Origin of the sequence: Mycobacterium sp. D16Q16 (assembly GCF_002013745.1) — a bacterium.
Classification (GTDB): Bacteria; Actinomycetota; Actinomycetes; order Mycobacteriales; family Mycobacteriaceae; genus Mycobacterium.
Genome location: NZ_MAEY01000020.1, coordinates 1 through 56,703 on the forward strand (window position 1 = coordinate 1; position 56,703 = coordinate 56,703).

Sequence of the window (56,703 nt, forward strand, 5' to 3'; positions counted from 1 at the left end):
GCCCCCGCCTCCTCCGCCGGTGACTGAGACGGTGACGGTCGAGCCTCCTCCGCCGCCTCCTCCACCGGTGACGACGCATGAGGCCCCGCCGCCGGTGACGACCACCACGCCGCCGCCTCCTCCGCCCCCGACGACCACGACGCCGGCCCAGCCGCGGCAGATCACGTACGCGGTGACGGGTTCCAAGGCGCCGCTCGACCGCATCACGATCACCTACATCGACCCTCAAGGGCGTACCCGGGTGGCGCCGAATGCGTATATCCCGTGGTCGATCACCGTCACCCCGATCTCCAACTCGGAGATTGGTTCGGTATCGGCGAGCAGCATGCTGCGCTTGAGCCAGCTCAACTGCACGATCACCACCAGTGACGGTCAGGTGCTGTCCTCCAACAACAACAACTCGGCCCAGGCAACCTGCTGATGCCAGCGGGTCGATTGGCCAAGCCGCTGGAGGCACTTGCCGGACCGGTGCGGCGATCCTCTCCCGAGTCCGTCGACCGGATGCTGATCGGGTTGTGTGCCGTGATCTGGCTGGCATTCGTCGGTATGTTGGTCGGCGCCATCGTTGTGATGACTGGAGTGGGGGAGGACTCAACAGGGTCCGCTGGTAGCTCGTGGGGGATCTACATCGTCATCGGGGTGTCGCTTGCCGTCATCATCGGCGCCGTGCCACTGCTGTTGCGCGCCCGTAAGACGGCGACCCGGCCCACGAAGCGTGGCCCATCAACAGCAGCACCTAAGCCGAAGGGCGCCAATGCCTCCGGTGGACGCAGCGTGCCGTCAGGCCCGCCTCCTGCGGAGGCCTCGACCGAAAAGCTCAAGACATTCGGTGGTCTCGTGGACCCCGTGAGCCTTGCTCCCAAGGATTACAACGGGCCCGGGTCGCCGGCATATCGGGCGGCCGCCGAGGCGGCGTCGAAATCGGCAGCGGCCGACCGGCTGTGGCTGCGGGCCACGGTGGGGATCGCTGGTGGGATCGGTCTGGCACTGCTGGCGGTGGTCACCGGTACCTACCTGCTGGCGGTGGACAGTGAGACCGCCGCCATCGTCGCGTTCGTGCTCGGTGGAGTGATTACCTGCGCGATGGGCGTGATTCCGTGGCTGACCCTCAAAAAGCTGCGTGAGCTCGGCGCGTCGTCCTAGTTGGCGATCCCTGCGCGGGCAACGACTTTCGTGATGGTGGCGCGCACCAGTGATTCTTCCGGGACCGCGTTGCGGCGGCCGAAGTCCTCGGCCAGCTCGGCTCCCATGTAGCGTCCGCCGATCCTGGTCGCCCACTCGAGCATCTCGTCGAGATCATTGCTCAGCCGCGCCTCCGCCGAGAACTGGACGTAGGAGTACGGCGGCCGCTGGTCGTCGACGGCCAGCGAGATGCGTGGGTCTCGCCGAATGGCCTTGCCCTTCAAGGTTTCCGTGCCCGTCGTGAAGATCAGCTCATCGCCGTCGGAGCCCTCGTGCAGCAGGAACCACACCGGCGTCACGATGGGTGCGCCGTTGGCCCGGACCAGGCCGAGCATTCCGGTGCGGGTGCCCTCGGTGGCGAAGGCCCACCATTGCTCGCGCGTCATCTCCTGCATACAGCCAGGGTAAAACATTGGGCCCCGCATACTTTCGTATGCGGGGCCCAATCGTCGAGCTGACTTCTAGTGACCGTGACCGTTTGTCGACGGCTCGCCGTCCTGGTACTCCTTCAGAGCGAGCAGCGACTTGTGGTGCGCTTCGTGCTCGGCTTCCACGAGTGCGGCCTGTTCGTCGGCGGGGTCGGCGAATAGGAACGAGCCGGTGCCGGGTGCGCCGGCGGATCCGAGTTTGTTCATGCGCTGTGGTGCTGCCGCGCCCTGGTATTCCAGCGGGATGGCGTGGCCGTGCTCGTCGACTCCGGCTAGTGGCTGGTGCAGCTCGATGTATTCGCCGTGCGGCAGTCGCTTGATGATGCCGGTTTCGATGCCGTGTTCGAGCACCGCGCGGTCGCTGCGCTGCAGGCCGATGGCCCACCGGTAGGCGAGGTAGTAGACGACGATCGGCAAGATGACCATGCCGATGCGGCCGATCCAGGTCGTCGCGTTCAGCGAGATGTGGAACTTCAGCGCGATGACATCGTTCATGGCGGCCAGCGTCAGGATCATGTAGAACGAGATCGCCGCCGAACCGATGGCGGTGCGTACCGGAGCATCACGCGGACGCTGCAGCAGGTTGTGATGGGCGTCGTCGCCGGTCAGCTTCTTCTCGATGAACGGGTACATGGTCAGCAGACCGAACACCACGCCCATGATGATCGCCACCGCGAACACCGCGGGCACGGTGTGCCCGAAGATGTACAGCTCCCAGGCAGGCCATAGACGCGCCAGGCCTTCTGTCCACTGCATGTAGAAGTCGGGCTGGCTGCCCGCCGACACCTGTGAGGGCTTGTAGGGGCCCAACAACCAGATCGGGTTGATCTGCAGCAGGCCACTCATCAGCGCCAGGATGGCGGTGGTGAAGGCGAAGAACGCTCCGCCCTTCAGTGCGAACACGGGCAGAATGCGCACGCCGACCACATTGGACTCCTTGGCGCCCGGGCCGGGGAACTGGGTGTGCTTCTGGTACCACACCAGCGCCAGGTGCACGCCGATGAGGGCCAGGATGATCGCGGGGATCAGCAGGATGTGCAGCGCGTACATGCGCGGGATCCAGATGTTGCCGGGGAAGTCGCCGCCGAACAGCGCCCAATGCATCCAGGTACCGACGACCGGGATACCCAAGGTGATCGATGACATCGCGGCGCGCAGACCGATACCGGAGAGCAGGTCATCGGGCAGCGAGTAGCCGAAGTAGCCCTCGAACATCGCCAGAATCAGCAGCAGCGAGCCGATCACCCAGTTGGCTTCGCGGGGCCGGCGGAATGCGCCGGTGAAGAAGATGCGCGCCAGGTGCACCATGATCGACGCCGCGAACATCAGCGCTGCCCAGTGGTGGATCTGTCGCACGAAGAGGCCACCGCGGACCTCGAAGCTGATGTTCAGCGCGGTCTCGTACGCCTTGGACATCTGCACACCGCGCAGCGGCTGGTAGACGCCGTTGTAGGTGACCTCGGCCATCGACGGGTCGAAGAACAGAGTCAGATACACACCCGAGAGCAGCAGGATGATGAAGCTGTACAACGCGATCTCACCGAGCATGAACGACCAGTGCGTCGGGAAGACCTTGTTGATCTGCCGCTTCATCCCGGCGGCGAGGTGGTACCGAGAGTCGATCGCCTCAGCTTGTTTGCCTAGGCGTGACGGCTTTTGGGCTGTTTCGCTCATGATTTGCGCTCCCAGAATGCGGGTCCGACGGGCTCGACGAAGTCGCCATTGGCGACGAGGTATCCGTCCTTGTCGACGGTGATCGGCAGCTGTGCCAGCGCCCGGGCGGCCGGCCCGAAGATGGGCTTGGCGAAGTGCAGTGCGTCAAACTGCGACTGGTGGCACGGGCACAGGATGCGGTAGGTCTGCTGCTCGAAAAGTGATGTGGGGCAACCCAGGTGCGAGCAGATCTTGGTGTACGCGAACAGGTCGCCGTAGTTGAAGCTTTCCTGTCCCTTGCGCTTGATCACCTTGCCCATATCGCTGGGGCGCACCCGGATGATCATCACCGGGTTACGTACGCCCATAGAGATATGCGACAACTTCTCGTGCGATTCGACGGTGGTGCCGTCGCCATCGGACTCGCGCCACGGGAACACGGTCTCCATGCCACCGGCGTCGATGTCCTCGGGGCGGACCTTCAGCAGGATCTGCGAGCTGCTGCCCACGGCCCGGCCCAGGTAGATGGTTTCGCCCTTGTACCGCGGGGTCCAGCCGCTGGTGAGCAGCACCGGCTGCTTGCCATTGGCGGTGGGGACCACGGGGGCCCACGGGTTCTTGATCAGGCCGCCGATGAATGCGACGGCGGTGCCGGCGCCCATCGCGCCGACGCCGAACCCGAGAGCCCGGATGACCATCTTGCGGCGGGGGAGCGTCGAGGTCTCCAGGGTGTCCTGCAGCTGCGCGACGATGGTCTTGCGGTCCACCTCCGACGAGCCCGGCCCGTCGTGGCGGTCCTGGATCGAGATCTCCTGGGGAACGAACTTCTTGGTGTACAGCACCGCGCCGATACCCAGCGAGAGCACCGACAGACCCAGGGTCAGGCCGTACAGCGGTGTCGCGAGGTTGTACGCCGCATTACCCGGATCGCCGAATGGCTTGTACTCCCAGGGCCAAAACAGGAATACACCGAGCAGGGCGAGGCCAAATACCCCGCCGAGGGCGAACCAGAGCGCGATCAGACGCTCGGCGCGCTTCTCTGCCTTGGTGCCCTCAACGGGCCAGCGTGGTTCGCGGTAGACGATCTCGACGCCGTCGAGGTTGGTACCGAGCTTGACCAGCTCGTCGCGGCTCATGGCCGCGAGCTGCTCGTCGCTGGGAATCTCTACTTTGGGATCGCCACTCACGCGCGCGCTCCAATCCACAGTGCCGCGGCAATGGCGGCGACGATGCCGATGATCCAGATGGCCATACCTTCAGACGCCGGTCCGAAGCCGCCCAGCCCGTAACCACCCGGATCGGGGGTCTCGGTCGAAGCCTTGACGTAGGCGACGATGTCCTTCTTCTCGTCGGGGGTCAGCTGGCGGTCGGAGAACTTGGGCATGTTCTGCGGGCCGGTGAGCATGGCGGTGTAGATCTGCTGCTCGTTGGCCGGATCGAGCTCGGGGGCGAACTTGCCCGACGAGAGGGCGCCACCGCGGCCGGTGAAGTTGTGGCAGGACGCGCAGTTCAACCGGAACAGGTCGCCACCGCGGGCGATGTTATTGCCGCGCAACGACGTTTGAGCGATTGCGCCGTCGCCATCACGGACGACCTGGGGTCCGCCGCCGTTGGCCTGGATGTATGCACCGAGGGCGTCAGTCTGCTCCTCGTCGAAGATCGGGTCCTTGCGCTGGGCCTGAGCCTCGTTGCGCATCGCCGGCATACGGCCCGTGGAGACCTGGAAGTAGACGGCCGCGTCGCCCACGCCGATGAGGCTCGGGCCGCGGTCGGGCACACCCTGCAGGTTCGCGCCGTGGCAGGTGATGCACGAGGTCTCGTACAGCTGCTTGCCCGTGCGCAGTAGCGCTGACTTGTCCTCGTCGGCCACCGCGACCTGCGGGGTGGGCGTGAAGGTCGAGGCCAAGCCGCCGGCAACTACCAGCGCGATCAGCAGCAGCAAACCTGCTGAGATGCGACGGCGGAACTTGCGGCGTGCGCGTTTCTTGGCGGCTGTGTTGTTGACGGGCTCCACGTTCAACTGTGGGGCTCCCTTCACCGAGTCGGGCTGGTTCATCGGACGAAGTAGATGGTGGCGAACAATGCGATCCACACGATGTCGACGAAGTGCCAGTAGTACGACACGACGATCGCGGAGGTTGCCTGGGCAGGGGTGAACTTGCTCATCCGGGTACGAACCAGGAGATAGATGAAGGCGACCAGACCGCCGATGACGTGCAGACCGTGGAAGCCGGTGGCCAAGTAGAAGGTTGAGCCGTAGGCGCTGCCGGCGATGGTGGTGCCCTCGTGCACGAGGTTGATGTACTCGTAGCCCTGGCCGAGGACGAAGAAGGTGCCCATGATGAGGGTGATGACGTACCAGCGGCGCAGCCCGAAGACATCGCCACGCTCCGCGGCGAACACACCCATCTGACAGGTGAACGACGAGGCGACCAGCACGGCGGTGACGGGGATGGCAAGACCAAGGTTCAGCTCGGTGGGCTCCGGCGGCCAATTACCGCCGGACTGGGCCCGGGCGGTGAAGTAGAACGCGAAGAGTCCAGCAAAGAACATCAACTCACTGGAAAGCCACACAATGGTGCCAACACTCACCATATTGGGCCGGTTCAGTGAATGAACCCGCTGGGTAATGGCGGTTCCCGCCGGCGATCCTGGGGCTGCTGCGGTCGTCACGTCGTAAGTATGACGCTTTGTAGTTGTCGAGAGCCACCCGGGTCCGACATTGATTTGTGACCGACTCTCCACAACGTGTGTGGCCTCTGATGAGAGTGGTGTCGGCCGCGGCTGCCCGGCGTGTCGCGCTGTGCCCGGAGGGCAATTGGTCCTTTGTTGTCAGCGTTGTGTCCATGGGACCATTTGCGGCGTGCCCGAACATTCCTGGCCCCTGGTACTGGGCGAGCTGACCAACCGTCGTGACCTGTCGGCGGGTCAGGCGGCCTGGGCCATGGACCAGATCATGACGGGCGCGGCCACCCCCGCCCAGATCGCGGCCTTCGGGGTGGCGATGCGGATGAAGTCCCCGACGTCCACTGAAGTCGGCGAGCTGGCTGACACGATGCTCTCGCACGCGATCGGGTTTCCCTCGGGTGAACAGATCGGCGCCAACGCCGTGGACATCGTCGGTACCGGAGGCGACGGCGCGAACACGGTGAACCTGTCCACCATGGCCTCCATCGTGGTGGCGGCGTGCGGTGTACCGGTGGTCAAGCACGGCAACCGGGCCGCCTCCTCACTGGCCGGTGGCGCTGACACGCTGGAGGCGCTGGGAGTGCGCATCGACCTGGGGCCCGAGCAGGTGACGCGCAGTCTCGCCGAGGTGGGAATCGGGTTTTGCTTCGCGCCGCATTTTCACCCGTCATACCGGTACGCCTCCGTGGTGCGTCGTGAGATCGGTGTCCCGACGGTATTCAATTTGCTTGGGCCGCTGACGAATCCGGCTCGCCCCCGGGCGGGATTGATCGGCTGTGCTTTCGCTGACCTGGCGGAGGTCACGGCGGGGGTCTTCGCCGGACGTGGGTCCAGTGTGTTGGTCGTGCATGGTGACGACGGGCTCGATGAGCTGACCACCACCACAACCAGCACCATCTGGCGGGTTCAGGCGGGCACCGTCGACAAGCTGCGGTTCGATCCGGCGGCATTCGGTTTCGCGCGTGCCCGGCTGGAGGAGCTGGTTGGCGGTGATCCGGAGTTCAATGCCGCCGAGGTCCGGGCGGTCCTGGCCGGCGGAACAGGCGCGGTGCGCGACGCGGTGGTGCTCAACGCCGCGGGCGCCGTGGTGGCGCATGCCGGGCTGGCCAGCGATGCTCAATGGCTGCCCGCCTGGGAGAACGCACTCGCGCGGGTGTCCAGCGCGATCGACTCGGGGGCAGCGGCGGCGCTGCTGGATAAGTGGATCGTCGTCAGCCGGCGCCTCGGGGCGGAATAGGGTTCCCGCGGCAGATTCGGGCTGGACCCTGTAGCGCGGTAGCAGGTCAACAGTTGCCGCGACTCGGTGCGGCACGGCGATTTCGACTCACTGTTGGTCGACTAGGCAGCACAATCAGCCGGCGGCCCGGGACGCAACGGCACGCCCAGGCCTGATCAGCTCGGACAGCCCCCAGTCGTCGTGGTGGACGGCGTGCGCGATGCGCGCGCTGCGTGCTGTCGCCGCCCAATCCCGCAGGGGGCCGGAACATCCCGTCGCCTCGGCGTAGCCGTCTGTCGAGGACACGATCCGTACACCGGGTTCGGCCAGCCAGCGCGTGATCAGCCCGGTCTCCTCGGGTGCGGCCCCGCCGAACGGTTCGGGGGTCGGAAGTACCACTTGGGCCGACGCCGAAGCTGCCGCCACCACCGGCATCGGAGGGACACCCCGGCGGGCGATCGCGGCACCGGCCAGCTGTCCATGCCGCATGACGGCGATGTGCCATCCGCCCTCACCGTCGGGCCGCGCGGCGATCAGCTCCTCGAGGCGCGAGAGGGCGTGCAGGCGGTGCTGGCGGGCCAGCGCCTCGACGAGGGTGGCGGTCGCATCGCGCTGTCGCGCGGCACTTTCGTACCGTCGCAGAGCACTCAGGTCGGCCACTCGGTCGCACATGGCGTGCAGCGGGTGTCCTTCGGTGCCGGACAGGACCGCGAGCGCCGGAATGAGTGCGTCGCGGTACTCGCTCGCATCCGCCCCGGCAGGGGCAGGGCACGGGGAGGCGGTGTCGTGTGGATAGGACTGGCCGTTGCATACGGGGCCGTGCCGGCCGTTGGCACCGATGCGTGCGGCACACGTGCGCACGCCGGTGAACCGGGCCAGTGCCAGGGCGGCCGTCGCGGCGTCGCCGCGTGCGCGAAATGGGCCGAGCATCGGGCGCCCGTTGGTGGTCCGGACGACGGCGAAACGGGGGAATGGCTCCTCAGTGAGCACCACCCACCACCAGCGGTGCGGGAATCGTGACTTCCTGTTGTACGGCGGTGCGTGCGCACCCAATAGCCGCAGCTCGCGCACCGCTGCCTCCAGCGGGTGCGCACAGGTCACGTGATCCACCGCGGTGGCGATGGTGACCATCTCGCGCATGCGGCCGCGCGGATCCGCGCCGGTGAAGTACTGCTGCACGCGCCGGTGCAGGTTGACCGCGGTGCCCACGTACAGCACCTCGCCGGATGGTCCGCGGAACAGATAAACGCCTGGGGCGTAAGGCATTCCATTGGCCAGTGAGCGTTTGTCGCGCAACGCGTTGGGTACCTGGGTCCGGTACCGTCGCAGCTCTGCCATGGTGTCGACGCCCTGGTTGCCGACCCGGCCGATCAGCGCATGCAGTACATCGACGGTGGCCCGGGCGTCATCGAGGGCCCGGTGGTTGGGGGTGGTGGATGCGCCGAGCAGCTGAGCCAGTGCACCCAAGCTGACCCGCGGCGCCTCATCGCGCGACAACACCCGGCGGGCGAGCCGGACCGTGCACAGCACGGTGGGCTGCGGCCAGTCGATCCCGCATTGCCGCGCGGCCGCCTTGAGAAACCCGATATCGAAGCCGGCGTTATGGGCGACCAGCACTGCGCCACGGGCAAATTCGAGAAATGTCGGAAGCACCTGCTCGATCGGCGGTGCGTCCACCAGCATCGCCGAGGTGATGCCGGTGAGGCGGACGATCTGTGGCGGCAGCGATCGTTTCGGATCGACCAGCGTGGCCAGCTCCCCGAGCACCTCGCCGCCGCGCACCTTCACCGCGCCGATCTCGGTGATCGCGTCGTTCTCCGCGCTGCCCCCGGTCGTCTCCAGGTCCACCACCACAAAGGTGGTGTCACGCAGGGCTTGCGCCGACGACCCCGGCGAGGAGTGCACCTCGTCGAAGGTCAGCTGCGTCATGTCGTGACCGTAAGACCCGGGACCGACATTTCGGCGTCACGCCACGGGAGTGCAGATCAGCGCGAGTGCGTCGTTTGTGGTGTCGACGCCGTCATCGCCGATCTTCTCCTCCAGCCGGGACCGCAATACGGCGCGGGCGGGGGCATCGAGCGTGAGGTGATTGGAGTAGGTGAAGACCATGTCCAGGTACGCCCGCGTGGAGAAGTGCCGCCGCTCCAGGAAATGGGAGTGCCGCACGTGGTAACCGGATTTCTCAAGGGTCGGGGAGACGGTGTCCTCGGTGTCGATGGAGGGGCGCCGGGTGGTGTCCATGAAATCGGCGTAGACGGTGTCCAGCTCGTCCTGTGTCGGCGTGGTGGGCACAATGCGGTTCCACACCAGGGCGAGGCGGCCGCCGGGGCGAAGCACCGTCAACACCTTCGGCAGCGCGGCAGCGGGCTCTACCCAGTGGAAGGACTGGGCGAAGAGCACCAGATCGAACATCCGGCCCGCCGGCCGCCAGTCCTCGAACGTGGCCACCTCGACGGCGATACCCTTCCCGGCCGCCACCCGTGCCATCCGCGCGTCCGGTTCGACCGCCAGCACCTCGGCACCGGCCGCGGCCAGCTGTGCCGCCGCGATCCCGGTACCTGCTCCCACATCCAGGGCGCGCGTCTGCCCGCCGGATACGAGCTCGTCGATCAGCGGCTGCGGATAGCGGGGCCGATGACGGTCATAGGCGTCGGCGGAGCCTCCAAACGACTCAGCCCGGCGGCGGTCGTGGTGTGCCGGCTGCTGCTGTTCCGTCATATCGACAGCGTGCCAGGGACCGTCCACTTGTCGGTGGGCGCGGTTACCGTCCGCCTGAACCCGAAAGAACGACTTATAGGAGAGGAGGAGCCATGCTCATCGATTGCGACGATTGCGCGATGCGCGGCCCGGGATGCGGCGACTGCGTGGTCAGCGTGCTATTGGGGGTGCCCCAGACACTCGCCGACGATGAACGTGCCGCGCTGGCCGTCCTGGCCGAGGCCGGGATGGCGCCCAGGCTGCGCCTGGTGCCCATTCAGCGCACGTACGACACGCCTGATTCGGCGAAGACGCCCGATGCGGGAGTCGCATAGGGCACACTCGAAATAGGTGCATGATGGCCCGCCCCGGAAACGGGGAGGAGAACCGGCGTTTACGCGACACTGACGTCATTCCACACTGCGGTGGACAATGTCGATGCCATTTCGTAACCTGTCTGAGACCTATCGGCGCCGTAGTTCGCGGCGATCAAATTGCAGTAAAGGGATGTAGTCAGTGAGTGTCGGGCGTCTTCTTCGAAATCATTCGGATCGATTGACGCCCTCTCCACTCCGTCGCGCCATGCTCGCGCTGACTGCTGCCGCCCTGGTCGGTGGGGTATTTACGGGTGGTCAGATCGCGACCGCCGACCCCAACAACGACGCCGTCAAGAAGCTCAACGAGCTGTCCCGCCAGGCCGAGGCAACGTCCGAGGCGGCTAACTCGGCGAAGATCGATCTCGACGCCAAGCTGGCGGCCCAGCGCGATGCTGAAAAGGCTGTTCTCGCTGATGAGGCCGTCGCGAAGGCTGCGCGCATGGCGGTGTCCACGTACCAAGTCGACGTCAACAAGGCCATGGTCGCCGCCTACATGGGCGGTAACACCAGTGGTTACGGCGCCGTGCTGACGTCAAACTCGCCGCAGAACCTGATCGACCAGCTGTCGGTGCAACGCACCGTGGGCGGCGAGATGCGCGGCCGGATGGACAGCTATCGCGCTGCGCAGTCCTCGGCAGATCAGGCCGAGCAGCGGTCCCGTGATGCCGCCGAGCAGGCCCGGGTGGCCGCCGAGCAGGCCAAGAATGTACGCGCTTCGTTGCAGGCCAAGCAGAGCCAGCTGCAGGTGCAGATCGCGGTCGTCAAGTCGCAGTACAACACCCTGAGCCCCGGCCAGCGTGCACAGCTGCTGGCACCGGCACCCGTGCCCCCGCCGCCCGCGGGCGAGCCGGGCCAGGTTCCGGATGAGCCGCTGATGCAGGCCGCCGCCGCGGCACCCGCACCGGAAGCCGCCATCGGCGGCGGAGGTTCACCTGTCGGCGCCAGCGCCGTCGCGGCCGCATTGACCCGGATCGGCGCGCCCTACTCGTGGGGCGGTTCGGGCCCCAACGCCTTCGACTGCTCGGGTCTGGTGATGTGGGCCTACGGCCAGCAGGGCGTATCGCTGCCGCACTCCAGCCAGGCACTCGCACGTGGCGGTACACCCGTCGCGCTGAGTGACCTACAGCCCGGCGATGTCATCAACTTCTACGGGGACGCCTCGCATACGGGCATCTATGTCGGCAACGGCATGATGGTGCACGCCTCGACCTACGGTGTTCCGGTCGCGGTCGCGCCGATCACGTCATCCGGCCCGATCTATAACGCGCGTCGCTACTGAGCCGCATCCTTCGTGCGCGCGTGCCTGGGGTAGCACGTTGGGCATCGTTCTTCGCGGTGCTCATGCTGATTCTCTGCGGTGGTTGTCGAGCGCAGCCCGCCCCACCGGCCAGCGACGTCCGCACCGCGATTCAGGCATTGCTGACGCGCTACTCCGATGCGTTGCGCAGCCATGACGTCGCGGCATTGCGCGCCGTGCTCGCTCCGGACAAGCCCGCGTTCATCGAGGCTCAGCAGCGGGTGCAGGAGAATCTCTCGGGGCTGAAGGCCGACACGTTCGAGTACCGGCTGTCGGCCGACGTTCCGGCTAATCCCATTGCACGGCAACAGCAATGGATGCTGGATGCCGCGCTGGTTTACGCCGTCAGCGGGGTGGACACGGTCACCGTCCGGCGCCCGGTCACGGTCGGTGTGCTGCACGATGATGACGCCTGGCGGTTGTTCGACGCCAGCGCGGTCGCCGTGCCCTGGCAGTTCGCGCCGGTGGTGGAGACACGGAAGCGAGCGGGGGACCGGGAAGTGGTGGTGCTTGGACACCCCGGCTTTTCGGTGGCGCCGCGGCTTGTCGATGAGATTGCCGGTGCGCTGGCATCGCTGTCGGAGTTTTGGGGCCCGCAATGGCGTGCGGGGGTGCTGCTGATCGCGGCAGGGACTGACGCCGAGTTCGCCGCCCTCGTCGGTGGCGAACACACCGACGGAATCGCCGCCGCCGCCGTATCGGACCGTGTAGAGAGCGGAGTTGCCGTGGGGCAGCGGGTGATCTTCGCGCCCGGCTCGGCAGCCCTGCCACCCGATCAGTTTCGGGTGGTGCTGCGCCACGAGCTGTTCCATGCCGCGGCACGCACGGTCACCGGCGACCATGCGCCCCTCTGGCTGGTGGAGGGCGTGGCCGACTACAACGGGCGCCGCGGTAGCGGTACCCCCTTCCGAAACGCCGCGCCCACGTTGACGAGTGCCCTTGCCGCGGGCCAGGTTCCGGACCATCTACCCACCGACGGCGATATCGACAGTCCGGGCCCCCACCGCACACAGGCGTACGAGGAGGCGTGGTCGGTGGCGCAATACGTGGCCGAGACCTTTGGCGAGCCCTCGCTTGTGCAGCTGTACCGGTATGGGGCGGATCCCGTGCCGGGTCAGCCCGGCGCGGCGATCGAGCGGGCATTGGGCATCGACGAGGCAACGCTGGTTCGGCAGTGGCAGAGCTGGCTCGGCGCTCGTCCACTACGGTAGGCGTCGTGACCTTTCAGCCTGGCGCCCCGCGACGACGGATCCTGTTGGTCACCAACGATTTTCCACCCAGGCCCGGTGGCATTCAGTCCTACCTGCAGGAGTTGGTGACCCGGCTGGCCGGATCGCACGAGGTCACTGTCTACGCGCCGCGGTGGAAGGGGTGCGAACGTTACGACGCCGCCGCCGACTACCACGTGGTGCGCCATCCGACCTCGCTGATGCTTCCTGGCCCCGGCGTCCGGCAGCGCATGGTGGACCTCATCAAATCGCAGCGCTCCGAGGTGGTGTGGTTCGGCGCGGCCGCGCCGCTCGCGTTGTTGTCCTCGGCGGCCAAGGCGGCGGGAGCCGCCGTGACCGCGGCCAGCACGCATGGGCATGAGGTGGGCTGGTCGATGCTTCCGGTGGCACGGTCCGCGCTGCGGCAGATCGGCGACAGCACCGATGTGATCACCTATGTCAGCCGCTACACCCGGGGTCGTTTCGCTTCCGCGTTCGGGCCGCGTGCTGCGCTGGAGTACCTGCCCTCCGGTGTCGACAGCGGCAGGTTCCATCCTGACCCGGGGGCGCGTGAGGAGCTGCGGCGGCGTTACGGGCTGGGGGAGCGGCCGACCATCGTGTGCGTCTCCCGGCTGGTCCCACGCAAGGGCCAGGACATGCTGATCGAGGCGCTGCCGGCGATCCGGGAGCGGGTGGATGGTGCGGCGCTGGTGATCGTGGGTGGCGGTCCGTATGCGGAACCGTTGCGCGCGTTGGCCACTCGAGTCGGTGTCGATGAGCACGTGGTGTTCACCGGCGGTGTGCCGTGGGAAGAGCTACCCGCTCATCACGCGATGGGCGATGTCTTCGCGATGCCCTGCCGTACGCGCGGGGCGGGCCTGGACGTGGAGGGCCTGGGAATAGTGTTTCTGGAGGCGTCGGCCTGCGGTGTTCCGGTGGTTGCCGGAAACTCCGGGGGCGCACCGGAAACCGTGCGCGATGGAGAGACGGGACTCGTTGTCGACGGCAGGTCCGTGCCCGCGATCACCGATGCGATTGTCCAGATCCTGTCGGATCCGGCACGTGCGGCGGTGATGGGGGCAGCGGGGCGCACCTGGGTGACCGATCATTGGCGCTGGGATCACCACGCGGCGCGTTTCGCCGAACTGGTCACCGGCTCCGGATAGGTTCCCCTGATGGACCGATCTACTCGGGTGACCCCGAGTAGATCGCGTCGATATCTGCCGCGAACTTCTCGGCCACCACGTTGCGCTTCACCTTCAGCGTCGGCGTCATCTCGCCGGTGGCCTCGGTGAAGTCGACCGGCAGGATCCGGAACTTCTTGATGGCTTCGGCATGGGAGACAACCTGATTGGCTGCCTTCACGGCGGTCTGGATCTCCGCGAGGAGGTCAGGATCCTCGACCAGGTCGGCGACGGTGGCATCGGCGGGCTTGCCGTTGCGCTGCTTCCAGCCGTCGATGGCCTCGGGGTCGATCGTGATCAGAGCGCCGATGAACGGTTGCTTGTCGCCGACGGCCATCGCCTGACTGATCAACGGGTGAGCGCGCAGCTGATCCTCCAGCACCGCGGGTGCGACGTTCTTACCGCCGGCGGTGACGATGATTTCCTTCTTGCGGCCGGTGATCGTGATGAAGCCGTCCTCATCGATCGCGCCGAGGTCGCCGGTGTGGAACCACCCGTCCAAGATCGATTCGCTGGTGGCCTTCTCGTTGTTCCAGTAGCCGCTGAACACGACACCACCGGACACCAGTAATTCGCCGTCATCGGCGATTTTGGCGGCGTTACCGGGCAAGGGCCTTCCGACACTGCCGATCTTGAGCCCGCCGATGACGTTCACGGCGCAGGCCGCCGTCGTCTCGGTGAGGCCGTAGCCCTCGTAGATGGTCAGGCCGACGCCACGGTAGAAGTGGCCCAGTCGGGCACCCAGCGGAGCTCCACCGGAGATCGACGCCACGCACTCACCGCCGAGCGCCGCGCGCAGCTTGCCGTACACCAGCTTGTCGAAGGCGGCGCGCTTGGCGCGCAACACGATGCCCGGGCCGCCGTTGTCCAGCGCCTGGCTGTATTCGACGGCGGTATCGGCGGCAGCGTCGAAAATCTTTCCCTTGCCGTCGTTCTGGGCGTTCTGACGGGCCGTGTTGTACACCTTTTCGAAGATGCGGGGGACCGAGACGATGAAGGTCGGCTTGAAGATCCCGAATGTCGGCACCAGCGTCTTGATATCGCTGGTGAAACCGACGCTTACCTTGGACTGGAAGCACGCCATCGCGATACCGCGGGCCAGCACGTGAGCCAGCGGCAGGAAGATCAGCGTCCTGCTGCCCTTCTGCAAGTAGTCGGGGAAAACGGCACGCGCACCGCGGGTTTCGTACACCAGGTTGGAGTGGGTGAGCTGGCAGCCCTTGGGTCGCCCGGTGGTTCCCGAGGTGTAGATAAGCGTCGCGGGGTCGGTGGCCTTGATGGCGTCGAGCCGGCCGGTGAGCTCGGCGGGGTCCACACCGGCTCCCGCCTCGGCGAGTTCGTCGAGGGCCGCGGGGACGCCCGAGCTGGCGATGTGAAAGACGGTGCGCAGGTTGGGCAGTTCGGGTGCGAGTTCTTCGGCGATCGCGGCGTGGGCATCGGATTCCACGAACAGCGCCACCGCCGCGGAGTCCTGCAGTACCCATCGGACCTGATCGGCCGAGGAGGTCTCGTAGATGGGCACGGTGATGGCGCCGATCGACAGGACCGCGTAGTCGATGATCGTCCACTCGTACCGCGTCGCCGAGATCAGCGCCACGCGATCGCCGGGCGCTACGCCCTTGGCGATCAGACCGTTGGCTACCGCCCGGATCTGCGCGGCGGCTTCCGCGTACGTGACGGGTGTCCAGGTGCCGTCGACGAGGCGGGAAAACGCCGCCTGGTTGGGGTCTTCACGCTCGTAGTCATAGACGGCATGAACAACCGACGCGTTGTCCTCGACGGTGAACGGGGCAGGGACGCTGAACTCTCGCACCGGCTCAGACTAGTCGGGGCCTGAAGATCGTCGAAGGCGTTGCCGCATTTCCTTCGGCGGCGAGGCTTAAGCTTGTCCGCGATGAACAGCATTCAGGTCGCCGACCAGACCTTTATCGCCGCAGATCCCGCGGAGATCGGCCGCGCCATCTCCAACCCTGCGGATTGGCGCCGTTGGTGGCCTGACCTGCAGCTCAACGTCGTCGAGGAGCGGGGCGAGAAGGGGATCCGCTGGACGGTCGCCGGGCCCGTCACCGGAACGATGGAGGTGTGGCTTGAGCCCGCACTGGACGGCGCGATCCTGCACTATTTCCTGCACGCTGAGCCCACCGGCGCCAGCGCCGCACAGGTGGCCAAGTTGAATTTGGCCAAGCTCAATCACGCCCGTCGCATCGCTGGGAAGCGGTTCGCCTTCGGGATCAAGCAGCGGCTCGAGGCCAGTCGGCCGATTGGCGAGTCGTGGGTGCCGCAGGCCTGATCAGATAGCGGCGAGCACGACCAACGGAATGGGGCGGGAAGTCGCCCGCTGGTAGGTGCTGTAATGGCCAGAGTTGTTGGTGTCGGCTAACTTCCACAGTCGCTCGTAATCCGCGTCACCGGGCAGCAGGGGTGTCGCGCGGACCCGGCGCTTATGCCTGCCCAGCTGCACCTGCACGTCCGGATGGGCCTTGAGGTTGTGATACCAGGCGGGATTGCGGCGGGCGCCGCCGTTCGAGGCCACGATGACGAGATTGTCGCCATCCGTTGCGTAGGTCAGCGAGTTGACGCGCTGCGCTCCGCTCTTGGCGCCGATAGAGGCCAGTAGCAGGCTGGGGGCCATCCCCGGAACGCGATGACCCAGATAGCCTTTCGATGCGATGTAGATACTCTGGTGCACACCGAGCACCTTCGCCACCAGACGACTCATGGGCGTCTCTCCTTCATGCGGCCACGGCGAATTGCCAGGATGGGAGTATCCGAGCGCCAGGGAGAAGGGTAGCGTCTGTCAGGTGGCTGAGAAGACTACCCAAACGATTGCCATCGACGCCGAACCCGGCAAAGTGATGGCGGTGATCGCCGATATCGGCGCCTACCCGGAATGGGTGTCGGAGTACAAGGAAACCGAGGTGCTCGACACCGACTCCCAGGGCAGGGTCAAACGTGCCCGGTTGGTGCTGGACGCCGGTGTCCTCAAGGACACCCAGGTCCTGGAGTACGTGTGGTCTCCGGATGGCCGTAAGGTCACCTGGACCCTGGCGGAAAGTTCCCTGTTGCGTTCGCTGGAAGGGGCATACCTTTTGGCGCCCAAAGGGTCTGGCACTGAGGTGACGTATGAGCTCGCGGTCGACCTTCAAATTCCGATGATCGGAATGCTCAAGCGTAAGGCCGAACGCAAGATCACCGATTCCGCGCTCAAGGATCTGAAGAAGCGAGTCGAATCTGACCGCTAGCGACGTCGACGCGACGCCGCGCCCAGATGTCGAATCGCCGTTGACAGCCACCATCGGTCTTTTCGTCGGCAAGGGGGGCGTGGGTAAGTCGACGCTGGCCGGTGCCACCGCGGTGCGCTACGCGCGGGCAGGCCAACGGGTGCTCGCGGTATCTACCGACCAGGCGCATTCCCTTGGCGACGTTTTCGGCGTCCGGGTCGATCCGTCGCCGGGTGCCCATTGTGTGCGGGTGATCGAGGACCCGTACGGGGGGCAACTCGACGTCATGGCCCTGGATACCCTGGGTCTGCTGGAGCGGCGCTGGGGTGACATTGCCGAGACAATCGCCGCGCAGTACCCCGAATCGGATATAGGATCGCTTGCGCCCGAAGAGCTTTCCGCGCTTCCGGGTGTTCAGGAGATGCTTGGCCTGCACGAGGTTCAGCAGTTGGCCGAGACGGGCGAATGGGATGTCGTCGTGGTCGACTGTGCTTCGACCGCCGACGCGTTGCGCATGCTGACCCTGCCAGGAACCTTCGCGATGTACCTGGAGCGGGCCTGGCCGCGGCATCGTCGACTCGGCGGTGTCGGCACGCTTCGCGCGCAGATTCTGGCCGAACTGCTGGAACGCGTTGCGGCGTCGGCAGATCGGCTCGCGGGCTTGCTGTCGGACGCCGAGCGGGTGGGGGCGCACCTGGTGCTGACTCCCGAGCGTGTGGTGGTGGCCGAGGCCATCCGTACCGTGGGGGCGCTGGCGCTGATGGGTGTGCGCATCGACCAGGTGATCGTCAATCAGGTTCTCATTCAAGATGATTCGTACGAATACCACAATCTGCCCGCGCATCCGGCGTTTGACTGGTACATGCAGCGCATCGCCGACCAAGCCGCGGTTCTTGACGAGATGGGGGAGGCGATCGGCGACGTGGAGATGCTGCTGGTACCGCATCTACCGCGCGAGCCCATCGGTCCCGAGGCCCTCGGTGAGCTGGCTGACGCGGTGCGGCGGCGTGACGGCGCTGCGCCCCCGGCGCCGCTGGCCACCGTCGTGGAGCACGAATCCGGATCCGGAGCGGACACCGTCTATCGGTTGAGGCTAGAGTTACCGCAGATCGACCCGGCCACGTTGAGCCTCGGCCGGGTGGGAGATGACCTGGTCATCGGTGCAAACGGGATGCGCCGGCGGGTCCGGCTGGCCTCCGTGCTGCGGCGCTGTGTGGTTGTCGATGCCCGGCTTGTCAGTAGCGAGCTGACCATACGGTTTAGAGCGGATCCGGAGGTGTGGCCTACGTGACGGGTACCCATCCGGAGCTCGGTCCCGAGCTGCGGGCGTTGGCCGCCTCCATCCTCGACATGCTCGATCCGGCGCTACGGCAGGCTGCTCGCGCCCCCGGAGACGGCGCTGTGCCCGGAAAGTGCAACCAGCTGTTCTGCCCGGTCTGCGCGCTGGCGGCCCTTGTCGAGGGTGAGCACCATCCGCTGTTGGCCACGATCGCCGAACACAGCCTCGCGCTGGTGATGGTGGTGCGGGCGATGTTGGAGGCCGAGGGGCAAGGCGGCCCCGACGATCGCGGCCCAGATGGTGTGCCCGGCCGCGAGTATCACAGTCCGTTCCCGCCTCCGTCGCCGAGCTCGCAATCCACTGGCTATCAACCCATCCCGGTCGACATCGACGAGTGACGAGCGCCCCGGGCCAGTTCCGGGACACCGCGTCCCATCTATCCGCGATGCCGATCATCCGGCGTCCCGCGAGTGGCGCTGTCAGCGCGCGATAGGCCTTTACCAGCCGCGACGAGTTCCCGATCTTGTCGCAGGTCCGTGCCCGGCACGGTAATGCGCGGGACCTTCGACAGTCCACGGAGATTCGCCGTCGCCGAGGGTAAGCTCGGCGCCAGCCCTGTGCTGCTCACGGGGATCGGGAGAGGATGCGCGATGTTCTATTGGCTGCTGAAGTTCATCTTCATGGGGCCGATCCTGCAGCTGATGGGCCGCCCGAAAGTCGAAGGTCTGGAGAACGTCCCTTCGTCCGGGCCGGTAATCCTGGCAGGTAACCACCTCGCGGTGGTGGACAGCTTCTACTTGTGCCTGGTGTTGCGCCGCCGGGTCACCTTCCTGGCCAAGAGCGAGTACTTCACGGAGCCCGGGTTCAAGGGCTGGCTCAAGAAGGTCTTCTTCAGTGGCGCCGGGCAGGTTCCGATCGATCGGGCCAGCGCCGACGCCGCCGAGAATGCTCTGAGCACCGCTAAGCGGTTACTCGGGGAGGGCAAGCTGCTGGGCATCTACCCGGAGGGCACCCGGTCTCCGGATGGACGCCTGTACAAGGGCAAGACGGGCTTGGCGCGCATGGCGCTGGCCACGGGGGTACCGGTGATCCCGATCGCGATGGTCGGCACCGATGTGATGAATCCGCCGGGAACCGCTCGTTGGCACTTTTCCAAGGTCACCGTCAAGATCGGCAAGCCGCTGGACTTCGCGCGTTTCGACGGGATGGCCGGAAACCGCTTCATCGAACGTGCAGTCATCGACGAGGTGATGTACGAGCTGATGCAGCTGTCCGGTCAGGAGTACGTCGACATCTACGCGTCCGCGCTCAAGGAGAGCACCGGCAAGCCCACGGAGTCCTCCACGCAGCCCGATCGCATCCCGGAGAGCGCCGCCGGTTAATCGGGGGTCTGTGCATCTTCCCTGCATCTGACGTGGCACCTCGCCGTGGGGCGTGGGTCAGCTATCCGCGCCGCGCCCGCTAGTCTTGAGGCCACCCGGCGGGAGAACTGAGAGATGCGAGGGCCGTGCCGAATTCAATAACCGAAACCACCATCGCGGACCGCGGCTCCGCTCGTCGAGTTGCCAGATGGATCACGTGGGGTGGCCCGCTCGTCCTCGCTGTCGCTCTGTTGCTGCACGCGGTCGTCTTCATTCACTGGCCGACGTATGCGCTGCAGATCGACGTGTTGGTGTACCGATTCGGTGGTACCCGCGTACTGGACGGGCTGGATCTCTACTCGATCGGGCGCAATGGCGAGCTCGACGATCTGCTGTTCACCTACACACCGTTCGCGGCATTGGTCTTCACCCCGCTGGCCTTCATCACCGACTTCACAGCGCAGATCCTGTCGCTTGTGGTGTTCCCGGCGCTGCTCGTCTACTCGGTGTGGCGCATGCTGGCCTGGCTGAATGTCTCCGCTAAGGCCGGGTTGTGGGGGCTGCTGGCCCTGTTGGTCGGGCTGGTTTCGTGGCTGGAGCCGGTCCGGCTCTCCATTCAGCTGGGTCAGATCAACCTGCTGATACTGGCCGTCGTGGTCACGGACATCCTGGCTCGCAAACGGTGGAAGCTGGCCGGGATCGGCATCGGGATCGTGGCCGGCATCAAGCTAACCCCGATGATCTTCATCGTCTTCTTGTTCCTGGTGGGACGGATTCGCGCGGCCGTCGTCGCGACCGTCACGCTGCTTGGCACCATCGGTCTGGGCTTCGTCTTCCTGCCCTCCGCCTCGCATTACTACTGGGTGGACCGTGCCTTCGAGAAGATCAGTCGCATCACCCGCGATCCCACCGCGAGCACCAGCATCAGCGGACTGTTTCTCAGATTGGACCTGTCGGCCGGGACCGCCACCGCCTTGTCGGTGCTGGTGATCGCGGCGAGTCTGGTGGTCGCGGTCCTGGCCTACCGGCGCGGTCAGCTGCTGCTGGCGATCTCCATCGTGGGGATGGCGTCGGCGGCGGCCTCGCCGTTCAGCTGGAGCCATCACTGGGTGTGGTTCGTGCCGTTGGTCGTCCATCTGGGTTACCGCGGGTACGTGCTGGGTAAACGGGCGTCGGCGGTCACGATGTGGGCGTTCTGCGCGGTGTTCGCGGCCTGGTTCACCAGCCTGAGCGGCAAGACACCGGACTCGGGTGCGTTGACGCTGCGACCAGGCGGCGTGCTGAACGACCTGATACCCAGCCTCTACGTGTTCGTTCATCTCGCGGTGCTCGTGGCCAGCTGGATATGGCTGCGGCGTGCCCCGTCGGACGTGAACGATGGTGTGCGCGAGGACGAGCCGGCGCGGGCCGATGAGCTGGCGCCGGCCTCTCCGGCGCACAACTAGGCGGCATGCGTGCGTTATTTCTACGACACGGAGTTCATCGACGACGGCCGCACCATCGAACTCATCTCCATCGGGATGGTGTGTGAAGACGGCCGTGAGTACTACGCCGTCTCCACCGCCTTCGATCCACAGCAGGCGGGCCCGTGGGTGCGCCAGAACGTGCTGCCGAAGCTGCCGGCGTTGTCGTCCCCACTGTGGCGCTCACGCGGTCAGATCCGCGATGAGCTGGCCGAGTTCCTCGGTCTGAACGGTGGTGGGCCGACCGACCCGATCGAACTGTGGGCCTGGGTGGGTGCCTACGACCACGTGGCGCTCTGTCAGCTGTGGGGACCCATGACGGCGCTGCCCCGGCCGATCCCACGGTTCACCCTGGAACTCAAGCAGCTGTGGCACGACCTGGGCCAGCCGACTGTGCCGAAACGGCCCGCCGACTCGCACGATGCACTGGTGGATGCCCGGTACAACCTGGCCCGCTACCGCGCGATGGTCCCGCCGGGCTGATCGCCACGCAATCCCGGGTAAAAATCCGCTGGTAAGGGGCGGTTAAGATGGGTTCGTGAACTGGACAGTCGACGTCCCCATCGACCAATTGCCGGAGCTGCCGCCGCTCCCGGCCGATCTGCGTCAGCGCCTGGATACCGCGCTCGCCAAACCTGCTGCTCAGCAGCCGAGCTGGCCCGCGAATCAGGCCGCTGCCATGCGGACCGTGCTGGAAAGCGTGCCCCCGATCACCGTCCCCGCGGAGATCCAGCGTTTGCAGGGCCAGCTGGCCCAGGTGGCACGTGGTGAGGCATTCCTGCTGCAGGGCGGAGACTGCGCCGAGACCTTCGCTGACAACACCGAGCCGCATATCCGGGCCAACATCCGTGCATTGCTGCAGATGGCGGTGGTGCTGACGTACGGGTCCAGCATGCCGGTGGTCAAGCTGGCCCGCATCGCCGGCCAGTACGCCAAGCCGCGCAGCTCGGATACCGACGCCCTGGGGCTGAAGTCTTACCGCGGCGACATGGTGAACGGCTTTGCCCCCGATGCCGCACTGCGCGAGCACGACGCGTCGCGCCTGGTGCGCGCCTACGCCAATGCCAGCGCCGCGATGAACCTGGTGCGTGCCGTGACTGGCTCGGGCCTGGCTTCGCTGGCCCTGGTGCACGACTGGAACCGCGAATTCGTCCGCACCTCGCCCGCGGGTGCGCGGTACGAGGCGCTGGCCTCCGAGATCGACCGCGGACTGAAGTTCATGAGCGCCTGTGGCGTGGCGGATTCCAACCTGGACACCGCCGAGATCTACGCGAGTCACGAGGCGCTGGTGCTCGACTACGAGCGGGCGATGCTGCGCCTGGCCGAGGACGAGAACGGCGAGCCCGCGCTCTACGATCTGTCGGCCCACTACCTGTGGATCGGCGATCGCACGCGGCAACTCGATCACGCCCATGTGGCCTTCGCCGAGATCATCGCCAACCCGATCGGGATGAAGATCGGCCCGACGACCACGCCCGATCAGGCCGTCGAATACGTGGAACGCCTTGACCCGCATAACAAGCCGGGCCGTCTGACATTCGTCTCGCGGATGGGCAACTCGAAGGTGCGGGATCTGCTTCCGCCGATCATCGAGAAGGTGCAGGCCACCGGACATCAGATCGTCTGGCAGTGCGATCCCATGCACGGCAACACCCACGAGTCGCCCAGCGGTTACAAGACACGGCATTTCGATCGGATCGTCGACGAGGTGCAGGGTTACTTCGAGGTGCACAACGCACTCGGCACGCATCCGGGCGGTATTCACGTCGAGATCACCGGTGAGAACGTCACCGAATGTCTTGGTGGGGCCCAGGATATTTCGGATGATGACCTGGCCGGTCGCTACGAGACGGCATGCGACCCGCGTCTGAACACCCAGCAGTCGCTGGAGTTGGCATTCCTCGTCGCGGAGATGCTCAGGGACTAGAGCAGGTTGGTGATGTTGGCGCCCAGCGACCAGCATCCCGCCGCCACCGAGCTGGTGATGATGAGGACGATCACCAGCCACATGAAGATCGCGCGGCGGCTCTGCTGACGTTCGTACCGGTAGTCCGAGTCGTCGATATCGGCGAAGAACGCCGATTCGTCGGATTCGTCGTCGAATTCCCGATCGAATTCGGGCTCGTACGCGGGCACCGGGTCCATCATCCGTGTGGGATTGGGCACCCTGGGGCGGGGCGCGGCGCCGGGTCGTGGAGCGACGCCCAGGGCCGCCGCGGCCGAGGCGGTGTCGGCGGCGTCGAGATCACGGGCCGGTGCGGCGTCCGTGCTGCCGCCCGTCTCGATCAGCCGGCTGCGGTATAGCTGTTCGGCCACATGCTGTTTGGAATCCCGGGGCGCGGGCACCCGGAAGGACGGCAGGTGTAGTTCGGCGGCGATGGCGTCGAGTTCGGCGCCCATCTGTGCGGCGTCGGCGTAGCGCGCGTCCGGCTCGCGGGAGGTGGCGCGCAGCACCAGCTCGTCGAACTCCTCCGGGATACCGTCGATCGCCTCACTGGGTGCCGGGACATCACGATCGATGCGTTGATAGGCCAGCGCCAACGGCGTGTCGCCGGTGAATGGTGTTGAACCGGTGAGTAACTCGTACATCAAGATCCCGGCCGAATAGACATCGCTGCGTGGGCCTGCCGAGCCGGTGCGCACCTGCTCGGGGGACAGGTACGCCGCGGTGCCCAAGATCACGCTGGTCGAGGTTATCCCGGCTTCGGCGACGGCACGGACGAGCCCGAAATCGGCGAGTTTGACCTCGCCGTCATCGGAGATCAAGACGTTCTCGGGTTTGACGTCGCGGTGCACCAGTCCCGACCGGTGTGCAACCGCCAATCCGCCCAGCATCGGGTTGAACACCGCGGCCACCGCGTGCGGCGGCATGGGCCCGCGTTCACGCAGCAGCTCCCGCAGTGTGCCCCCGTCGATCAGTTCCATCACCAGGAACGGGTGCCTACCATCCATTCCCTGGTCGAACACGGCCACCAGACCCGGGTGACGCAGCCGGGCGACGGCCCGGGCTTCGAGCCGGAATCGTGCGAGAAACCCGGTGTCGGAGGCGTAGCGGCTGTCCATCACCTTCACGGCCACCGGGCGGTCCAGCCGGGTGTCCAGCCCGCGGTAGACGGTCGACATACCGCCCGTCGCGATCGCGGTTTCGATGCGATACCGACTGTCGAGCACCGCTCCGATCATGGGATCGAGGCGGCCGGTCGGGGACTTGGGCGATGTCATCGCATCGATCGTATCGAGTGATGCGGGATCGCCCCGCCGTCAATGTCGTTTGTCGAGCATTTCGCGGACGGAGTTGAGCATCGGCCCGGCCCCCGAAAACAGCATGGTCCGCCATTGACGATGCAGGGGGATGGCGGGGTCAAACCGGCTATAGGTGACCCGCAGCCGGGTGCCACCAGGTTCCGGGAGCAGGTTCCACCGGGAGGTCACTTCGATTCCGGGGGCGGTCAGCACCTGTTCGATGTGATCGCAGGGCTCCACGCTGGTGTAGGTGGTGCGGAGCACGCCATCGAATCCGACCGCGGGCTGCGGATGGGTGATGAGGACGCGGGTCTCGCCGACCTCGACCGGTGCGTCGTTGACTTCTTTCACCTGCGAGGCGGTGAGTTCGAGGGAGACGAGAACATCCCAGACCTTCTCGACGGGGTAGGGGTAGTACTCGCTGTGGGTGACCGATGTCGGATCGCCGGAACTCGTCACGATCCGAAGGTTACGCGTGTCACCACACCCGGAGGACACTTTTGGGCGACCGTGGCCCGCAGGACGACTAGCGTCATTGGTCATGAGCGCAATTCCCTACGTCGCCGACACGCTTGACGCCGATGAGCCGCTGTTCTCTCTCAAGGAAGTGGCTACGCGCCTGCGGGTAACGGTGAGCAAGGTTCAGCAGTATCTGCGTGACGGTGAGCTGATCGCGGTGCGGCGCGATGGCGAAATCAAAGTTCCCGTCATCTTTTTCAGCCCCGAAGGGCCCGTGGTGAAGCATCTGTCCGGGCTGTTGTCCGTGCTGCGCGACGGGGGATATCACGAGCCGGAAATCATGCGCTGGTTGTTCACCGGTGATGAGTCGCTGACCGTGACCAGGGACGGCACCACCGAACGTATCGAGGCGGCCCGTCCGGTCGACGCACTGCACGGCCACCAAGCACGCGAAGTATTGCGGCGCGCGCAGGCGATGGCCTACTAGGCGGCGGGTGCCGGAGTATCGGCCCCGGCCGGTTCGGGTTCGTGTGACTCGGGTGCGGTGTTGATCATCCGCCACGCGATCGCGGCACAGGTCGCGGCGATCAGCACGTGGATCCACACGTACATGCCGTGGGAGCCATCGGGTTTGAAGATCACCATGATCCAGGTGGAGAACCCGGCGATGGCGGCGATGGCGGCGCGTGATTGCAGCAGCGGCGCCGCGATGGCCAGCGGCCACGTGTAGTACCAGGGCAGCGCGGCGGGTGCCATGAGCACCACGATCACCATCGCCCACAGGATCCCGAACATCGCATCGCGTTCGTTGTGCCGGTGCCGCCACCACACCACCGGCAGCGCGAGCGCCACCAGTGCGGCGCCGACAGTGCGGGTGATCGACAGCAGGGCATCGAAGTTGACGGTGACGAAAAGGCCCGCGACGACGTTGATGAGGTTGGCGACCGCGGTAGGCACCGTCAGCCAGTTGATGATTTTCACCGAGCCCGCCAGTGCGGGCAGCCATCCCAGGCCGACCCCGGCGATCCAGGACAGCACGGCGAAGACCGCGGCCACGATCGCGACGGAGGTCGCCGACGCCATCGTGAACGCGACGACCGGGCGGCGCTGCGGCGAGCCCTGGTCGGCGTTCTGAACGAGCCGGCGCATCCAGATCCACACCAGGAAGGGCAGCGCCAGCCCGGCGGTGGCCTTGACCGCGACCGCCAATGTCACTACTGCGATGCCCCAAACATGTTGCCGCTCAAGGGCGAGCGCGATGCCCGCCATCATGAGGCCGACCATCAGCATCTCGTTGTGCACACCGCCCATGAGATGGATGATGACCAGCGGGTTGAGCACACAGATCCACAGCGCCTTGCTGGCGTTGGCGGAAAGACAGCGCGCGACGTGGGGTGTGGCCCACACCAGCAGGGCCAGCCCGGGCAGCATGCACAGCCGCAGCAACATGGTTCCCGCCACCACGTCGTCTCCGACGATCTGAGTGACGAATCGTGCGATAAGCATGAACAGCGGCCCGTACGGCGCGGTTGTGGTGGACCAGATCGGACTGACGTTCTCCAGCAACGGGTTCGGGTTCTCCACCGGCCCCACCACGTACGGGTCGAATCCGTCACGCAGCAATGCGCCCTGGGCGAGGTAGGAGTACGCGTCCCGGCTGAACACCGGCACGGAGGCCAGCAGCGGCAGCAGCCAGCAGGGAATGACGATCAGGATGGACTCTTTGGTCACCTTGCCGGCGATCACATGCCGACCCAGCCCGAGCCACGCCAGCAGCATGAGGACCACCCCGAGCCACATGCAGATCGAGGACACCACCAACCCGTGGCCGAAACGCAACCAGGACAGCCCGACCGATTCCAGCAGCGGGTCGTGTTGCCGGGTGCTGCCCGCACCCAACCCGCCGATGGCGATGAGGATGGCGCCACCGAATCCGGTGACGGCCGCGCGTCCGGCGGGGGACCGCAGGAAGACGCCTGCCCACCCGGCATTTTCCAGGGGAGGCTCCACAGCCTTTGATGATGTACTCACGTGATCATGCGCTCCGGTTGGACACCAATCGGACAAGATCTGACAGCGCGGCACGGGCGTCGTCGGCGATATCGGCGCCGGCCAACTGATCCAGTGCGCGGTGTGTGTGCTCTTCGATACGGGATTCAACGGCCGCCAGCGCGCCCAAGTCGACTATCAGTGAACACATCTCGGCGACCTGCTGATCCGTGAGCGGGCTGCCGATCCAGGAGTGCAGCATGTCCTCGGCGGCATTGTCGTTGATGCGTGCCAGCCGCAGCGCCTCGGCCAACAGCACGGTGCGCTTTCCGGCACGCAGGTCGTCGCCGGCGGGTTTCCCGGTCACCTTGGGGTCGCCGAAAACGCCGAGTACGTCGTCGCGCAGCTGGAATGCGACGCCGATATCCAGCCCGACATCGCCGAGAAGTCCGGAGATCCCCGGGTTCTCGGCCGCGATCGCGACACCCAGCTGCAGCGGTCGCTGCACGGTGTAGCCGGCGGTCTTGAAGCGGATCACTCTCATGGCTGTTTCGACGGACTCATCGCCAGAGGATTCGGACAGAATGTCCAGATATTGGCCGCCGAGCACCTCGCTGCGCAGGATCGACCACACGCCCCGAGTCCGCGCATGTGCCTCCGGGGACAGCCCAGCCCCGGCCACCATGTCGTCGGCCCAGGTCAGTGCCAGATCGCCGAGGAGAATGGCGGCCGAAATGCCGAACTGCTCGGCGGAGCCGGACCAGTTGTTCTCGCGGTGCAGGGCGGCGAACTCGACGTGGATGGTGGGTTCACCGCGGCGAGTGGCGGAGCTGTCGATGACGTCATCGTGGATCAGCGCGCACGTGTGCAGCAGTTCGAGGGCGGCACACACCCGCAGCACGTCGGGGTTCCACGGGTCGGGGTCGTCGGTGACCGCTCGCCAGCCCCAGTAGGCGAACGCCGGGCGCAGCCTCTTGCCGCCACGCAGCACAAACTGGTCGAGGGCGGTTATCGCATGCTCATAGTTCTGCCCGATATGCGCGGTGTGCTCGCGGCATTCGGCCAGGAACTGGCTCAGTTGGTCGCTCACCGCATCGGTCAGGTGCCGGGCGTTGGCAGCGGCTACGTTGACACTCAGCGGGGCGTCCTTTCACGGTGCGGTAATTGGTCCCGGATGCGCGGGGAGTGAACCCAGACTAATCGCACCTATCCTGGACAGGTGACAACTCACCCGCTCGACCGTGACGCATCGGTCGCCGAGCTGCAGGATCCGGGGTCGATCGCCGATCGACTCGCCGCGGTTCCGCCCGGCGATGTCGCGTTCTCGGTGGAGTTCATGCCGCCCCGCGACGAGGCGGCTGAGGCTCGGTTGTGGCGGGCGGCAAGAGTTTTCGAGCGGTATCAGCCGGTGTTCGTCTCGGTGACCTATGGTGCGGGCGGTTCAACCCGCGACCGCACGGTGCGGGTGACCGGCGAGCTGGCCGAGAACACCACCTTGCTCCCGGTCGCACATCTGACCGCCGTCGGGCATTCCGTCGACGAGTTGCGCGCGATGGTGGGGGCCTATGTGGACCGTGGCATCACCAATATCCTTGCCCTGCGCGGCGATCCGGCCGGGGACGTGAATGCGGAATGGATTCCGCACCCAGGTGGCCTGACCTACGCCGAAGAGCTGGTGCGGCTGGTTCGTGAGCTGGGCGATTTCCATGTCGGGGTGGCTTCTTTCCCGGAGGGCCATCCGCAGGCGATCGATCTGGAACGCGATACGGCCAATCTGGTGAACAAGCTGCGGGCAGGCGCCGAGTACTCCATTACCCAGATGTTCTTCGACGTCGACGACTACCTGCGGCTGCGTGATCGGGTGGTGGCCGCCGATCCAGAACAAGGAGCCAAGCCGATCGTTCCGGGGCTGATGCCCATCACGTCGCTGCGGTCGGTGCGTAGGCAGGTCGAGCTCGCCTCCTCGACGCTGCCCGCTGCGCTAGAGGAACGGCTTCTCCGGGCTGCCGGAGACGGTCCCGAGGAGAACCGTGACGAGGTTCGCAAGGTCGGCGTCGAGGTCGCCACCGCGATGGCCTCCCGGCTGATCGCCGAGGGCGTTCCGTGCGTGCACTTCATGACGCTCAACTTCGCGCGGGCCACCTCCGAGGTGCTGGAGAATCTCGGCGTGCGGGTTACTCCGGGAACTGGTCGGGCGTAAACCGGGGGGATTGGTCACGGTCCAGCCACGCCAGGGACGCGACGAGGGCGCCCACCAGCAGCGCAGAGATCGTCACGAAGATCGCGGCCCCGTTGAACGAGCGGGTGCTGGGGTCGCTGTAGCGGGCGGTCGCACTGAATGTGCTGACCACGCCGGGATTGAGTTTCCATTGCACGGCGTCGGAACCGAGCGTCTCCCCGTTGGTCGATTCGATATCGCCGGGAAAGGAAATGGCCAGCGACACATCGGCATTTGAGGTGTCTTCCAGCGCGGTGAGATCGGCGCGGCCCTCCAGCACGACAACGTCGCCGTTGCGTCGCAGTGTCAGGTCGAATCCGGCGGCGTTCTTGTTCATCCCGGCCAGCTGGGGGACCTCCGCGAAGGTCAGATCGTTGAAAATGGCACGCGACCCCACCATGCCGTTCTCCTCGTACTCGCCCACCTGAACCTTCTGGGCGAACGACATGTTGCGGTCGAGCTGAGGGCCCTTATCGTCCTTGCCCTGCGGTTTAGCGACGGCGATCAGTTGGCCGGAGACGTGATCGTCGGTGGTGACGGTCATCGAGGCCTTGATACGCACACATCCCGACAGCAGCGGCAGCGTCGTCAACAACAGCACGGCGACGATGCGCCCCACCCGCCCTGGCCTAGTCATCGTGGCTCATCGTGCCAGACGGTGGTCACGTCCGGCTGCCGATAGCCGGGCTCCAGAGGCAGCGGCCGGCCAAGTACGGCGAATCGTCTGGGATCTCCCGCGAACTGGTGCTGCCGGATGACATCGGTGAATCCGAGCCGCCGGTACAGCCGCCATGCCCGGTTGGACTCACCGGTGATCTCGGGGGTGGACAGCAGGACGTGCGATTCGGAGCGGCCCGCCAGCAGCCGCCGCGCCAACGCCTCGCCAAAGCCGTGCCCCTGAAGCCCCGGGTCGACATGCAGTTCCGTCAACTCGAAGTACTGGTCGAGCAGGGCGCTGACGCGATCGCGCGGCACTCCCGATTTCCGCAGGCCCTGGCTGACCTGCTGGTGCCACCATTGGTCCGCGGCACCGCGATACCCGTAGGCGATCCCGACGATGCGTGCCTGGTCCATCAGATCCTCATCGGGCCTGGTGTAGTCAGACGATGGGACGGCCGGAGCATCGAAGATGGCGGCCGCCTGCCAGCCGCGTCTGCGGCTGTGCTCGAGCCACATGGGAGCGCGCTGATCCTCGGTGCCATGCGGATAGCCCATGGCGATGACATAGACACGAAGCGCTTCGCTGAGCCTGCGCTGCATATCGCGTTGCGACAAGTCGGCCAGGAATGTCGTCAACGTGCGTCCTTTTGGTTTCCGTGTGGGCTCGGTGTGTACCGCCCGGGTTTATCACGCTCTGCCCAGTCCTGGGTGCTGTCGCTCTTTTTCCCGGGTCCGTCGGCGCGCCGCGTCGTGGGAGGTTGCCCGGTGGGGCTTGGCTGGGAGATTGGTGGGTGAACCGGGTGGTATAGCGGGTATTCACCTCGTATTATGAACGTGAGGGTGTTGTAACCGCGGCACCCTTGATAAAACGACACGACATACTCAACCGGTTGCGATGCGCCAGAGGGAGGGACCGATGCCACTCTCCGAGCACGAGCAGCGCATGCTCGACCAGATTGAGAGCGCGCTGTACGCGGAGGATCCCAAGTTTGCGTCGAGTGTGCGCGGAGGACGCCTGGGTGCGACCTCCGGCCGCCGCCGCCTGCAGGGTGCGGCGCTTTTCTGCATCGGATTGGCGATGTTGGTGGTTGGTGTCGCCGTGCCCGCCACCCAGATTGGGAACTTCCCGATCCTGAGCGTCATCGGATTCGTGGTGATGTTCGGTGCCGCGGTCTTCGCAATCATTGGGAGCCGGCGTTCCGAGGCAAGTGCTGCCGGGCAAGCAGGACCAGGTGGGGTCAGCGGTCGCATTCGCCGCCCCCGTGCCGCCGGGTCATTCGCGCAGCGCATGGAAGAGCGCTTCCGCCGCCGTTTCGACAACTGACACACGTCATCTAAAGCAGCTCGAGATCACAGACCCGCGCACTCCGCGCGGGTCTGTCGCTGTATGCGTTGCTGCGTGAGCAGGTTCAGCCCAGGCCCGCGCGCCGTGAGGTGACCGCTCGCAAGCCTGTTCGCCCGGGCAGGCCAAATCGTTATCAACTCGTCTGGATACTGGCGCCCCACTCATCCCCACTAGGTTGACCTGGGGAAACAATATGTCGGTGGCCTCTGAGGACCTGCTGGTGGGTGCATCGTGGGGAGACACGCGGCAAATCAGATTCAAAGTGGGGGATTGTGGGGTAAAGTGGCGCCTATCGGAGGGAAGGGTAGCTCCGAAGGGTTTGGACAGGGAGGTGTCGAGATGTTTCTCGGTACCTACACGCCCAGGCTCGACGACAAGGGGCGGCTGACATTGCCCGCCAAGTTTCGAGACGCACTAGCGGGAGGGTTGATGGTCACCAAAAGCCAGGACCACAGCCTCGCCGTCTATCCGCGGGCCGAATTCGAACAGCTGGCACGCAAGGCGGCCACGGCCTCTCGCAGCAACCCCGAGGCTCGCGCCTTCCTGCGCAACCTGGCCGCGGCCACCGACGAACAACATCCGGACGCCCAGGGGCGCATCACCCTATCCGCCGACCACCGGCGGTACGCGGATTTGTCCAAGGACTGCGTAGTCATCGGATCCGTTGACTACCTAGAGATTTGGGATGCCGCTAAGTGGCAGCAGTACCTGGAGGAGCACGAAGAGAACTTCTCGACGGCCAGCGATGAATCCCTCAATGGCATCTTCTGAGCGAGCCCGCGCAGCGCGGCCTCTGTCCGATACGGCCCTGGCGTACTTCCCCGACGCCAGGTTCGCACCATCGGGCAGGGACCGGGCTGCACGGTTTCCTCGCACCTACCAGCGCGCCCATAGAGGCATGTCCCGCCCCTACGGGGGCGTTTCTCGCTCCCGGAGGGGTGTCGCCGTGTCTGACAACAATTCTCGGCCCGGGTTCGGTCACATCCCGGTCATGCTCGAGCGCTGCTACGAGCTCCTGGCCCCGGCCCTGACGGCCCGGTCCGCGGACGGATCCGGCGCCATTTTCGTCGACGCCACCCTCGGCGCGGGTGGGCACACCGAGTACTTCCTCTCCACGCTGCCGGGCCTCACGGTCGTCGGTCTCGATCGTGATACCAACGCCCTGGACATCGCCCGAACGCGGCTAGCGCCCTTCGGGACGCGATTCGCCGCGGTTCATACCCGCTACGACGGCCTTGCTGATGCGCTTGAGGGATTGGGTTACCGGACAACGTCTTCGGTTGACGCGGTGCTCTTCGATCTGGGCGTATCCTCCATGCAGCTCGATCAGGCCGAGCGCGGCTTTGCCTATTCGGTTGACGCTCCGTTGGACATGCGGATGAACGCGCACGACGCGCTGACCGCAGCGGACATCCTGAACACCTATTCGGCGGCAGAGCTGTCCAGGGTGCTCAGCAGGTTCGGGGAGGAGCGCTTCGCGCGCCGGATCGCCGGCGAGATCGTCCGGCGCCGCGCCATCGAACCCTTCACGCGCAGTGGACAGTTGGTTGAGCTGCTGTACGCCGCCATCCCCGCCGCCACCCGTCGTACCGGCGGTCATCCAGCGAAACGGACTTTCCAGGCCCTTCGGATCGCGGTTAACGCCGAGCTCGAATCCCTTGCCGCCGCGATACCTACCGCGATGGCGGCGTTGCGCCCGGGCGGTCGAATCGCGGTCATGGCCTACCAGTCGCTTGAGGACAAGATCGTCAAGGCGGAGTTCGCGACCGCCATCGCATCCCGGTCGCCCATCGACTTACCGGTCGAGTTACCCAGTGATGCACCGGAGTTCAGGGCAATCACCCGCGGCGCCGAACGGGCGAACGATGCGGAAATAGAAGTCAATCCACGTAGTGCGCCAGTGCGGTTACGGGCAGTCGAACGAGTTGCGGATAGGAGGAGCGCATGATTGGGGTGCGCAAGAAGGCTGCTGAGGCCCCCAAGAAGAACAGTTCCGCCAAGCCCGCCAAACGTCGCGGTGCCACACCCAAGGCAACCGGTGCCGGTCCTTCGCCGCGCCCGCGCCGTTCTGCTCCGCAGACCATGCCGATCCCGGTGCAGCGTCAGGCGCCCGAGAAGATCCGTCCGGCAACCAGCACCCAACAGGCAAAGGCCCGGGCAAAGGCGCGCAAGGCCAAGGCGCCCAAGGTCATTCGCATACCATTACGTGAAAGAATTCTCACCCGCCTGTCCGGTGTGGACCTGCGGCCACATGTGTGGATCGCGAAGGTTCCGTTCGTCGTGCTGGTCATCGGTGCTCTCGGTGTTGGCCTGGCCATCACACTGTGGTTGTCGACCGATGCCGCGGAACGGTCGTACCAGCTGGGTACCCAGCGGCGCACCAATGAGAGTCTGTTGCAACGCAAGGAAGCCCTTGAACGCGATGTGTTGCGTGCGGAATCCGCACCGGCACTCGCGGATTCGGCGCGTGACCTCGGCATGATCCCGTCGCGTGATATCGCGCATCTGGTGCGGGACCCGCAGGGCAACTGGCTGCTGGTAGGTGCTCCGAAGCCCGCGGAAGGTGTCGCGCCGGCGCCGCTGAACTCCGTGATCCCCGATGATGTCGATGCTGTTCCGAAGGCCGGTAACTCGGTCGAGGTGCCCGTGCAGCTGCCGCCCGCACCGCCGCCGGTGGCCGTGGTGCCGCATATGCCACCGCCGGCGGCCGTGCCCGCGCCCGTGGTGGAAGCTCCTGCGGGACAGGACCCGGCCCTCGCGCCGCCCGCGGTGCAGGTGCCCGCACCGGTCGTGGCGGCGCCGGATCCCGCTGTCGCGATACCGCCCCCCGTGGCCGACGCGCCGCAAGCATCAAATATCGCGAATTCTCCAGTTACCGGGGAACAATTCAATCCCGTGGCAACAACGAGTCCCCGCCCGGCGACGTGACCCGGGAGGATCGGTCCCGGCCGGTCGGTGCCCGTCGCACCAGACGGCCAGTCGCTGCCGTTTCGCGGACAGCCGGATTCGCCTTTCGGCACCGGGCGGGCAATATCATCATCTTCCTGACGCTCGCCATCGCCGCCGTCCAGTTGTTCACTCTGCAGGGACCGCGCGCCGCGGGTCTGCGTGCCGAGGCCGCGGGTCAGCTGAAGGTCACCGAGACCGAGAAGGCGTTGCGCGGCACCATCGTCGACCGCGCGGGCAACAAACTGGCCTTCACCATCGAGGCTCGTGCTCTTACCTTCCAGCCGAAGAAGATTCGCGAACAACTCACCAAGGCGTGGGAGAAAAGTCACGAGACCCTCAAGGACCCTGGGAAGAGTGACGCCGCTAAAGCCGCGGCGGCGAAAATCAGGGCCGTCGAGCCCGAGCAGCGGCTGCAGGACATCGCCGCCGGGGTCTCTGCCAAGCTCGGTAACAAACCGGATGCCAAGAGCCTGCTGAAGAAGATCCGCAGCGACGACACCTTCGCGTATCTGGCGCGCTCGGTGGATCCGGCCGTCGCCGCCGAGATCGTCAAGGAGTTCCCAGAAGTGGGGTCCGAGCGGCAGGACATCCGCCAGTATCCCGGTGGCTCATTGGCCGCCAACATCGTGGGCAGCATCGACTGGGAGGGCTACGGCCTTCTCGGGCTTGAAGATTCCCTGGACAGCGCATTGGCCGGCAAGGACGGGGCGCAGACCTTCGACCGTGGCTCTGACGGCGCGGTGATTCCGGGCAGCTACCGCGACCAGCACAATGCCGTCAACGGATCCACCGTCGAACTCACGCTGGACAACGACATTCAGTTCTACGTGCAGCAGCAGGTCCAGCAGGCCAAGGACTTGTCCGAGGCGCGCAGCGTCTCCGCCGTCGTGCTTGATTCCAAGACCGGTGAGGTCCTGGCGATGGCCAATGACAACACCTTTGACCCGTCACAGAACCTTGGTAAGCAGGGCAACCGCGAGATGGGCAATCTATCGGTATCCTCGCCGTTCGAGCCCGGATCGGTGAATAAGGTCATTACCGCCTCGGCGGTCATCGAAAACGACTTGTCCAACCCCGATGAGGTGCTGCAGGTTCCGGGTTCCATCAACATGGGCGGGGTGACCGTCCGGGACGCATGGCCGCACGGCACGGTGCCCTTCACTACCACCGGCGTCTTCGGAAAGTCTTCCAACGTGGGCACGCTGATGCTGGCCCAGCGCGTCGGCCCGGAACGGTTCATGGATCTGGTGGACAAGTTCGGTCTGGGGCAGCGCACGGGCGTCGGCCTGCCTGGCGAGAGCGCCGGTATTGTGCCGCCGATCGAGCAATGGTCGGGCAGCACCTTCTCGAACCTGCCCATCGGTCAAGGCCTGTCGATGACGCTGCTGCAGATGACGGGTATGTACCAGGCCATCGCCAACGATGGCGTGCGGATGCCGCCGCGCATCCTCAAGAGCATCACGGCGCCCGATGGCACCCGCAAGGAAGAGCCGCGCCCCGAGCCGGTGCAGGTGGTCAACGCGGGGACCGCGCGCACCGTCCGGAATATGCTGCGCGCGGTGCTGCAACCCGATGCGCGTCAGATTCAGAACGGCACCGGCGCGTCCGGCGCTGTCGAGGGTTACCAGCTGAGCGGAAAAACGGGTACGGCCCAGCAGATCAATCCGGCTTGCGGGTGCTACTTCGACGACGTGTACTGGATCACCTTCGCGGGAATCGCCACCACAGATGACCCCCGTTACGTCATCGGCATCGAGATGAATGCGCCCAGACGGGGTTCCGATGGGTCTGCGCACATGACCGCGGCACCGCTATTCCACAACATCGCGTCCTGGCTCATGCGGCGTCAAAACGTGCCACTATCACCCGATCCCGGCCCACCGCTCGTCCTGCAGGCCACCTGAGCCGGTCCTCATCGGGTCAAGGGTATGCGGCCGCCCGGTAGTGTCGTTTGACGCCCAGGGACCCGGGGCGGCACAACGACGGCAGGAGGTGATCACTGGTGGCGGCATCCGGAACTCATCGGTTCCTCCCGCGGACACGCCGGCACCGGGTGTCCGACCTCGCCTCACTGGTCTCGGCCGAACTGCGCGGGTCACGCACCGACACGACCGTCTCGGGAGTCACCCTCAGGGCGCAGGACGCGCGCGCGGGTGACCTCTTCGCGGCGCTACCCGGCAGTAGTGCGCACGGCGCACAGTTCGCATCCGAGGCGGTTGCCGCGGGGGCGACGGCCGTGCTCACCGACACCGCGGGAGCCCAGCTGCTGGCGGATCAGGGCTCGGATCTCACGGATATCGCGGTGTTGGTTCACCCCATCCCGCGCGCGGTGCTCGGTCAGCTCGCGGCGACGGTCTATGGAGACCCATCGCGGCAGGTGCAGGTGGTGGGTGTCACCGGAACCTCCGGAAAGACCACCACCACCTACCTGGTGGAGGCAGGTCTGCGGGCAGCGGGCAAGCGTGTCGGTCTCATCGGTACGGTCGGGGTGCGGATCGACGGCGAGGATGTCCCCAGTGCGCTGACCACCCCCGAGGCGCCGGCTCTGCAGGAGCTGCTGGCCGAAATGGTGCAGCGTGGTGTGGACACCGTAGTCATGGAGGTGTCCAGCCACGCGTTGGCGCTCAACCGTGTGGACGGCACGCACTTCACGGTGGGAGCGTTCACGAATCTCTCGCGAGATCACCTCGACTTCCACCCCAACATGGAGGACTATTTCGCCACCAAGGCCAGGCTCTTCCAGCGTGATTCACCGCAGCGGGCACGGCATTCGGTGATCTGTGTCGACGATGATGCCGGGCGCGCCATGGCCGAGCTGGCGCGTGTGGCGGGTCCCGACGTCATCACGGTGAGCTCGCGCGCCGGTGCCGTCGCGGACTGGACCTGCTCGGGTGTGGCGGTCGGTTACGACGGCGGTCAACGGTTTGTCGCCCAGGGTCCCGGGCGCGGCGTTGAACTCGGTATCGCGCTACCGGGTCATTACAATGTGGCCAATTGCCTTGTTGCCGTTGCGATCATAGAACTACTCGGGGTGCCGGCGGCGACCGCCGCGCCGGGGATCGCGACCGCCGGGGTGCCGGGACGCATGGAGTCGGTGGTTGCCGGCCAGCCGTTCTTGGCCGTCGTCGACTATGCCCACAAGCCCGGGGCGCTACGCGCGGTCCTGGAGAGCCTGCGCAGCCATCGCGAGGGCCGGCTGGCGGTGGTGTTCGGCGCGGGCGGCAACCGCGACCGTGGCAAGCGCGCCGATATGGGGCAGGTCGCGGCGGAGCTGGCCGATCTGGTGGTGGTCACCGACGACAACCCCCGCGACGAGGATCCGGCGGCGATCCGCGCCGAAATAATCTCCGGGATAAGCGGGTCGGATGCCGAGGTAGTCGAGATGGGCGACCGACGGGCCGCCATCGACTTTGCCGCCGAATGGGCACGACCGGGGGATACCGTTCTGATCGCGGGCAAGGGGCACGAGAGTGGTCAGCGCGTCGGTGCGGTTTCCGTCCCGTTCGACGACAGGGTGGAGCTGCGTGCCGCGCTGGAAGCCCTGGAGAGCTCGAAAAGACGCGGGAGCCTGAATGATTGAGATGACTGTCGCCGAGATCGCCGAGATCGTCGGTGGGCGTCTCGACGGAATCAGCGCCGAAGCGGCCCGGGCCACGACCGTGACCGGCACCGTTGAATTCGATTCGCGCCGCGTGGGACCCGGTGGCCTGTTCCTGGCCTTGCCGGGCGCCCGGGTCGACGGCCACGATCATGCCGAAGGTGCCGTCGCGGCCGGTGCCGTTGCCGTGCTGGCCGCCAGGCCGGTGGGGGTGCCGGCCATCGTGGTGTCGCCGACCGGCGTGGCACACACCGAAGTGTCTGCACTGGAACATGATTCGGATGGGTCGGGTGCTGCGGTGCTGGCCGCGACCGCAGCGCTGGCGGCCGAGGTGGCTCGACGGCTCACCGGGCGGGGGCTGCGCATCGTGGGCATCACCGGCTCGTCGGGAAAGACGTCGACAAAGGACCTCATCGCCGCGGTGCTCAGCCCGCTCGGTGAGGTGGTGGCTCCTCCCGGATCCTTCAACAATGAGCTCGGCCACCCCTGGACCGTCCTGCGGGCGAGCGAATCGACCAGGTACCTGGTGTTGGAGCTGTCGGCCCGTCGCCCCGGAAACATCGCGGACCTCGCCGCCATCGCGCCGCCATCGATCGGTGTCGTACTCAACGTCGGCACGGCACATCTGGGTGAGTTTGGCTCGCGACAGGCCATCGCCGATACCAAGGGCGAACTGCCGCAGTCACTTTCGAGTGATGGTGTGGCGGTGCTGAATGCCGACGACTCTGCGGTGGCCGCCATGGCGGCCAAGACACCGGCGCGAGTGGTGCGCACCAGCGTGCACAGCACCGCCGATATCTGGGCGAGTGAGGTGAGTGTCGACGATCTGGCGCGTGCCCGCTTCACCCTGCATGCCGGTGACGAGGCCGTACCGGTCCAGCTGGCCGTGCATGGTGAGCACCAGGTGGGTAACGCGCTGGCCGCCGCCGCGGTCGCCCTGGAATGTGGCGCGACCCTCGCGCAGGTCGCTGACGCACTCGCCGGGGCGGGGCCGGTATCGCGGCGCCGCATGGAGGTCAGCACCCGAGATGACGGTGTCACGGTCATCAACGACGCGTACAACGCCAACCCTGATTCGATGATGGCCGGGCTGAAGGCCCTGGTCTCCATGGCCCGCCACGGGCGAGAATCCCGCCGCAGCTGGGCGGTGCTGGGGGAGATGGCAGAGCTGGGGCCCGACGCGATATCCGAGCATGACCGCATCGGACGGGCCGCCGTGCGCTTAGATGTCAGTCGATTGGTAGTCGTCGGAATCGGGAGGTCGCAGCGGGCAATGCATGCGGGTGCAGTGATGGAGGGGTCGTGGGGGTCCGAGGCGGTGCTGGTGGACGATCCTGCGGCAGCCGCCACGCTGCTGGCCGACGAGCTGGCCGCGGGCGATGTGGTGCTGGTCAAGGCATCGCAGTCGGCCGGGCTGTGGGTCGTGGCCGATGAGCTGCTGAAGGTGGTTGGCGCATGAGGCAGATCATCATCGCGGCCGGGATCGCGATCCTGGTCTCGATCATGCTCACCCCGGTGCTCATCCGGGTGTTCTCGCGCCAGGGCTTCGGCCAGGAGATCCGGGACGACGGTCCGCAGCATCATCAGAAAAAGCGCGGTACCCCGTCGATGGGCGGCGTCGCGATCCTGGCCGGTATGTGGGCCGGATACTTCGGGTCACACCTGATTGGCATCGCGTTCGGGTCTGATGGCCCCTCGGCGTCCGGGCTGCTGGTGCTGGCGTTGGGCACCATGCTTGGAGGAGTCGGTTTCATCGACGACTTCATCAAGATTCGCAAGGCACGTAACCTCGGCCTGAACAAGACCTCCAAGACCGTCGGCCAGATCCTGTCGGCACTCGTCTTCGGCGTGCTGGTGCTGCAGTTCCGGAACACCGACGGGTTGACGCCCGGCAGTCCGCAGCTCTCCTACGTGCGCGAGATCGCCACCGTCGCGATGCCCGCGGTTGTCTTCGTGCTCTTCTGCGTGATTCTGGTGATGTCGTGGTCCAACGCCGTCAACTTCACCGATGGCCTGGACGGGCTGGCCGGTGGATGTATGGCCATGGTCACCGGCGCCTACGTCATCGTGACCTTCTGGCAGTACCGCAACGCCTGCTCCACACATCCCGGTGTCGCCTGCTACAACGTGCGTGACCCGCTGGACCTGGCGGTGATCGCGGCGGCAACCGCGGGAGCGTGTATCGGGTTCCTGTGGTGGAATGCCGCACCCGCCAAGATCTTCATGGGGGACACCGGATCGCTCGCTCTGGGCGGCATCATCGCGGGCCTGTCGGTGACTACCCGGACCGAGTTGCTCGCCGTGGTGCTGGGCGCGCTGTTTGTGGCCGAGATCGTGTCCGTGGTCCTGCAGATCGCCGCATTCCGCACCACCGGGCGCAGGGTGTTCCGCATGGCGCCGTTCCATCATCATTTCGAGCTGCTGGGCTGGGCGGAAACCACGGTCATCATCCGGTTCTGGCTCTTGACGGCGATCGCCTGCGGGTTGGGATTGGCCCTGTTCTATGGCGAGTGGCTCGCCACGATCGGTGACTAACCGGCCATGACCGCTTCTGATGTGCCGGAACTGGCCGGCGGGACAAGAGTTCTGGTCTGCGGTGCGCGTGTCACCGGCGATGCCGTGGTGGCCGCGCTGGTCGGATTCGACCTCCTCATCACCGTCTGCGATGACAACGAGGAAGCTCTGCAGCGTCATCGCGAAGCAGGGCGTGGAGCGCTCACCACCGCAGAGGCGCAGCGCTCCATGACCGACCAGGACCTGGTGATCGTGAGCCCCGGCTTCGGTCCATCCTCACCTGTCGTCATGGCCGCCGTTCAGGCCGGGTTGCCCATCTGGGGCGACGTCGAATTGGCGTGGCGTCTGGACGCTTCCGGTCGGTATGGACCGCCCAAGCAGTGGCTGGTGGTCACCGGAACTAACGGAAAGACCACGACCACGGCCATGGTCCACGAGATGCTGACCGCAGCGGGGCGTACGAGTGCACTGTGCGGGAACATCGGCGACCCGGTTTTGAATGTATTGGCTCGCGATGTCGACTATCTCGCCGTCGAGCTGTCGAGCTTCCAGTTGCATTGGGCGCCGTCGGTGCGCCCGGCGGCCGGCGTGGTGCTCAATGTGGCCGAGGATCACCTCGACTGGCATGGGGGAATGGACGCCTACACCCGGGACAAGGCACGAGCGCTCAACGGTGAGGTCGCGGTCGTCGGTATGGACGATGCGGTGGCGGCCGGGCTGCTTTCCGGCGCGTCGGCGCCGATCACGGCGGGATTTCGCACCGGTGAGCCCGCGCCCGGAGAGCTCGGGGTGCGCGACGGCTGGCTGGTGGACCGGGCATTCGGGGCTGACGTGCCGCTGATCGAGGTGTCAAAGCTTCCGGTGGGGGGTCCGATCGGTGTGCTCAACGCGCTGGCCGCCGCCGCGCTGGCCCGCGCGGCGGGCGTTCCCGCCGAGGCCGTTGCCCGCGCGTTGGGAGCCTTTCAGGTGGGGCGGCACCGGGCCGAGCTGGTCGCTGTGCGTCGCGACATCGCGTATGTGGATGACTCGAAGGCCACCAATCCGCATGCGGCCGCGGCGTCCATCGCCGCGTATCGGCGTGTGGTCTGGATCGCCGGGGGGTTGCTCAAGGGCGCGGCGGTCGATGATCTGGTGCGCGGTTGTGCCGACCGGCTAGGCGCAGTTGTGCTGATCGGCACGGATCGAGGCCTGATCGCTGAGGCTTTGGCGCGACACGCGCCGGATGTACCCGTAGTTGCGGTTGTGACGCGCGAGGATGCTGGGGTGCAAGAGGCAAATGTGGTCTATGTGACTGATGAGGCGGATGGGGGTGGCACTGACGTGGGTACCCGGGTCATGTCCGCGGCCGTCCGGCACGCCAGCACAGTGGCCCAGCCTGGCGACACCGTGCTGCTGGCTCCGGCTGGCGCATCCTTCGACCAATTCAGCGGGTACTCCGAGCGTGGCGACAGATTCGCCGCAGCGGTGCACGCACTTACCGGTTAGGTGACAGCGACGTGTCGACCCTGACCGCCCCATTCGCCAGAATTTTCCGCTCCAAGAACGCGACCACGCCGGCCAAGAAGTCCTCCGCCGTGAAGTCCGATGGGTTGGTGGCCCGGACTCGGCTGGGTGCCTGGTTGAACCGGCCCATGACGTCGTTTCACCTGATCGTCGCGACGGCCGCGTTGCTGACCACACTCGGGCTCATCATGGTGTTGTCCGCATCGGGCGTCGAGTCCTACGACGTGGACGGATCGGCGTGGGCCGTCTTCGGCAAGCAGGTGCTCTGGGTGTGTGTAGGCCTGGTTGGTTTCTACATCGCGCTGCGCACCCCTATCCGGGTGATGCGCAAGTACTCCTTTCCGGCCTTCGTCTTCACCATCGTCCTGATCACCCTGGTGCTCGTACCCGGAATTGGCACGTACTCCAACGGTTCTCGCGGCTGGTTCGTCTATGGCGGCATGTCGATGCAGCCCTCGGAGCTCACCAAGATCGCCTTCGCGATCTGGGGTGCGCATCTGCTGGCATCGCGTCGCATGGAGAAGGCGTCACTGCGCGAGATGCTCGTTCCCCTGGTGCCCGCCGCGCTGATCGCGCTCGTCCTCATCGTCATCCAGCCCGACCTGGGGCAGACGGTCTCCATGAGCATCATCTTGTTGGCGCTGCTCTGGTATGCCGGGCTGCCGCTGAAGGTGTTCCTCAGTTCGGTGGTGGCCGCCGTGCTGGCGGCGGCCATCCTCGCCGTCTCTGCCGGGTATCGCTCTGACCGGGTGAAGGCCTGGCTGGATCCTTCGGCGGACCCGCAGGCGACGGGTTATCAGTCGCGGCAGGCCCGATTCGCGCTGGCCCAGGGTGGTTTCTTCGGCCAGGGGCTGGGGCAGGGTTCCGCCAAGTGGCACTACTTGCCCAACGCCCACAACGACTTCATCTTCGCGATCATCGGCGAGGAGCTCGGCTTCGTCGGCTGCCTCGGGGTACTGGCCCTGTTCGGGGTGTTCGCGTACACCGCCATGCGCATCGCCAAGCGCAGTGCTGACCCGTTCCTGCGGATGCTGACCGCCACTGCCGGCATGTGGGTCATCGGCCAGTCCTTCATCAACATCGGCTACGTGATCGGCCTGCTGCCGGTGACCGGTATTCAGCTCCCGCTCATCTCCTCGGGTGGAACAGCGACGGCCACAGCCCTTTTCATGATCGGTCTTATTGCCAACGCGGCGCGCCATGAACCCGAGGCTGTCGCTGCCCTACGCGCGGGTTCGGGTGACCGGATGAACAGGGTGCTGCGGCTCCCGTCGCCGGAGCCGTACGTGGCCCCGCGGATCGACACCGCACGTGATCGGCTCCGTGCCAAGTCGGCCGTGCGCAGCACCGAGACGGCCAAGCCGCGGCCCGATCGACCACGGCAGGCAGAGCCCAAACAAGGCGCCAAGCGCACGCCACGTGCACGCTCCGAGAGCGAGGCAGGGCATCATAGGCAGGTACAGCAGGTGCGCAGGGCCTCGGGCACGCGTGCGAGCGGCCGGACCCGTGAGCAATCCCGGGCCGGGGGTTCACGCGCCCGAACCCATCGATAGCTGCCGACATGTGATTGCTGTCAGACCGAAAGGATGCTCCCGGAGTGAGTGATGAACTTCGGCCGCTTTCGGTGGTGCTAGCCGGTGGCGGTACCGCGGGTCACGTCGAGCCCGCCATGGCGGTCGCCGACGCGCTGCGCGAGATCGACCCGTCGGTGCGGATCACCGCACTGGGCACCGAGCGCGGCTTGGAGACGCGGCTGGTGCCCGATCGTGGTTACGATCTGGAACTCATCGTCCCGGTGCCACTGCCGCGGCGACTCACAGGCGACCTGGTGCGATTGCCACTCCGGGTGCGCCAGGCGGTGCGGCAGACGCGGGCGGTGTTCGACAATGTCGGGGCCGACGTCGTGATCGGCTTCGGTGGTTATGTGGCCCTTCCCGCCTATCTGGCGGCTCGTCGCGGGCCGTTGCGCCGTTCCCGCGTTCCGGTGGTTATCCACGAGGCGAACGCTCGTGCCGGCCTTGCCAATCGGGTTGGAGCGCGCCGCGCACAGCGGGTGTTGTCCGCGGTCCCGGATTCGGGACTGCGCCACGCGGAGGTGGTCGGCGTGCCCGTTCGCGGGTCGATCACGGCGCTGGATCGTGCCGCGTTGCGGCAGGAGGCGCGCGCCCACTACGGGTTTGACGACAACGCACTGGTGCTGCTCGTGTTCGGTGGTTCCCAAGGTGCCGTGTCCCTGAACAATGCCGTCTCGGCAGCCGCCAATGACCTTGCCTCTGCGGGGGTTTCGGTGCTGCACGCGCACGGGCCGAAGAACACGATCGAGTTGCCCGAGCCGAGACCTGACGAGGGCCCGGGTGTCCCCAGGTATGTGGCCCTGCCGTACCTGGACCGGATGGACCTGGCGTACGCCGCGGCCGATATCGCGGTATGCCGGTCCGGCGCGATGACCGTCGCGGAGGTTTCGGCGGTCGGGCTGCCCGCCATCTATGTACCGCTGCCCATCGGCAACGGCGAACAGCGTCTCAACGCGTTGCCGGTTGTCGATGCCGGCGGCGGGGTCATCGTCGCGGATCGCGACCTCACTCCGGAGACATTGGCGCACATGGTGATCGAGATATTGTCCGATTCCGACAAACTTGCCACGATGACGTCGGCCGCCGCATTGTCCGGACATCCGGACGCCGCGCGGCAGGTGGCTCAGGTGGCATTGGATGTCGCCCGAGAACGGCGTTCTCAGAGACGGGGCACCTCGCGATGAACGTCGGTCCACTCCCGGAGCACCTGCGCCGCGTGCACATGGTCGGTATCGGCGGCGCCGGAATGTCCGGTATCGCACGGATTCTGCTAGACAGGGGAGCGCAGGTATCGGGCTCCGATGCCAAGGAGTCCCGCGGCGTGCTCGCGCTGCGTGCCCGCGGCGCCGTGGTCAACGTCGGCCACGACGGTGCTGCCCTGGATCTGCTGCCGGGCGGTCCGACCGTGGTCGTCACCACCCACGCCGCCATTCCCAAGACCAATCCCGAACTGGTGGAGGCGAATCGGCGCGGTATACCGATCCTGCTGCGCCCCGTCGTGCTCGCGGACCTGATGGCCGGTTACCGCACCCTCATGGTGACCGGAACACACGGCAAGACCAGCACCACCTCGATGCTCATCGTGGCGCTACAGCATTGCGAGTACGACCCCTCGTTCGCGGTCGGCGGCGAGCTCAACGAAGCCGGTACCAACGCTCACCACGGCAGCGGGGACGTGTTCGTGGCAGAGGCGGACGAAAGCGACGGCTCCCTGCTGCAGTACCGGCCCAATCTGATCATCGTCACCAATATCGAGGCCGACCACCTCGATCATTTCGGCAGTGTCGAGGCCTACACGGCAGTGTTTGACGCGTTCACCGAAACCCTTGGCCCCGAAGGGGTTCTGGTGGTGTGCCTCGATGATCCGGGTGCGGCGGCATTGGCGCGCCGGGCCCATGAGCGCGGTATACGGGTGCGTGGCTACGGCAGCATCGATCAGGCCGAGGCAGGGGATGTCCCGGTGGCCGGGCGCTTGCGGGACTGGCAGTTCCGGGACACCGGAGCCATCGCCCAGATTCAGTTGACGGGCGAGAGCACCCCACGCACCATGCGGTTGTCGGTGCCCGGACGGCATATGGCCCTGAACGCGCTGGCCGCCGTGGTGGCCGCCGCCGAGATCGGGGCCTCGGTCGAGGGCGTGCTCGACGGGTTGGCCGGATTTGAGGGTGTGCGCCGTCGATTCGAACTGGTCGGTCAGGTCGAGAGTGTCCGGGTTTTTGATGACTACGCGCACCATCCGACCGAGGTGCGCACGGTGCTGCAGGCTGTTTCCGGGATTGTCGCGCAGCAGGGACATGGACGTTCCGTTGTCGTCTTTCAGCCGCACTTGTACTCGCGCACAGCCGCTTTCGCCACGGAGTTCGCCGCGGCGCTGAGCATCGCCGATCTGGTGTTCGTGCTTGATGTCTACGGGGCGCGGGAAGCTCCCCTCCCGGGTGTCAGCGGTGCGCTGATCGCCGAGCAGATCACCGGGGTGCCGGTGCATTACCTGCGCGACCTGTCGACGGTGGCTGATCAGGTCGCTGCCGCCACGGCGCCCGGGGATCTGGTGGTCACGATGGGCGCTGGCGATGTCACGCTGCAGGGTAAGGAGATCGTGCGTGCATTGCGCGTGCGGGCCAATGACTGGCCGCCGCCGAGGAATGGTCAATGAGCGAGTCGGACAAGACTTCCGAGGGCGCGGCGGAGTCGGCCCCGGAACCCGATGAGATCGAGGACTCCACCGCTGAGGCCGTTGACGAGGACGACGTTGCCGAGGGGGCCGGCGAGGACGACGCCGACGAGGGGCCGCGGATGCGGGCCAGGCGCGAGCGGATGGAGCGCCGGGATGCGCAGCGGCGCGCGATCGCCCTGGAGCAGGCGAGGCGCGAGGCGAAGGCCGCGGCCAAGGGCAAGCACGTCGACCAGGGCAAGGGCGCGGGCCGAGGGAAGGTTCAGGGTCTGCACACCCTGCTCCTCGCGGTACTGCTGACGTTGATCACGGTGGGGCTCGGAGCAATTCTGTACTTCACACCGCTGATGTCGGTGCGCCAGACGGTGGTTACCGGCACCGGAGTGGTGACCCAACAGGATGTCCTTGGTGCACTGAACATCGCGCAGGGAACCCGGCTGCTGCAGATCGACACCGTCGCGGCCGCGGACCGGGTGGCCAGCATCCGCCGGGTGGCCAGCGCGCGGGTGCAATGCGAGTATCCGTCCACGCTGCGCGTCACGATCGTGGAGCGGGTGCCGGTTGCCGGATGGGTGGGCAGCGATGGCACGCACCTCATTGACCGCGACGGGGTGGACTTCGCCAACGAACCGCCGCCGCCGGGCATCCCGGTGCTCGACGTGGTGGCTCCGGGGCCTCAGGACCCGACGACCAAGGCGGCGCTGCAGGTGCTCACCTCGCTGGCTCCCGATCTGGCGCGGCAGGTGGCCAAGGTCGCGGCGCCGTCGGTGTCGTCGATCACGCTGACGCTCGACGACGGTCGAACCATCGTGTGGGGGACTACCGATCGCACCGCCGAGAAGGCGGAGAAACTGGGGGCGCTGCTCACGCAGCCCGGCCGGATGTATGACGTGTCCAGCCCGGATCTGACCACGGTCAAGTAAGCGACCGCTCTGCTCGCGGTTTCTGGAAATAGCCACGGGAAAATCCCGGCATCCTTCGGCGCGCCTCCCGGGCCCGCTATCCCGCGCCCCCTACCGTTCTGTTTCAGCGGGACAACCTGACATAACTCTAAGCCTGAGGTAGAGGTTGAGAGTTTGCAGAGAGGCTCTAGCTACCCAGACCACGGCAGCAACCAGGGAGGAAGGCGACCATGACGCCTCCACACAACTACCTCGCGGTGATCAAGGTCGTCGGCATCGGTGGCGGCGGCGTCAACGCCGTCAACCGGATGATCGAGCACGGCCTCAAGGGGGTCGAGTTCATCGCGATCAACACCGACGCGCAAGCGCTGTTGATGAGCGACGCCGACGTCAAGCTCGACGTCGGCCGCGACTCCACGCGCGGCCTGGGCGCGGGTGCGGACCCCGACGTGGGGCGCAAGGCCGCCGAGGACGCCAAGGACGAGATCGAGGAACTCCTCAAGGGTGCCGACATGGTCTTCGTCACGGCCGGTGAGGGCGGTGGCACGGGTACCGGTGGTGCGCCCGTAGTGGCCAGCATCGCGCGCAAGCTCGGTGCGTTGACCATCGGTGTGGTCACCCGGCCGTTTTCGTTCGAGGGCAAGCGCCGCAGTGGCCAGGCCGAGAACGGAATTGGCTCGCTGCGCGAGAGCTGCGACACCCTCATTGTCATCCCCAACGATCGCCTGCTGCAGATGGGCGACGCCGCGGTATCGCTCATGGACGCATTCCGCAGCGCCGACGAAGTGCTGCTCAACGGCGTCCAGGGCATCACCGATCTCATCACCACGCCGGGTCTGATCAACGTCGACTTTGCCGACGTCAAGAGCGTCATGTCCGGGGCCGGTAGTGCCCTGATGGGCATCGGCTCGTCCCGTGGCGACGGCAGGGCACTCAAAGCCGCAGAGACCGCGATCAATTCGCCGCTGCTCGAGGCGTCGATGGAAGGCGCGCAAGGCGTGCTGATGTCGATTGCCGGCGGTAGCGACCTAGGTCTGTTCGAGATCAACGAAGCGGCCTCGCTGGTGCAGGAGTCGGCGCACCCCGAAGCCAACATCATCTTCGGTACGGTCATTGACGATTCCCTGGGTGACGAGGTGCGGGTCACCGTCATCGCCGCAGGTTTCGACGCGGGTGGCCCCAGCCGCAAGCCCATCAGCGGCACGGCTGCTCCGGGAACAGTCGCCCCCGGTAAGGCCGGTCAGGTCAACGGCTCCAACGGGACCAGCATTTTCGACACCATCGACGCGCAGAGCCTGCCCAGGGACACCAACGGTGCCACGGTGACGCTCGGCGGCGACGAGGACGACGTCGACGTGCCACCCTTCATGCGGCGCTGACGGCTTGCTGTTTAACCGACGAACTACCCTCTGACGTATGGGTTTTCGAGTTCGACGTGTCACCACCACCCGGCGTGGTGGCGTGTCACGCGCACCTTTTGACAGTTTCAACCTCGGCGATCACGTGGGTGACGACCCCGATGCGGTGGCTGCTAACCGGTCACGCCTCGCGGGCGCGCTGGGCTTACCGGACGATCATCTGATCTGGATGCAGCAGGTTCACGGCGACAACGTGCACCGCGTCGAGGGGCCCGGCACATCGGTTATCCCGGACACCGACGCGTTGTTGACCACCGAACCCGGTATCGCGCTCGCGGTCCTGACCGCGGACTGCGTCCCGGTGCTACTCGCCGATGCGAGCGCGGGAGTCATCGCGGGTGCCCACGCCGGTCGGGTCGGCGCCAAACTCGGCATCGTGCCGCGCACCGTCGACGCCATGGTGGAAGCCGGTGCGGAGGTCGGCCGTATCTCGGCCTTTCTCGGGCCGGCGGTAAGCGGTCGGTATTACGAGGTGCCAGCCGATATGGCCACGGATGTCGAGACGGCGCTGCCGGGGAGTCGCACCACGACTTCGGCCGGCACGCCGGGCCTGGATCTGCGTGCCGGAATTGCCCGCCAGCTCGCCGGATTGGGCGTAACGGCCATTGATATCGATCCGCGGTGCACCGTGGAGGATTCCGATCTGTTCAGTTATCGCCGGGAGCCGCGCACCGGCCGACTGGCATCGGTGATCTGGCTCAGCTGATGTCTCGTGCCGATGAACTGAGCACCGCACTGGACGCGGTGCGGGAGCGGGTCCGCGCCGCCGCCGGGGCCGCCGACCGCGATCCCGACGACATCCAATTGCTGCCCGTCACCAAGTTTTTCCCGGCGTCCGACGTCGAGGAGCTGTATCGGTTGGGCTGCCGCGCGTTCGGGGAATCGAGAGATCAGGAGGCCGCCGCCAAGGTGGAGCAGGTCGGCCACGCGGATATCCACTGGCACATGGTGGGCAATCTGCAGCGCAACAAGGCGAAGTCGGTTGCGCACTGGGCGTATTCGGTGCATTCGGTGGACAACTCGCGGCTGGTGTCCGCGTTGGATGCGGGTCGCGGGGCGGGGGAGGAGCGCGAGCCGCTGCACGTTTATCTCCAGATCAGCCTGGACGGTGACACCACCCGGGGCGGGGTGGATATCGCGGACCTCGCGGGGATCGACGAGCTATGCGCGCAGGTGGTCGCCAGCGAGCATCTGGAGCTCGCCGGCCTGATGGCTCTGCCTCCGCGCGAGGCCGATCCCGACCAGGCCTTTCATCGGCTCCAGCAAGAACACGAACGCGTCCGCCAGCGCTATCCACACGCGAATCGCTTGTCGGCAGGAATGTCCAACGACCTGGAGACCGCCATTAAATATGGGTCCACTTGTGTGCGTGTCGGAACGGCGTTGATGGGGCAACGACCGCTAACGTCACGGTAGATCGTCACTCCAGTCACATTTGCAACACAGCTGTAGAGACCGAGCGAACAACTGAACTCCATATAGCCCACGCACGGAAGGTCACGCGATGAGCACGCTGCACAAGGTCAAGGCCTACTTCGGCATGGCTCCCATGGACGACTACGACGACGAGTATTACGACGATGTCGACGCTCCCGCGCCCCGCCGCGCGTCCGCCGAGGACCGTCGGTACCCGCGTCGTGGCGAGCGGTTCGCCGACGATGCCGAGTACGGCTACGACGAGCCCGGCTACCGACCGGCTGGCCCGGCGGGCTACGCCGAGGAAGACCGTTTTGCCACCCGCCATCCGGCACCGCGCGAATTCGATCGTCCGGCACCGCGTTTGGGCTCGCTACGGGGTAGCGCCCCCACCCGTGGCGCGCTGGCCATGGATCCGCGCCGCGCCGCCATCTTCGAAGAGGGAAGCCCGTTGTCGAAGATCACCACGCTGCGCCCCAAGGATTACAGCGAGGCCCGCACCATTGGTGAGCGTTTCCGCGACGGCACCCCGGTGATCATGGACCTGGTGTCGATGGACAACGCCGATGCCAAGCGCGTCGTGGACTTCGCCGCCGGGCTCGCGTTCGCGCTGCGCGGCTCGTTCGACAAGGTCGCGACGAAGGTCTTCCTGCTGTCTCCGTCCGATATCGACGTCAGCGCCGAGGAGCGCCGCCGGATCGCCGAGAGCGGCTTCTACTCCTACCAGTAAAGAGCTTTAGCCGAGTGCGAGCCTGGCGCGGAAATTGGTCTCCAATTCCGCGCCAGGCTCGCACTCGTCGTTAGTGGCAGGACTTCGCGGGGCGCGGATCGTGTGGATCGTCGGGATCCGGGTCACCGAACCAGCGCGAGGGCTCGTGTGAGCCGTACTCGTCGTGCCAGTCCCACCATTCATATGCGGGGGACTGCGGGTAGCCCTCCGGCGAGTCCTCCCATGTCTCCTGGCGGCCCAGCGCCGTCATGTCGAGGAAGGTCCAGGTGTTGTTGAACGCCTCGTCGCCCCGGTTCTTGATGAAATAGGTGCGGTACACCCGATTCCCGTCGCGGATGAATGCGTTGGTGCCATGCCAGTCGTCGACATCGAAGTCGCGGTCGAAGGAACTGTCCGCGGCGATGGTGTACCAGGGGTGATGCCAGCCCATCCGTGCCTTGATGCGTTCCAGGTCCGCCTGCGATCCGCGCGAGGCGTAGATGAGTGTGGTGTCGCGGGCATTCAGATGGGCCAGATTGCCGATGTGGTCGGCCATCAGTGAGCAGCCGGTGCACCCATGTTCGGGCCAGTCGCCCGTGCCGGGGTCGATGAAGGCGCGGTAGACGATGAGCTGGCGGCGACCCTGAAACAGGTCGAGGAGGGTTACCGGGCCTTCTGGTCCCTCGAACCGGTAGGACGCGTCCACCTCAGTCCACGGCATGCGCCGGCGTTTGGCGGCCAGGGCGTCGCGGGCCCGGGTGAACGCCTTTTCCTCGATGAGCATCTGCTGGTGCGCGATTGCCCAATCCTGTGCCGACACGATCGGGGGAGTCCTCATGATGTTGCCCTCTCTATGGTCTCGGCGAGCTGTTTGATCCGCGCCAACCGTCGATCCCATGCCGCTCCCACCGCGGTGAGCTGCTCGGCGATGCGGGCGACTTGTTCGGCGTTGGCGCGATACTGCTTCTCCCGCCCGTTGGCGGTGGCGTGGACCAGGCCGGCCTTGTCGAGGACCGCGAGGTGTTTGGTCACGGCCTGGCGGGTGACCGGAAGGCGATCGCTCAACGTTGTGGCCGTGGCCATGCCGTCGGTCAAGATGAGGTCGAAGACCCGCCGGCGGGTCGGATCGCCGACCGCCGCCCACAGATCGTCGTCGATGACGGCTGTCGTCATGGCCGGCCCGCCAGCTCGCCCACGCAGGGAGCGAGGCGGGGCAGGTGCCGCGCCCAGCCCTCCTCGTGCGCCTCGTACTGCTCGATGACGTCGGCTTCGGTTCGGCCCTGGTCCCGAAAGCCGACCTCGGTCATGCGCACCCGGGTGCCCGTCCCCGCCGGTGTGAGGTCAAATGTCACCAGTAGCGAATTTCCAGCGTTCGCCACGTGCCCCTCGGGATAACACCAACGGAACGAGAACCGCCGCGGCGGATCGACGTCGACGAGCGTGAGCCCGAAGATCTGGACCTCGCCGGGTTCCTCGCCGCTGAAGGTGATCTCGCCCCGCGCCGCCGGGGTCGGGGCGAACTCTGCGTCGTCCGGCCACCATTGCTTCATATGTTCCGGGCGGCTGATGACGGAGAAGACCACCTCCGGCGCCGCGTCGATGTGAAGTTCTCGCTCGATGCGTTCGTATGACATGTCTCTCCCAACTCGCAACAATCGGTTGCGTTTTACTGTAGTGCCGCAAGGGGTGATATGCAACCATAAGTTGCAGGTGATTGACCCGGTGGCGCGGTCCAGGGGTTTCGTTGTGTGGTGGGCGGCCCGACGGGGCCTGCCGGTAGGCTGAGGAAGCTGTTTTAAGAAGCCCGCGCGTGATTGTTCACGCTTGCCCGATGAGGGGTCCCTTGGCACTGTTCTTTGAGATCATTGGCTACGCGCTTCTGCTCTTCTGTTTGCTGCTGTTCGCGCGCATAGTGATCGAGACCATTCAGTCCATTAGCCGCGATTGGCACCCGCGAGGCGCCACTGTGGTGATTCTGGAGCTCATCTTTACCGTCACCGACCCTCCTGTGCGGTTATTGCGCCGCCTCATTCCGCCACTCTCGCTTGGCGCGGTGCGATTCGATCTGTCCATTACTTTGCTGCTTTTGGTCGGATTCTTTGGCATGCGGGTGGCGTTCCTGATGGCCGCTGGCTAAGCCTCCAGCGACGCTGAATTTCGGTATTCAACTCACATCGATCTGGATACGAATGCGCGTCATATCCAAAGCCTCAGAGTATTTTTATGCACGTCAGAGGGATACTTAACGCGCTCTGCTGCGACCGGCGGGTCGGATGTGACAGGATGGACGCCAGTTACAGTGACACGGCACGTTCGTTTTACACTGCAATACGATTCCAGACGTCGAGACTTGATAGGGGCAGGCAATGCCGCTTACACCAGCTGATGTACATAACGTCGCGTTCAGTAAGCCACCCATCGGTAAGCGCGGATACAACGAGGACGAGGTTGACGCCTTCCTCGACCTGGTGGAGAACGAGCTGGCCCGCCTGATCGAGGAGAACTCGGACCTGCGTCAGCGGGTTCAGGAGTTGGACCAGGAGTTGGTCGAGGCCCGCAAGGGTGGCGGCGCGGCTCCCGTCTACGAGGCCCCCAAGCCCGAGAAGAAGCCCGAGCCCGCTAAGCCCGAGCCCACACCGGCACCCGTCGTGGCGGCCGCCCCGGCTGCGGCGTCGACCGAGGAACACCATGTCCGCGCGGCCAAGATCCTGGGCCTGGCACAGGACACCGCGGACCGTCTGACCGGGAACGCCAAGTCCGAGTCGGAAAAGTTGTTGTCCGATGCTCGCGCAAATGCGGACCAGATCGTCAGCGAGGCTCGCGCCACCGCCGATAAGACGGTCACCGACGCACGGGCGAAAGCAGAGGCGCTACTCTCGGATGCCCAGACCCGTTCCGAGACCCAGCTGCGCCAGGCGCAGGAGAAGGCCGATGCCCTGCAATCCGATGCCGAGCGCAAGCACTCGGAGATCATGGGCACCATCAACCAGCAGCGCACGGTGCTGGAAGGGCGTCTGGAGCAGTTGCGTACATTCGAGCGCGAGTACCGCACCCGGCTCAAGACCTACCTGGAGTCTCAGCTCGAGGAGCTTGGCCAGCGCGGTTCCGCAGCGCCCGTCGATGCGGGTGCTTCGAATGAAAACGCATCCAAGGAAGCCGGTTTCGGCCAGTTCAACCGTGGGAACAACTACTGATTTAGATCGGTCTATGCTCGCGGCACGTATGAGGAGTGATTCGCGATGCTGATCGTCGCATTGGTGTTGGCCGCTGTCGGTCTGGCGGCCCTGGTGACAGCAGTGGTCACCAGTAATGAAGTTCTTGCCTTCGTGTGTATCGCCGCAGCCGCCATTGGCGTGGTGCTCATGATTGTCGACGCGATTCGGGACCGGCACGCCGGCGCGCTGGAATCCGATGAGGAGTCCGACCCGGACGCCGAGGGCGATGACGACGAGTCCGACGAGCAGGGGACCGACGAGTCCGGAACTGCCTCGGCCGATCAGGCCGGCGGTGACTCGGTAACCGATGTGGCAGAAGCAGATTCGACCAAGACATCGGTGATCCCGGCGGTACACGAGAGCACGGCCCCCGCCGCTGTCAGCCTCAAGGAGGCCGCCACCGCGGCCCACATCCATCCGTCTGCCGAAGAGACCTACGAGCAGTTCGATGTTGACGACGAGGACGAGGACGAGCCACACCGCTCGTGACGGGACCCTTGCCAATGTCGCGTAGAGCAGTCGTGAGCGTGGCGGTCGTCGTTGCGACACTTAGCCTGTCGGGATGCCACGCCACGGACCCGGCCGTAAGCGGCCACCCGGAAGCGGTGGCCGGCATTGTCCTGGTGACGGCCCAGACGACTGTCCCGCAGCCTCCGTCGTCCGGCACGCTCGGCGAGGAGCCGGACGGGGGCGCGTTGTCTGCTCCGGTCAGCCCATTCGACACCACTTCTCTAGCGGTCATCAGGCTGGACCCTCCGCTGCTCCGCGCGGTCCAGGACGCCGCCAATAGCGCGGCGGTCGACGGTGTGACACTTGTGATCACGTCAGGCTGGCGGTCACGGGCTTTCCAACAGCAGTTACTCGATGACGCGGTACAGACGTACGGAAGCCTGGCGGTGGCCCGGCAGTGGGTGGCCACTCCCGACGAATCGCATCATGTGCAGGGCAAGGCCGTCGACATCGGTCCCGCGTCGGCCTACGACTGGATGCTAAGGAACAGTACGCAATTCGGTCTGTGTCAGGTCTTCGCCAACGAGAAGTGGCACTACGAACTCACCGCCGATGCCGAAGGGCAATGTCCACCGTTGCGTACCAACGCGGCAGGCTGACCAGACTCGCTTCTACCTCGGATCGGCTGCGGCCTTGGCGAGCTGACCTGAGATGGATTCCAGTGCCTGGGTGAGGCTTTGGAAGGGGATTTCGGGGTCGCGTTCGTGGTAGATCGCCGCGATGATGATCGGCAAAGTGACCGTCGCTTCAGGATATTTCGTGACATCGATGCGGGCTGTCGCGTCCTCCACGGGAGTGCCCTGGTCGTAGAGACGGTTCGCTTGCTCGTGTAAGTCCGACCAGAACGCGATGCCGCGATCGATGGCCGCGTCGATCTCGGCGTCGACCAGCACTGGACCATGACCGGGCACAACGGTTTTGGCGCCAAAGGTGCGGATACGCTCCAACGCGGCGATCCAGTGAGGGACCGAACCCGACCAGACGACCTTCACGATGGCATGGGTCAGCAAGTCGCCGGAGAAAAGCACCTTGTGTTCGGGGAGGAAGGCGATCGCGTCTCCGACGGTGTGGGCCGGACCGAGCTCATGCAACTCGACGTCGAGCTTGCCCACCCGCAGCGCCCTCTCGCCCGAGAACGTGGTGTCCGCGGGCCGAACGCGTACTTCATCGAAGCAGAAGGGCTTGGCCAGTGGAGCCAACACGTGCATAGGTGATGACGGGTTGGCGCTGCCGCCCAGGAGCTCGGCGGTCAGGTCGGCGTGCTCCTGCACCATGAGCGCACTGGCGGCGTCCGTGGCGATGATCTCGACATCGTTGGCGAATACCTGATTACCGAAGAAGTGGTCGCCGTCGGTATGCGTGTTGAAGACATAGCGCACCGGGGCGGTGGCCGTGTGCTGCCCGAACGCATCACGCATCTCCTGTGCGTGCCGCACATCGTAAAGGGTGTCCACGACCAGTGATTCGCCATCGCTGACCACCAGACCCGCGTTGGCCAGCCCGAAGCCCTCGTCGCCGGAGAGGAAAACGTGTGCGCCACCGCCGAGTTGGACGAGTCCCTTGTGGAACGCAGAATCCTGTGTCATGTCAGTTCTGCCCCTCTTCTGAACGCAATGTGTTCGTAGCGGTGGTGAGGATGTCCTGCGTCGCGCCCTCGCCATCGGCAGTGATGCCCAGCGTCTTGAGGAAGAGTGCTGTCATCACGTAATGCCCAGTGAGCAGCACGATTTCGGCGACTTCGTTGTCTGAGTAGAACTTCTGGACAGCGTCGGTAATCGCGGGTGGGCCCGTGATCCCGGCAAGGAGTTCGTCGACGAAACCGATGAGCGCGGCGAGGCGCTCATCGCCGAAGGAGTCCGCTCCGGACACCACCGCGTCGATCACCTCGGCTGGCACTCCGACTCGCTGTGCCTCCGGAGCATGGTGGTGTATCTCGTACTGCGCGCGCGTGACCGCACCGACACGCAAGATGACCAATTCTCTGGTCTCGGCGGACAACTCGCCGTCTCTAAAGGAGAGACCCAAGGTGAGGTAGGGCTTGGCGCTGTTCCTCGTCATCACCAGGCCCCGGGTCAGATTGGCGGGGAACAGCTCGAATGCTTCTCGTTGTACGGGGCTCAAATCGGCCACCGTCGGCAGAACGACGCTCATGGGTTTCCTCTCCTTGGGCACTCCTGGCGGCAAGAGTCTGCTATAAGAAACGGACCGTATCTTGTGTGCATTGATCGTATCACGGCGTAAGATACGCAACGTGTCTACTGGAGGCGTGAAGGAGAGCGCGGAAGCGTCGCAGGCGGACGGCGGGACACGGCGGCGCGACGAAACACTGATGTCGGCAATCCGCGACGCGACGTACGCGGAGCTGAAGGAGCACGGCTACTCCGGGGTTACTTTTGAGGGTGTGGCCCGTCGGGCCAAGACCAGCAAGCCGGTGCTGTACCGCCGTTACCGATCCCGCGCGCACATGGTCGCCGACGCGCTGCCGACGCTGCGATACCCACCCGCGCGGCTCGCATCGGCCACCTCCCTGCGTGAAGACGTGCTGGCACTGTTGGG

General features: G+C 66.0%; 59 protein-coding genes (1 of these 59 only partly in view). 39 read left to right on the forward strand and 20 right to left on the reverse strand.

Annotated elements, in window-relative coordinates; genetic code table 11:
- The coding region (locus B4394_RS18715) for an MmpS family transport accessory protein (RefSeq protein ID WP_217697776.1) at positions 1-421 on the forward strand (421 nt) is incomplete at its 5' end.
- Positions 421-1,143 carry a DUF2561 family protein gene (locus B4394_RS18720; protein WP_078315925.1) on the forward strand — a complete coding sequence of 241 codons (723 nt, stop codon included), beginning with the start codon at positions 421-423 and terminating at the stop codon, positions 1,141-1,143. The genes B4394_RS18715 and B4394_RS18720, both read left to right, overlap by 1 nt.
- Here B4394_RS18720 and B4394_RS18725 read toward each other — a convergent pair.
- The 5 genes from B4394_RS18725 to ctaE form a co-directional block, all read right to left on the reverse strand.
- Positions 1,140-1,577, reverse strand: coding sequence for a PPOX class F420-dependent oxidoreductase (locus B4394_RS18725; RefSeq protein ID WP_078315926.1), 438 nt, complete (start codon positions 1,575-1,577; stop codon positions 1,140-1,142). The genes B4394_RS18720 and B4394_RS18725 overlap by 4 nt on opposite strands.
- Positions 1,578-1,643: 66 nt before the next feature.
- Positions 1,644-3,284, reverse strand: a complete 1,641-nt coding sequence (gene qcrB, locus B4394_RS18730) for a cytochrome bc1 complex cytochrome b subunit (protein ID WP_078315927.1) — start codon at positions 3,282-3,284, stop codon at positions 1,644-1,646.
- Positions 3,281-4,468, reverse strand: coding sequence for a cytochrome bc1 complex Rieske iron-sulfur subunit (gene qcrA, locus B4394_RS18735; protein WP_169053046.1), 1,188 nt, complete (start codon positions 4,466-4,468; stop codon positions 3,281-3,283). Before qcrA ends, qcrB begins: the two co-directional genes overlap by 4 nt.
- Positions 4,447-5,319 (reverse strand): cytochrome bc1 complex diheme cytochrome c subunit, encoded by an 873-nt coding sequence (gene qcrC, locus B4394_RS18740; protein WP_078315928.1) that lies wholly within the window; start codon positions 5,317-5,319, stop codon positions 4,447-4,449. The genes qcrA and qcrC overlap by 22 nt, the downstream gene beginning before the upstream one ends.
- Complete coding sequence (gene ctaE / locus B4394_RS18745; RefSeq protein WP_502688413.1) at positions 5,316-5,858, reverse strand: aa3-type cytochrome oxidase subunit III; 543 nt, start codon at positions 5,856-5,858, stop codon at positions 5,316-5,318. The genes qcrC and ctaE overlap by 4 nt, the downstream gene beginning before the upstream one ends.
- A gap of 268 nt (positions 5,859-6,126) precedes the next feature.
- Here ctaE and trpD point away from each other — a divergent pair, with 268 nt between their 5' ends.
- Entirely contained in the window at positions 6,127-7,188 is a 1,062-nt protein-coding gene (gene trpD, locus B4394_RS18750; RefSeq protein ID WP_078315929.1) for an anthranilate phosphoribosyltransferase, read from the forward strand.
- Positions 7,189-7,302: 114 nt separating this feature from the next.
- Here the strand turns inward: trpD and B4394_RS18755 are convergent, their stop codons facing one another.
- Both B4394_RS18755 and B4394_RS18760 read right to left on the reverse strand, forming a co-directional pair.
- On the reverse strand, positions 7,303-9,096 hold the full coding sequence (locus B4394_RS18755; RefSeq protein WP_078315930.1) for a DEDD exonuclease domain-containing protein: 1,794 nt from the start codon (positions 9,094-9,096) through the stop codon (positions 7,303-7,305).
- A 36-nt stretch (positions 9,097-9,132) separates the two neighbouring features.
- Positions 9,133-9,885: a class I SAM-dependent methyltransferase gene (locus tag B4394_RS18760; protein WP_078315971.1), complete on the reverse strand. Its 753-nt coding sequence runs from the start codon at positions 9,883-9,885 to the stop codon at positions 9,133-9,135.
- Positions 9,886-9,977: 92 nt separating this feature from the next.
- On the opposite strand from B4394_RS18760, the gene B4394_RS18765 reads away from it, so the two are divergent.
- The 4 genes from B4394_RS18765 (at position 9,978) to B4394_RS18780 (ending at position 13,912) form a co-directional block, all read left to right on the forward strand.
- On the forward strand, positions 9,978-10,199 hold the full coding sequence (locus B4394_RS18765; protein ID WP_046253397.1) for a hypothetical protein: 222 nt from the start codon (positions 9,978-9,980) through the stop codon (positions 10,197-10,199).
- Between the two features lie 220 nt (positions 10,200-10,419).
- Entirely contained in the window at positions 10,420-11,520 is a 1,101-nt protein-coding gene (gene ripC / locus B4394_RS18770; RefSeq protein ID WP_286142114.1) for a peptidoglycan hydrolase RipC, read from the forward strand.
- A gap of 65 nt (positions 11,521-11,585) precedes the next feature.
- On the forward strand, positions 11,586-12,749 hold the full coding sequence (locus B4394_RS18775; RefSeq protein ID WP_078315972.1) for a hypothetical protein: 1,164 nt from the start codon (positions 11,586-11,588) through the stop codon (positions 12,747-12,749).
- Positions 12,750-12,754: 5 nt separating this feature from the next.
- Positions 12,755-13,912, forward strand: coding sequence for a glycosyltransferase family 4 protein (locus tag B4394_RS18780; RefSeq protein WP_078315931.1), 1,158 nt, complete (start codon positions 12,755-12,757; stop codon positions 13,910-13,912).
- A gap of 19 nt (positions 13,913-13,931) precedes the next feature.
- On the opposite strand, the gene B4394_RS18785 is transcribed toward B4394_RS18780, so the two are convergent.
- Positions 13,932-15,743: an AMP-dependent synthetase/ligase gene (locus tag B4394_RS18785; RefSeq protein ID WP_078315932.1), complete on the reverse strand. Its 1,812-nt coding sequence runs from the start codon at positions 15,741-15,743 to the stop codon at positions 13,932-13,934.
- An 81-nt stretch (positions 15,744-15,824) separates the two neighbouring features.
- Between B4394_RS18785 and B4394_RS18790 the strand changes: the two genes are divergently transcribed.
- The gene (locus B4394_RS18790; RefSeq protein WP_078315933.1) at positions 15,825-16,220 is read left to right on the forward strand and encodes a polyketide cyclase / dehydrase and lipid transport; all 396 of its coding nucleotides are present in this window, start codon (positions 15,825-15,827) and stop codon (positions 16,218-16,220) included.
- Here the strand turns inward: B4394_RS18790 and B4394_RS18795 are convergent, their stop codons facing one another.
- Positions 16,221-16,649 carry a nitroreductase family deazaflavin-dependent oxidoreductase gene (locus B4394_RS18795; RefSeq protein WP_078315934.1) on the reverse strand — a complete coding sequence of 143 codons (429 nt, stop codon included), beginning with the start codon at positions 16,647-16,649 and terminating at the stop codon, positions 16,221-16,223.
- Positions 16,650-16,731: 82 nt separating this feature from the next.
- On the opposite strand from B4394_RS18795, the gene B4394_RS18800 reads away from it, so the two are divergent.
- From B4394_RS18800 to B4394_RS18830, 7 genes are all read left to right on the forward strand, one after another.
- Complete coding sequence (locus B4394_RS18800) at positions 16,732-17,172, forward strand: SRPBCC family protein (RefSeq protein ID WP_078315935.1); 441 nt, start codon at positions 16,732-16,734, stop codon at positions 17,170-17,172.
- Positions 17,162-18,442, forward strand: coding sequence for an ArsA family ATPase (locus B4394_RS18805; protein ID WP_217697777.1), 1,281 nt, complete (start codon positions 17,162-17,164; stop codon positions 18,440-18,442). Before B4394_RS18800 ends, B4394_RS18805 begins: the two co-directional genes overlap by 11 nt.
- The gene (locus B4394_RS18810) at positions 18,439-18,828 is read left to right on the forward strand and encodes a hypothetical protein (protein ID WP_078315973.1); all 390 of its coding nucleotides are present in this window, start codon (positions 18,439-18,441) and stop codon (positions 18,826-18,828) included. Before B4394_RS18805 ends, B4394_RS18810 begins: the two co-directional genes overlap by 4 nt.
- 252 nt (positions 18,829-19,080) lie before the next feature.
- Entirely contained in the window at positions 19,081-19,812 is a 732-nt protein-coding gene (locus B4394_RS18815; protein WP_078311820.1) for a lysophospholipid acyltransferase family protein, read from the forward strand.
- A gap of 125 nt (positions 19,813-19,937) precedes the next feature.
- Complete coding sequence (locus tag B4394_RS18820) at positions 19,938-21,236, forward strand: glycosyltransferase 87 family protein (protein ID WP_078315937.1); 1,299 nt, start codon at positions 19,938-19,940, stop codon at positions 21,234-21,236.
- 9 nt (positions 21,237-21,245) lie between these two features.
- Positions 21,246-21,737, forward strand: a complete 492-nt coding sequence (locus B4394_RS18825; RefSeq protein ID WP_078311818.1) for a polyadenylate-specific 3'-exoribonuclease AS — start codon at positions 21,246-21,248, stop codon at positions 21,735-21,737.
- A 55-nt stretch (positions 21,738-21,792) separates the two neighbouring features.
- On the forward strand, positions 21,793-23,181 hold the full coding sequence (locus tag B4394_RS18830; RefSeq protein ID WP_078311817.1) for a class II 3-deoxy-7-phosphoheptulonate synthase: 1,389 nt from the start codon (positions 21,793-21,795) through the stop codon (positions 23,179-23,181).
- Here the strand turns inward: B4394_RS18830 and B4394_RS18835 are convergent.
- Entirely contained in the window at positions 23,178-24,476 is a 1,299-nt protein-coding gene (locus tag B4394_RS18835) for a protein kinase domain-containing protein (protein WP_139360301.1), read from the reverse strand. The genes B4394_RS18830 and B4394_RS18835 overlap by 4 nt on opposite strands.
- 39 nt (positions 24,477-24,515) lie before the next feature.
- A complete protein-coding gene (locus tag B4394_RS18840; protein WP_078311816.1) occupies positions 24,516-24,956 on the reverse strand; it encodes an SRPBCC family protein in 441 nt (146 codons plus the stop codon).
- An 82-nt stretch (positions 24,957-25,038) separates the two neighbouring features.
- On the opposite strand from B4394_RS18840, the gene B4394_RS18845 reads away from it, so the two are divergent.
- Positions 25,039-25,443 carry an Rv2175c family DNA-binding protein gene (locus B4394_RS18845; RefSeq protein WP_078311815.1) on the forward strand — a complete coding sequence of 135 codons (405 nt, stop codon included), beginning with the start codon at positions 25,039-25,041 and terminating at the stop codon, positions 25,441-25,443.
- Here the strand turns inward: B4394_RS18845 and B4394_RS18850 are convergent.
- Together B4394_RS18850 and B4394_RS18855 are read right to left on the reverse strand one after the other, a co-directional pair.
- Entirely contained in the window at positions 25,440-26,954 is a 1,515-nt protein-coding gene (locus B4394_RS18850; RefSeq protein ID WP_170915046.1) for an alpha-(1->6)-mannopyranosyltransferase A, read from the reverse strand. The two genes, B4394_RS18845 and B4394_RS18850, sit on opposite strands and share 4 nt — an antisense overlap.
- A 37-nt stretch (positions 26,955-26,991) precedes the next feature.
- Positions 26,992-28,035 (reverse strand): polyprenyl synthetase family protein, encoded by a 1,044-nt coding sequence (locus B4394_RS18855; RefSeq protein ID WP_078311813.1) that lies wholly within the window; start codon positions 28,033-28,035, stop codon positions 26,992-26,994.
- A 129-nt stretch (positions 28,036-28,164) separates the two neighbouring features.
- On the opposite strand from B4394_RS18855, the gene metF reads away from it, so the two are divergent.
- Positions 28,165-29,145, forward strand: a complete 981-nt coding sequence (gene metF / locus B4394_RS18860; RefSeq protein WP_078315938.1) for a methylenetetrahydrofolate reductase [NAD(P)H] — start codon at positions 28,165-28,167, stop codon at positions 29,143-29,145.
- On the opposite strand, the gene B4394_RS18865 is transcribed toward metF, so the two are convergent.
- Together B4394_RS18865 and B4394_RS18870 are read right to left on the reverse strand one after the other, a co-directional pair.
- Positions 29,120-29,782, reverse strand: coding sequence for an LppM family (lipo)protein (locus tag B4394_RS18865; RefSeq protein WP_078291544.1), 663 nt, complete (start codon positions 29,780-29,782; stop codon positions 29,120-29,122). The two genes, metF and B4394_RS18865, sit on opposite strands and share 26 nt — an antisense overlap.
- Before the next feature lie 14 nt (positions 29,783-29,796).
- Entirely contained in the window at positions 29,797-30,459 is a 663-nt protein-coding gene (locus B4394_RS18870) for a GNAT family N-acetyltransferase (RefSeq protein ID WP_078315939.1), read from the reverse strand.
- A gap of 280 nt (positions 30,460-30,739) precedes the next feature.
- Between B4394_RS18870 and B4394_RS18875 the strand changes: the two genes are divergently transcribed.
- From B4394_RS18875 to B4394_RS18955, 17 genes are all read left to right on the forward strand, one after another.
- The gene (locus B4394_RS18875) at positions 30,740-31,147 is read left to right on the forward strand and encodes an SCO2097 family morphological protein (protein ID WP_078311851.1); all 408 of its coding nucleotides are present in this window, start codon (positions 30,740-30,742) and stop codon (positions 31,145-31,147) included.
- Positions 31,148-31,507: 360 nt separating this feature from the next.
- Positions 31,508-31,939, forward strand: coding sequence for a division/cell wall cluster transcriptional repressor MraZ (mraZ, locus tag B4394_RS18880; RefSeq protein WP_078291548.1), 432 nt, complete (start codon positions 31,508-31,510; stop codon positions 31,937-31,939).
- Complete coding sequence (gene rsmH / locus B4394_RS18885; RefSeq protein WP_502688535.1) at positions 31,914-33,116, forward strand: 16S rRNA (cytosine(1402)-N(4))-methyltransferase RsmH; 1,203 nt, start codon at positions 31,914-31,916, stop codon at positions 33,114-33,116. Before mraZ ends, rsmH begins: the two co-directional genes overlap by 26 nt.
- Positions 33,113-34,096, forward strand: coding sequence for a cell division protein FtsL (gene ftsL / locus B4394_RS18890; RefSeq protein WP_078315941.1), 984 nt, complete (start codon positions 33,113-33,115; stop codon positions 34,094-34,096). The genes rsmH and ftsL overlap by 4 nt, the downstream gene beginning before the upstream one ends.
- Positions 34,093-36,021: a peptidoglycan D,D-transpeptidase FtsI family protein gene (locus tag B4394_RS18895; protein ID WP_078315942.1), complete on the forward strand. Its 1,929-nt coding sequence runs from the start codon at positions 34,093-34,095 to the stop codon at positions 36,019-36,021. The genes ftsL and B4394_RS18895 overlap by 4 nt, the downstream gene beginning before the upstream one ends.
- Positions 36,022-36,119: 98 nt before the next feature.
- A complete protein-coding gene (locus tag B4394_RS18900; protein WP_078315943.1) occupies positions 36,120-37,697 on the forward strand; it encodes a UDP-N-acetylmuramoyl-L-alanyl-D-glutamate--2,6-diaminopimelate ligase in 1,578 nt (525 codons plus the stop codon).
- On the forward strand, positions 37,690-39,174 hold the full coding sequence (locus B4394_RS18905; RefSeq protein WP_078315944.1) for a UDP-N-acetylmuramoyl-tripeptide--D-alanyl-D-alanine ligase: 1,485 nt from the start codon (positions 37,690-37,692) through the stop codon (positions 39,172-39,174). Before B4394_RS18900 ends, B4394_RS18905 begins: the two co-directional genes overlap by 8 nt.
- Complete coding sequence (mraY, locus tag B4394_RS18910; RefSeq protein ID WP_078315945.1) at positions 39,171-40,250, forward strand: phospho-N-acetylmuramoyl-pentapeptide-transferase; 1,080 nt, start codon at positions 39,171-39,173, stop codon at positions 40,248-40,250. Before B4394_RS18905 ends, mraY begins: the two co-directional genes overlap by 4 nt.
- A gap of 6 nt (positions 40,251-40,256) precedes the next feature.
- A complete protein-coding gene (gene murD, locus B4394_RS18915; RefSeq protein ID WP_078315946.1) occupies positions 40,257-41,714 on the forward strand; it encodes a UDP-N-acetylmuramoyl-L-alanine--D-glutamate ligase in 1,458 nt (485 codons plus the stop codon).
- Positions 41,715-41,725: 11 nt separating this feature from the next.
- Complete coding sequence (gene ftsW / locus B4394_RS18920) at positions 41,726-43,285, forward strand: putative lipid II flippase FtsW (RefSeq protein WP_078315947.1); 1,560 nt, start codon at positions 41,726-41,728, stop codon at positions 43,283-43,285.
- Between the two features lie 44 nt (positions 43,286-43,329).
- A complete protein-coding gene (gene murG / locus B4394_RS18925) occupies positions 43,330-44,490 on the forward strand; it encodes an undecaprenyldiphospho-muramoylpentapeptide beta-N-acetylglucosaminyltransferase (RefSeq protein WP_139360304.1) in 1,161 nt (386 codons plus the stop codon).
- Positions 44,487-45,959 (forward strand): UDP-N-acetylmuramate--L-alanine ligase, encoded by a 1,473-nt coding sequence (murC, locus tag B4394_RS18930; RefSeq protein ID WP_078315948.1) that lies wholly within the window; start codon positions 44,487-44,489, stop codon positions 45,957-45,959. The genes murG and murC overlap by 4 nt, the downstream gene beginning before the upstream one ends.
- Positions 45,956-46,900, forward strand: coding sequence for a cell division protein FtsQ/DivIB (locus B4394_RS18935; protein ID WP_078315949.1), 945 nt, complete (start codon positions 45,956-45,958; stop codon positions 46,898-46,900). The genes murC and B4394_RS18935 overlap by 4 nt, the downstream gene beginning before the upstream one ends.
- Before the next feature lie 209 nt (positions 46,901-47,109).
- The gene (ftsZ, locus tag B4394_RS18940; protein ID WP_078291569.1) at positions 47,110-48,258 is read left to right on the forward strand and encodes a cell division protein FtsZ; all 1,149 of its coding nucleotides are present in this window, start codon (positions 47,110-47,112) and stop codon (positions 48,256-48,258) included.
- Positions 48,259-48,295: 37 nt separating this feature from the next.
- Positions 48,296-49,003: a peptidoglycan editing factor PgeF gene (pgeF, locus tag B4394_RS18945; protein WP_078315950.1), complete on the forward strand. Its 708-nt coding sequence runs from the start codon at positions 48,296-48,298 to the stop codon at positions 49,001-49,003.
- The gene (locus B4394_RS18950) at positions 49,003-49,713 is read left to right on the forward strand and encodes a YggS family pyridoxal phosphate-dependent enzyme (protein ID WP_078315951.1); all 711 of its coding nucleotides are present in this window, start codon (positions 49,003-49,005) and stop codon (positions 49,711-49,713) included. The genes pgeF and B4394_RS18950 overlap by 1 nt, the downstream gene beginning before the upstream one ends.
- Before the next feature lie 88 nt (positions 49,714-49,801).
- Entirely contained in the window at positions 49,802-50,443 is a 642-nt protein-coding gene (locus tag B4394_RS18955) for a cell division protein SepF (RefSeq protein ID WP_078311798.1), read from the forward strand.
- Between the two features lie 70 nt (positions 50,444-50,513).
- Here B4394_RS18955 and B4394_RS18960 read toward each other — a convergent pair whose 3' ends face one another.
- From B4394_RS18960 to B4394_RS18970, 3 genes are read right to left on the reverse strand one after another with little or no spacing between them, the layout of a single operon-like run.
- Positions 50,514-51,260, reverse strand: a complete 747-nt coding sequence (locus tag B4394_RS18960; protein WP_078311797.1) for a DUF899 domain-containing protein — start codon at positions 51,258-51,260, stop codon at positions 50,514-50,516.
- On the reverse strand, positions 51,257-51,595 hold the full coding sequence (locus B4394_RS18965) for an ArsR/SmtB family transcription factor (RefSeq protein WP_078311796.1): 339 nt from the start codon (positions 51,593-51,595) through the stop codon (positions 51,257-51,259). Before B4394_RS18965 ends, B4394_RS18960 begins: the two co-directional genes overlap by 4 nt.
- Positions 51,592-52,056: an SRPBCC family protein gene (locus tag B4394_RS18970; protein WP_078315952.1), complete on the reverse strand. Its 465-nt coding sequence runs from the start codon at positions 52,054-52,056 to the stop codon at positions 51,592-51,594. Before B4394_RS18970 ends, B4394_RS18965 begins: the two co-directional genes overlap by 4 nt.
- Positions 52,057-52,265: 209 nt before the next feature.
- Between B4394_RS18970 and B4394_RS18975 the strand changes: the two genes are divergently transcribed.
- From B4394_RS18975 to B4394_RS18990, 4 genes are all read left to right on the forward strand, one after another.
- Positions 52,266-52,559, forward strand: coding sequence for a YggT family protein (locus tag B4394_RS18975; RefSeq protein ID WP_030095510.1), 294 nt, complete (start codon positions 52,266-52,268; stop codon positions 52,557-52,559).
- A 229-nt stretch (positions 52,560-52,788) separates the two neighbouring features.
- Entirely contained in the window at positions 52,789-53,616 is an 828-nt protein-coding gene (wag31, locus tag B4394_RS18980) for a DivIVA-like cell division protein Wag31 (RefSeq protein WP_078311794.1), read from the forward strand.
- A gap of 45 nt (positions 53,617-53,661) precedes the next feature.
- Entirely contained in the window at positions 53,662-54,126 is a 465-nt protein-coding gene (locus B4394_RS18985) for a hypothetical protein (RefSeq protein ID WP_078311793.1), read from the forward strand.
- Positions 54,127-54,140: 14 nt separating this feature from the next.
- Positions 54,141-54,746, forward strand: coding sequence for a M15 family metallopeptidase (locus B4394_RS18990; protein WP_078315953.1), 606 nt, complete (start codon positions 54,141-54,143; stop codon positions 54,744-54,746).
- A 12-nt stretch (positions 54,747-54,758) separates the two neighbouring features.
- Here the strand turns inward: B4394_RS18990 and B4394_RS18995 are convergent, their stop codons facing one another.
- Positions 54,759-55,733, reverse strand: a complete 975-nt coding sequence (locus B4394_RS18995) for an MBL fold metallo-hydrolase (RefSeq protein ID WP_078315954.1) — start codon at positions 55,731-55,733, stop codon at positions 54,759-54,761.
- A gap of 1 nt (position 55,734) precedes the next feature.
- Positions 55,735-56,298, reverse strand: coding sequence for a carboxymuconolactone decarboxylase family protein (locus tag B4394_RS19000; RefSeq protein WP_078315955.1), 564 nt, complete (start codon positions 56,296-56,298; stop codon positions 55,735-55,737).
- 178 nt (positions 56,299-56,476) lie between these two features.
- Here B4394_RS19000 and B4394_RS19005 point away from each other — a divergent pair, with 178 nt between their 5' ends.
- Positions 56,477-56,703: the beginning of a TetR/AcrR family transcriptional regulator gene (locus B4394_RS19005; protein ID WP_078315976.1), read on the forward strand. 322 nt of this gene lie beyond the right edge of the window; the window shows 227 of its 549 coding nt (coding positions 1-227); its start codon is at positions 56,477-56,479; its stop codon lies beyond the right edge, outside the window.

Excerpts from the sequence above, each read along its gene's own strand:
- B4394_RS18720 (WP_078315925.1), top strand. The coding sequence starts at position 421 with ATGCCAGCGGGTCGATTGGCCAAGCCGCTGGAGGCACTTGCCGGACCG.
- B4394_RS18725 (WP_078315926.1), bottom strand. The coding sequence starts at position 1,577 with ATGCAGGAGATGACGCGCGAGCAATGGTGGGCCTTCGCCACCGAGGGC.
- qcrB (WP_078315927.1), bottom strand. The coding sequence starts at position 3,284 with ATGAGCGAAACAGCCCAAAAGCCGTCACGCCTAGGCAAACAAGCTGAG.
- qcrC (WP_078315928.1), bottom strand. The coding sequence starts at position 5,319 with ATGAACCAGCCCGACTCGGTGAAGGGAGCCCCACAGTTGAACGTGGAG.
- ctaE (WP_502688413.1), bottom strand. The coding sequence starts at position 5,858 with ATGGTGAGTGTTGGCACCATTGTGTGGCTTTCCAGTGAGTTGATGTTC.
- B4394_RS18755 (WP_078315930.1), bottom strand. The coding sequence starts at position 9,096 with ATGACGCAGCTGACCTTCGACGAGGTGCACTCCTCGCCGGGGTCGTCG.
- B4394_RS18760 (WP_078315971.1), bottom strand. The coding sequence starts at position 9,885 with ATGACGGAACAGCAGCAGCCGGCACACCACGACCGCCGCCGGGCTGAG.
- B4394_RS18765 (WP_046253397.1), top strand. The coding sequence starts at position 9,978 with ATGCTCATCGATTGCGACGATTGCGCGATGCGCGGCCCGGGATGCGGC.
- B4394_RS18790 (WP_078315933.1), top strand. The coding sequence starts at position 15,825 with ATGAACAGCATTCAGGTCGCCGACCAGACCTTTATCGCCGCAGATCCC.
- B4394_RS18795 (WP_078315934.1), bottom strand. The coding sequence starts at position 16,649 with ATGAGTCGTCTGGTGGCGAAGGTGCTCGGTGTGCACCAGAGTATCTAC.
- B4394_RS18815 (WP_078311820.1), top strand. The coding sequence starts at position 19,081 with ATGTTCTATTGGCTGCTGAAGTTCATCTTCATGGGGCCGATCCTGCAG.
- B4394_RS18835 (WP_139360301.1), bottom strand. The coding sequence starts at position 24,476 with ATGACATCGCCCAAGTCCCCGACCGGCCGCCTCGATCCCATGATCGGA.
- B4394_RS18845 (WP_078311815.1), top strand. The coding sequence starts at position 25,039 with ATGAGCGCAATTCCCTACGTCGCCGACACGCTTGACGCCGATGAGCCG.
- B4394_RS18875 (WP_078311851.1), top strand. The coding sequence starts at position 30,740 with ATGCCACTCTCCGAGCACGAGCAGCGCATGCTCGACCAGATTGAGAGC.
- mraZ (WP_078291548.1), top strand. The coding sequence starts at position 31,508 with ATGTTTCTCGGTACCTACACGCCCAGGCTCGACGACAAGGGGCGGCTG.
- rsmH (WP_502688535.1), top strand. The coding sequence starts at position 31,914 with ATGAATCCCTCAATGGCATCTTCTGAGCGAGCCCGCGCAGCGCGGCCT.
- ftsL (WP_078315941.1), top strand. The coding sequence starts at position 33,113 with ATGATTGGGGTGCGCAAGAAGGCTGCTGAGGCCCCCAAGAAGAACAGT.
- B4394_RS18905 (WP_078315944.1), top strand. The coding sequence starts at position 37,690 with ATGATTGAGATGACTGTCGCCGAGATCGCCGAGATCGTCGGTGGGCGT.
- mraY (WP_078315945.1), top strand. The coding sequence starts at position 39,171 with ATGAGGCAGATCATCATCGCGGCCGGGATCGCGATCCTGGTCTCGATC.
- murD (WP_078315946.1), top strand. The coding sequence starts at position 40,257 with ATGACCGCTTCTGATGTGCCGGAACTGGCCGGCGGGACAAGAGTTCTG.
- murC (WP_078315948.1), top strand. The coding sequence starts at position 44,487 with ATGAACGTCGGTCCACTCCCGGAGCACCTGCGCCGCGTGCACATGGTC.
- B4394_RS18935 (WP_078315949.1), top strand. The coding sequence starts at position 45,956 with ATGAGCGAGTCGGACAAGACTTCCGAGGGCGCGGCGGAGTCGGCCCCG.
- ftsZ (WP_078291569.1), top strand. The coding sequence starts at position 47,110 with ATGACGCCTCCACACAACTACCTCGCGGTGATCAAGGTCGTCGGCATC.
- pgeF (WP_078315950.1), top strand. The coding sequence starts at position 48,296 with ATGGGTTTTCGAGTTCGACGTGTCACCACCACCCGGCGTGGTGGCGTG.
- B4394_RS18950 (WP_078315951.1), top strand. The coding sequence starts at position 49,003 with ATGTCTCGTGCCGATGAACTGAGCACCGCACTGGACGCGGTGCGGGAG.
- B4394_RS18955 (WP_078311798.1), top strand. The coding sequence starts at position 49,802 with ATGAGCACGCTGCACAAGGTCAAGGCCTACTTCGGCATGGCTCCCATG.
- B4394_RS18960 (WP_078311797.1), bottom strand. The coding sequence starts at position 51,260 with ATGAGGACTCCCCCGATCGTGTCGGCACAGGATTGGGCAATCGCGCAC.
- B4394_RS18965 (WP_078311796.1), bottom strand. The coding sequence starts at position 51,595 with ATGACGACAGCCGTCATCGACGACGATCTGTGGGCGGCGGTCGGCGAT.
- B4394_RS18970 (WP_078315952.1), bottom strand. The coding sequence starts at position 52,056 with ATGTCATACGAACGCATCGAGCGAGAACTTCACATCGACGCGGCGCCG.
- wag31 (WP_078311794.1), top strand. The coding sequence starts at position 52,789 with ATGCCGCTTACACCAGCTGATGTACATAACGTCGCGTTCAGTAAGCCA.
- B4394_RS18985 (WP_078311793.1), top strand. The coding sequence starts at position 53,662 with ATGCTGATCGTCGCATTGGTGTTGGCCGCTGTCGGTCTGGCGGCCCTG.
- B4394_RS18990 (WP_078315953.1), top strand. The coding sequence starts at position 54,141 with ATGTCGCGTAGAGCAGTCGTGAGCGTGGCGGTCGTCGTTGCGACACTT.
- B4394_RS18995 (WP_078315954.1), bottom strand. The coding sequence starts at position 55,733 with ATGACACAGGATTCTGCGTTCCACAAGGGACTCGTCCAACTCGGCGGT.
- B4394_RS19000 (WP_078315955.1), bottom strand. The coding sequence starts at position 56,298 with ATGAGCGTCGTTCTGCCGACGGTGGCCGATTTGAGCCCCGTACAACGA.